Raw genomic sequence first — 48,633 nt, forward strand, 5'->3', positions numbered from 1 at the left:
TCACGTCCACGAGCAGGAAGAAGGCGGCCGCGGCCAGCGAGGAATTGAGCAGATAGAAAAGCGCGCCCGACCACACGGCCGGCTGCCCCATGCCCACGGCCGTGAGCAGCGTGCCGGCCGAGATCAGCACGCTGTAGCTGGCCAGCTGGGCCAGCTTCTGCGTGCCCACGATGCCCAGCGCCGCCACGGCCAGCGTGGCCATGCCCAGCCCCAGCAGCACGCTCTGGCCGAACTGCGCCGAGGCGCCGGCGTCATGCGGGAACAGCATCGACCAGGTGCGCAGCAAGGTGTACAGGCCCAGCTTGGTCAGCAGCGCGAACACGGCACCGACCGGCGGCACCGCCGCGCTGTAGCCCGGCACCAGCCAGAAGTTCAGCGGCCAGGCGCCGGCCTTGGCGAAGAAGGCGGTGGCCAGGATGGCCGCGCCTGCATGCACCAGGCCGCGGTCTTCGGGCGCCAACTGCGAGATGCGCAGGCCCATATCGGCCATGTTGAGCGTGCCCGTGGCGCCGTAGAGCAGGGCTGCGCCGATCAGGAACAGCGACGAGGCCGCGAGGTTGATGGCGATGTAGTGCAGCCCGGCCGAGACGCGGTTGCGGCCCGAGCCATGCAGCAGCAGGCCGTAGGAGGAGGCCAGCATCACCTCGAAGAACACGAAGAGGTTGAACAGGTCGCCCGTCAGGAAGGCGCCGTTCAGGCCCATGAGCTGCAACTGCAGCAGCGGGTGGAAATGCACGCCGGCGCGGTCCCAGCGCGAGGTGGAATAGATGGACGCGGCAAAGGCCACCACGCCGGTCAGCGCCACCATCATGGCCGACAGCCGGTCGGCCACCAGCACGATGCCGAAGGGCGCCTGCCAGTTGCCGGCCAGGTACACGCCGATGGAGCCGGCGCCCGTGCCCGTGGCGGACGCGTTGACCCAGCGCAGCAGCGCCAGGGCCACCACCAGCCCGACCAGGCCCGAGACCACCGACAGCGCGGACTTGATGCGCCGGTGCCGCTCCTGCAGCAGCAGCATCAGCGCGGCCGTCAGCATGGGCACGAGGATGGGCGCCGCCACCAGGTGCGGCATCGCGAAGTCGAGCAGCCGGTCCAGCAGCTGGATCATGGCGGTCATTCTTCCTGCTCCTCGCCGTCCACGTGGTCGGTGTCGTTCAGGCCGCGCGAGGCCAGCATCACGACCAGGAACAGGGCCGTCATGGCGAAGCCGATCACGATCGCCGTGAGCACCAGGGCCTGCGGCATCGGGTCGGCCGTGTTGGCCAGCGTGGCAGTGAAGCCGGGCACCAGCACCGGCTCACTGTCGACCTTGAGCCGGCCCATGCTGAAGATGAACAGGTTCACCGCATAGGAGATCAGCGTCAGGCCCATGATGACCTGGAAGGTCCGCGGGCGCAGCAGCAGGTACACGCCCGAGGACGTCAGCACGCCGATGGCAAGGGCTAGCACGATCTCCATCAGTGGTGGTCTTTCTGCATCACATCGTTGTAGGTCACGGTCGCCTCATGGGCCGCGGCGCGGTCGGCCAGGCGCTGCACGGCGGCGTCCACGTTGCGCTCCACTTCCTTCTCGGCCTGCTCTTCCACCCAGCGGTGGCTGCGGATCGACTGGTGGGCCAGCGCCGTGAGGATCAGCATGGTGGCGCCCAGCACCAGCGCGAACACGCCGATGTCGAAGAACAGCGCGCTGGGCACATGCAGCTCGCCCAGCACCGGCAGCGTCAGGTGCGCCGTGTGCGAGGTCAGGAAGGGAAAGCCCAGCACGATGGCGCCGCCGCCCGTGGCCAGGGCCATCATCAGGCCCACGGCGATCCAGCGGCGCGGGTAGATGCGCAGGTGCTCCTCCACCCATTCGGCGCCCGAGACGATGAACTGCAGCATCAGCGCCACCGACATCACCAGCCCGGCCACGAAGCCGCCGCCGGGCGCGTTGTGGCCGCGCATGAAGAAGTAGACCGACACCAGCACCGCCAGCGGCAGCAGCAGGCGCACCAGCACGGCCGGCACCATCAGGTAGCCGACGGCCGTGTCCTTGGCGCGGCGCGGGTTCAGCAGGTCGCTGCCGTCATGCAGCTGCGCGCGCTGCTGCGGCGGCAGGGCCATCGATTCTTCGGCCGGGCGGAAGCGCCGCAGCAGCGCATAGACCGTCAGGGCCACGATGCCCAGCACCGTGATCTCGCCGAAGGTGTCGAAGCCGCGGAAGTCCACCAGCATCACGTTGACCACGTTGGTGCCGCCGCCCTCGGTGAGGGCGCGCTCCAGGAAGAAGGGCGAAATGCTCTGGTCCTGCGGCCGCGTCATCATCAGCCAGGCCAGCGCGGCCATGCCGGCGCCCGCGAGGATGGCGACGCTCAGGTCGCGCCCGCGCCGGCTCCAGGCGCGCACACGGCCGAAGGCGCCGTCGTACACGGGCCTGACCTCCGACTTGCGCATCGGCAGCCAGCGCAGGCCCAGCAGGATCAGCAGCGTGGTCACCACTTCCACCACGAGCTGGGTCAGCGCCAGGTCGGGGGCCGAGAACCACATGTAGGTCAGGCAGCTCACCAGGCCGGCCACCGAGGCGCCGGTCAGCGCCGCGAGCCGGTGGAACTTGGCCTGCCAGGCGGCAAAGATGGCGGCGGTGCAGCCGATCACCCAGGTCATGGCGAACATGGGCGAGAAGGGCAGCGGTTCGCGCACCCCGGCACTGGCCGGCACGAAGTACAGCGAGGCCGCTGCGCCCAGCAGCGCCACCAGCACCAGCAGCAGCAATTGCGGCTGCAGCCGGCGCGTGCCCAGCACCCGGCGGCTGCGGCGACCCAGCTCGGACAGCTGGGCCAGCGCATGCTCGAACAGGCGCTGGGCGTCGATGCGGTGCAGGAGCGGCGTGCGCACCAGCCCGCCCGCCTCGCGTCGGCGGCGCTGCAGCAGGTAGATGGCGCCGCCGCCCACCAGCGCCACGAAGCTCATCGCCAGCGGCAGGTTGAAGCCGTGCCAGACAGCCAGGCTGTAGGGCGGCAGCACGCCGCCGACCACGGGCGCGGCCGAGGCGGCCAGGAAGCTGCCCACCGACCAGGCCGGCAGCACGCCCACCACCAGGCAGGCCAGCACCAGCAGCTCGACCGGTACGCGCATCCAGTGCGGGGGCTCGTGCGGCGGCCGGGGCACCTGGTCGCCACAGGGCGGGCCAAAGAACACGTCGAAGACGAAACGCGCCGAATAGGCGACGCTGAAGGCGCCCGCCACCGTGGCCAGCACGGGCAGGGCGAATTCGAGCCAGGGCGCGGCTTCCAGGAAGACCGTCTCGGCGAAGAACATCTCCTTGGACAGGAAGCCGTTGAGCAGCGGCACGCCGGCCATCGACGCGCTGGCGATGATGGCCAGGGTGCTGGTGATGGGCATGGCCTTCATCAGGCCCGAGAGGCGGTGGATGTCGCGCGTGCCGGTCTCGTGGTCGATGATGCCCGCGGCCATGAACAGCGAGGCCTTAAAGGTCGCGTGGTTCATGATGTGGAAGACCGCCGCCACCGCGGCCAGCGGGCTGTTCATGCCCAGCAGCAGCGTGATCAGGCCCAGGTGCGAGATGGTGGAATAGGCCAGCAGCGCCTTGAGGTCGCGCTGGAACATGGCGATGTAGCCGCCCACCAGCAAGGTGGCGGCGCCCGCGCCGCCCACCAGCCAGAACCAGGCTTCGGTGCCCGAGAGCGCGGGCCACAGCCGCGCCATCAGGAACACGCCCAGCTTCACCATCGTGGCCGAGTGCAGGTAGGCCGACACCGGCGTGGGCGCGGCCATGGCCCGCGGCAGCCAGAAATGGAAGGGGAACTGCGCGCTCTTGGTGAAGGCGCCCAGCAGCACCAGCACCAGCGCCACCGGGTAGAGGGCGTGGGCGCGGATCAGATCGCCCGAGGCCAGCACCACGTCCAGCTCGTAGCTGCCCACGATGCGGCCGATGATCAGCACCCCGCCCAGCAGCGCGAGCCCGCCTGCGCCCGTCACGGTGAGCGCCATGCGCGCTCCGCGCCGCGCGTCGCGCCGGTGGTGCCAGTAGCCGATGAGCAGGAAGGAAAACAGGCTGGTGAGTTCCCAGAACATCACCATCTGGATCAGGTTGCCCGACAGCACCACGCCCACCATCGAGCCCATGAAGGCCAGGAAGAAGGCGAAGAAGCGCGGCACCGGGTCGGAGGCCGACATGTAGTAGCGCGCGTACAGCACCACCAGCGCGCCGATGCCCAGCACCAGCATGCAGAACAGCCAGGCGAAGCCGTCCAGTCGGAAGGAGAGATTCAGGCCCAGCGCAGGCAGCCAGCCGATCTCCTGGCGCAGCACGTTGCCGTCGGCCAGCTGCGGGAACATCCAGGCCACGCTGGCTGCACATCCCACTGCCACCAGCCCCGCCAACGTCGACTCGCTGTTGCGGGCATTCGACGGCAGCAGGGCCGCCAGCGCGCTGGCGAGGAAGGGGAGGGCAACGAGCAGGACCAGGGGCATTGCGATGAATTCTATCGAACGACCCTGCGCGCATCATTGAAAAGGGCTTGCGGGAACGGGGCTTGCTTGCGCCTCTTTTTCCGATGTCTGCAAGGGCGCGGCGCGCCTGTTTTTCCTCAGGCCATGAGCAGCTTCTCAGCGCGCGCCCAGGCCCTGCGCCGTCAGCAGCCCCAGCCAGGTCAGCACGAGCGAGCCCGCCAGATGCAGCCCCGCCTGCGCCAGGGCCAGGGCCACGCGCCCCTGCATCAGGTGCGCGACCACCTCGGCCGAAAAGGTCGAGAAGGTGGTCAGCCCTCCCAGGAAACCGGTGACCAGCGCCAGCCGCCAGACCGGATCGAGCTGCGGCATCGCCTGGAAGATGCCCAGCGCGAGCCCGACCAGGTAGCCACCCAGCAGGTTGGCCGCCAGCGTGCCCAGCGGCACGGCGCCATGCCCGTTGAGCCACAGCGCCAGCACCCAGCGCAGCAGCGCGCCCAGGCCGGCGCCGATGAACACGGCAAAGGCCGCTAGCATGGAAAGATGGTTGTTGATCATCGTCAGGCCGGCACTGTAGCCGCGCCGCATGCCGGCGCCCTGGGCGTGGTCATGCTCGACACGCGCTTTCCCAGGCCGCTGGGCGACATCGGCCATCCGCACAGCTTCGGCTGTGTCACGCAGCAACTGCGCGTGCCAGGCGCCTGGCCGCGCGAGGTGGTGGGCTCGCCCGAAGCCTTGCGCGCGATGGCGCCGGCCTTCCTGGATGCCGTGCAGACCCTGGAGCGGCAGGGCGCCTGCGCCGTGACCACCAGCTGCGGTTTTCTGGTGCTGCTGCAGGACCTGCTGCAGGCCGCCGTGAAGGTGCCGGTGCGCAGCTCCAGCCTGTTGCAGCTGCCGGCCTTGCTCCGGCAGGAACCGCAGGTCGGCGTGCTGACCATCAGCGCGCAGGCGTTGACACCAGCGCACCTGCTGGCTGCGGGCGTGCCGGCGGCGCGTCTGGACGATGTGCGGGTGCAGGGCGTGGATCCGGCCAGCCACTTCGTGCAGGCCATTCTGGGCAATGCGCCTGCGCTGGAGCTGGCACGTGCACAAGCCGAGGTGGTGGCCGCAGCTCGAGCGCTGCAAGAGCGCGAGCCACGGCTGCAAACCCTGGTGCTGGAATGCACCAACCTGCCGCCCTACGCGGCGGCCCTGGCCGCGGCCACCGGCTGGCGCTGCCTTTCGCTGCTGGACGATGCGGTGCTGCGCGCAGCCATCATCAACTCATCATCTGCTGCGGCAGCCAGGTGACCAGGCCCGGGAACAGGTAGATCAGCAGCACGGCCAGGCACATCAGCGCGAACATGGGTGCGGCGACCTTGGCGATCCAGGGCAGTTCGCGGCCCGTCATGCCCTGCAGCACGAACAGGTTGAAGCCCACGGGCGGCGTGATCTGCGCCATCTCGACCACCAGCACGATGAAGATGCCGAACCAGATCGGGTCGATGCCGGCCTTCTGCACGGTGGGCATCAGCACGCCCATGGTCAGCACCACCATGGAAATGCCGTCGAGGAAGCAGCCCAGGATGATGAAGAAGATCGCGAGCACCGCGATCAGTTGCCCCTGCGTCAGTCCCAGCGTGGCGATCCATTCGGCCAGATGGCGCGGCAGGCCGATGTAGCCCATGGACAGCGTGAGGAAGGCCGCGCCGGCGAGGATCAGCGCGATCATGCAGTACAGCCGGGTGGCGCCCAGCAGCGCGTCGCGGAAGGTGGCCCACGACAGCGAGCCCTGCGCGGCCGAGATGATCAGCGAGCCCACCACGCCCAGCGCCGCAGCCTCGGTGGCGGTGGCGATGCCCGCGTAGATGGAGCCCAGCACGGCCACGATCAGCAGCACCACCGGGATCAGGCTGCGCGAGGCCGCGAGCTTCTGCACGAAGGTGGTTTTGGCGTCGGCCGCGGGCACGAGCTGCGGGTTGCGCAGCGCCCACAGCGCGATGTAGCCCGAGAACAGCAGCCCCAGCACCAGCCCCGGCACCACGCCCGCGATGAACAGCCGCGCGATCGAGACCTCGGCCGCCACGCCATAGACGATCATGATGATGGACGGCGGAATCAGCAGGCCCAGTGTGCTGGCCCCGGCCAGCGTGCCCACGACCATGTGATCGGGGTAGCCGCGGCGCTTGAGTTCGGGCAGCGTCATCTTGCCGATGGTGGCGCAGGTGGCTGCACTGGAGCCCGACACCGCCGCGAAGATGGTGCAGCCGACCACGTTGGTGTGCAGCAGCCGCCCGGGCAGGGCCTGCATCCATGGCGACAGGCCCTTGAACATGTCCTGCGAGAGCCGCGTGCGGAACAGGATTTCGCCCATCCACACGAACAGCGGCAGCGCCGTGAGCGTCCAGCTCGAGGCCGAGCCCCAGATGGTCACGGCCATGGCATCGCCCGCCGGACGCGCCGAGAACAGCTGCATGCCGATCCAGGCCACGCCCGAGAGCGTCAGGCCGATCCAGACGCCGCTGCCCAGGATCAGGAACAGCGACAGCACCAGCAGGGCGGTGACGGCGAGCTCATTCATTGCGCAGCGCCTCCCCGCTGGCCGCCTGCACGCGCCGGCCGCGCAGCTCCAGCACCAGCTCGTCGAGGAAGGCGATCGCGAAGATCACCGTGCCCACGGCCATGGCCAGTTGTGGGATCCACAGCGGCGTGGCGTCGTTGGAGGTGGAGATGTCGTGGAAGGCATGCGACTGCCAGACCAAGCGGCAGCTGTAGAAGGCGAACAGCAGCGCCAGCAGCGCGGCCATGGCCAGCGACCAGACTTCGAGCCCCTTGCGCGCGCCGCCGCGCAGCGCGTTGATGAGCAGGGTCACGCGGATGTGTTCGCCGCGCTTGAGCGTGTGCGCCAGCGCCAGGAAGCCGGCCGCGGCCATCAGGTAGCCGGCATAGGCATCGATGCCCGCGATGTTGAAGTGGAACTGCCGCCCGAGGATGGACAGCAGCACGGCGATGAGCAGCGCCACCATGAACAGCGCCGCCAGCCAGGCGGCGCCGTCATAGAGCGCATCGAGCAGTCGGCGCACCGGCACTTACTTGCGGTAGGCGTCGATCAGGGCCTTGCCGTCGGCGCCGGCCTTGTCCAGCCACTCCTTGAGCATGGTGTCGCCCACCTTGGCCATGTCGGCCTTGAGCTGGGCCGGCGGCGGCAGGATGTTCATGCCGTTGGCCTTGAGCTTTTCCTGCGTGTCGGTGTTTTCCTTCTTCGAGGCGGCCCAGCCTCGGGTCTCGGCATCGGCTGCGGCCTTGAGCACGGCGGTCTTGGTCGGCGCGTCCAGCGCATCGAGCGCCGCCTTGTTGACGATGACGGCGTTCTTGGGCAGCCAGGCCTGCGTGTCGTACCAGTACTTGATGTGCTCGTAGGTCTTGGTGTCGAAGCCCGTGGAGCCCGAGGACATGTACGACTCGACCACGCCCGTGGCCATGGCCTGCGAGAGCTCGGCGGCCTGCACCGTGACCGGCTGCGCGCCCACCAGCTCGGCGATGCGCGCGGTGGCCGGGCTGTAGGCGCGCCACTTCACGCCCTTGAGGTCGGCGGCGGCCTGGATCGGCTTTTTCACATAGATGCCCTGCGGCGGCCAGGGCACCGTGTAGAGCAGGGCCATGCCCTGCTCGCCCAGCTTCTTGTCCAGAAGCGGCTTCTGGGCCTGGTACAGCTTCCAGGCGGCGTCGTAGCTGTCGGCCAGGAAGGGCAGGCCGTCGGCGCCGAAGACCTGCCACTCGTTCTGGAAGTTCACCAGAAGGATTTCGCCCGCCTGGGCCTGCCCGCCCTGCACGGCGCGCTTGATCTCTGGCGCCTTGAACAGCGAGGCATTGGCATGCACGGTGATCTTGAGCTTGCCGCCCGTGGCCTTGTCCACGTCGGTGGCGAACTGCGTGAGGTTGGCCGTGTGGTAGTTGCTGGCCGGATAGGCCGAGGGAAGGTCCCACTTGGTCTGGGCCAGGGTCGAGCCCGCGAAGGCCAGTGCAGACAGGGCAAGAACGGTTTGGGTGCGCATGCAATCTCCGGTAGGGAAGTCATCACGAAGCGAAGGAAGCATACGGAGCAAATATCGCGCCACCACTCGGGGGCAACCCTGTCGCGTGCTTGTTGCGCGCGGCTGTTGCGTTAGCGAGGGGCTGCGGGCACGCTGGACGGATAGGGCCTGCCATTGACGGTCAGACCGGCGCCCGACAGCTTGTGCGCCGCCTTTTCCTTCACGCCCTTGACCCGGGCCATGAAGTCGTACCAATCCTTGAACTCGCCTTGCTTGCGCGCGTCGAGGATGCGCTGGGACAGCGCGGGCCCGACACCCGGCAGGCCATCGAACTCGGCGGCTGTGCCCTTGTTCGCGTCCACGGCCGCCAGTGCCAGGCTGGCACTCATGGCCCACAGGCCGAAGGCGATGACTCTGCTGGTTCGCATGGTGATGACTCCCTGATTGCGTGGATGGGCCGGCGCGGCCGCAGATCGCGATCAAAGCGGCGCAAGGCCGGCGGGTCAAGCGAAGCCGGCCGGGCCGCCGTGACGCAGTGCGCATCGCGGCGCACAAACGACAACGGCCACCGCCAAGGGTGGCCGTTGCATGCCGAGGCGGCGCGCTTCAGGCGCCCGCGGCAAGCCGTGCTTACTGGATCGTCAGCGAGACGGTCTTGTTGACCGGTGCAAGCTTGGCCAGCTTGAGCACGAGCACGCCATTTTCCAGACGCGCTTCGCTGGCGGCTGCATCGATCTCCTGGGGCAGCTCGTAGGCCGCCTTGTACTGGCGGGCCGCGTCGGCCAGCGTTTCGATGCGGACCACGGCACCTTCGATGCCGATGTTCAGCTGTTCGCGGGCGATGCCGGGCACGTCCAGGCTCAGGGTCCAGCCCTTGTCGTCTTCCTGGACGTCCAGGCTGCGGCGGGCGCCGACGAAAGCCTCGTTGACGAAGCGCTCGAAGTTGCGGTCAAAGCTGCGGGGAGCAACGAAAGCGCGGCTGCGCAGAGCAGGTGCGAAGAACATGATCAATCTCCTTGAAAGCCGAAATGGACGAAGGGGACAGGCAATGTGCGTCCCGTACACTGCGCGGCCCTTGTTGTCACGCGGTGCCGCTTGGGGACCATCTAGGCCCCCTCGCCAGCCTTTTCAAGAGCATGTCCCTTCCTCTTTTTTCGCGTCGTCAGGTCTTGAAATCCGGCGCTGCGGCGCTAGGCGCGGCCACGATCACGCGTGTGCAGGCCCAATCGCCCGCGCCCATCCGGCTGGCGCTGGTCGAGAGCTTGAGCGGGCCCTTCGCCAACACCGGTGAGGCCGTCTACCGCAACCTGCTGTGGGCCGTGGAGCGCGTCAATGCGCGCGGTGGCATCGCGCTGCCCGGCGGCGCCCGGCCCCTGCAACTGGACCGCTACGACAGCAAGGGCCAGAACGACGAGGCCCTGTCGGCGATGCGCGCGGCGCTCGACGGCGGCGCCCTGGCCGTGCTGCAGGGCAACTCCTCGGCCACGGCCGCGGCCCTGCTCGACGGCCTGGCCAAGCACAACGAGCGCAACCCCTCGCGCCAGGCGCTGTTCCTCAACTATTCGGCGGTGGATCCGGTGCTCACCAACGAGCGCTGCAGCTTCTGGCACTTCCGCTTCGATGCCCATGCCGACATGCGCGTGACGGCGCTTATGGACGTGCTCAAGGACGACCGCGGCGTGCAGGCGGCCTACCTGATCGGGCAGGACTACAGCTTCGGCCAGGCCGTGCTGCGCGAATCCAGGCGTCAACTCGGGCAGCTGCGGCCCGATGTGCGCATCGTGGGCGAGGAGCTGCACCCGATGGGCCGCGTCAAGGACTTCGCGCCCTACGCGGTCAAGATCAAGGCCAGCGGCGCGCAGGCCGTGATCACGGGCAACTGGGGCAACGACCTCACGCTGCTCGTGAAGGCTGCGCGCGAAGTCGGCTTCGAGGGCAAGTTCTACACCTTCTACGGCAACGCGCTGGGCGCGCCGGCGGCGCTGGGCGATGCCGGCGTGGGCAAGGTGATCGCGGTGGCCGACTGGCTGCCCAACGTGCCCACCGCGGAGTCGGCGGCCTTCTACCGGGCCTTCCGCACGCGCTTTCCCAATCCGGCCGACGACTATGTGCACATGCGCATGCAGCTGCTGGTCGAGGCGCTGGCGCAGTCCGTGGCGCAGGCGCGCAGCACCGAGGTGGCCGCCGTGGCCTGGCAGATGGAAAAGGCCAAGGTCAGCCTGGCCGGACGCAGCGGCCACATGCGCGCCGCGGACCACCAGTTCCAGCAACCGCTGGTCGTGGGGGTGATGGACCGGCAGGGCAGCCCGGGCGTGGACTTCGACGTGGAAGGCTCGGGCTACGGCTTTCGCGTGATCAAGGACATCGCGCCTGCGCAGGCGCAGATGCCGCACAGCTGCCGCATGGAGCGGCCCGCCTGAGAACGCGGGTTGACGGCCGCGGCGCTATGCTCGCCGGCTTCGTCTGCCTTTTCTGATTTGTCGCCCATCATGCGCACTGCCGTCCAGAACCTCGAAGCCTCCAAGATCCGCGAGGTGGCCAATGCCGGCCTGGGACGCGACAACGTGCTGGCCTTCTGGTTCGGTGAAGGCGACGAAGTGACGCCCGAAAGCGTGCGACGGGCGGCCATCGAATCCATCGAGCGCGGCGAGACCTTCTACGCCCACAACCTGGGCCTGCCCGAGCTGCGCGAGGCCATCGCGGCCTATGCCAGCGCGCTGCATGGGCCCGTCCACGCCTCGCGCATCGCGGTCACGTCGGGCGGCGTGAGCGCCCTGATGCTGGCCGTGCAGGCGCTGGTGGACGCGGGCGACGAGGTGGTCGCGGTCACGCCGGTCTGGCCCAACCTCACGGCCCAGCCCGCCATCCTGGGCGCGCAGGTGCGCTGCGTGCCGCTGCAGCCGCAGGACGGCGCCTGGCAGCTCGATCTGCAGGCGCTGCTGAACGCCATCACGCCGACCACGCGCCTGCTGATCGTCAACGCGCCCAACAACCCCACGGGCTGGACCCTGACGCGCGCGCAGCAGGAGGCCATCCTGGCGCATTGCCGACGCACCGGCACCTGGATCCTCGCCGACGAGGTCTACGAGCGGCTCTACTACGAGGACTCGGCCACGGGTTGCGCGCCCAGTTTCCTGGACATTGCCGCGCCCGAGGACCGCCTGGTGGTGGCGCACAGCTTTTCCAAGAGCTTCCTGATGACCGGCTGGCGCCTGGGCTGGCTGGTGATGCCGCCCGCGCTGGTCGATGCCATGGGCAAGCTCATCGAGTTCAACACCTCCTGCACCAGCGTGTTCACGCAACGCGCCGGGCTGGCGGCCCTGGCGCAGGCCGAAGAGATCACGCCGCGGGTGGTGGCGCACCTGCGCCGCTGCCGGGACACGCTGTTGCCGCTGCTGGCTGCGGTGCCGGGCGTGCAGGTGCAAAGCCCGCCCGGCGGCATGTATGCCTTCTTCAGGCTGGCGGGTTTCGACGATTCGCTGCAGGTGGCCAAGCGCCTGGTGGCCGAGGCCGGGCTGGGCCTGGCGCCCGGCAACGCCTTCGCGCCCGAGGCCCAGGGCTGGCTGCGCTGGTGCTTTGCCTCGCGCGAGCCGGCGCGGCTGGAGGAGGGTGTGCGGCGCCTGCGGGCCTGGCTGGTGGCGCAGGGCAGGGGCTGAGCGGGCCCCGTCAGGGCAGCTTGCCCGCTCGCGCTATAATCCCCCGGTTTTGCATTTCGCAAAGCGCACGGCGCGTGCAGTTCCAGCGCACGCCGCAAGTCAAACATAGCGGAACAGGAAATCTCATCATGATCGCCTCTCAAGTCAAGGCAGACATCGTCAAGGACAACGCGCGCGCCGCCAACGACACCGGCAGCCCGGAAGTCCAGGTCGCCATCCTGACGGCTCGCATCAACGAACTCACCCCCCACTTCAAGACGCACGCCAAGGACCACCATGGCCGTCGCGGTCTGCTGCGCATGGTGAGCCGTCGTCGCAAGCTGCTGGACTACCTGAAGTCCAAGGATGCCGACCGGTACACCGCCCTGATCGCCAAGCTGGGTCTGCGCAAGTAAGCGCCAGTCTTTGCGAGAACGCCTGAGTTAGCGCGCTAGCTCAGGCGTTTTTTACTTCGGAGCCGCAAAACAGAGCGAAGCTGTGTCATTCCAGGGGCTGTCGAGCCCGCCCGGCGCCCGGCGCCGGCGCGACATCCGCTGGAATGGCATCGTGTTCTGTCAGGCGCTCCGCCTTCTGCGGGCATGACCCGCGCTCACTACACAGGAGCCCTTCAATGAGCCTCTTCAACAAAGTCACCAAGACCTTCCAGTGGGGCGACAAGACCGTCGTCATGGAAACGGGCGAGATCGCCCGCCAGGCCACCGGCGCCGTGCTGGTCGATATCGAAGGCACCGTGGTGCTGGCCACCGTGGTTGCCTCCAAGTCCGCCAAGCCCGGCCAGGACTTCTTCCCGCTGACGGTCGACTACATCGAGAAGACCTACGCCGCCGGCAAGATCCCGGGCAGCTTCTTCAAGCGTGAAGCCAAGCCCAGCGAGCTCGAGACGCTGACCAGCCGCCTGATCGACCGCCCGATCCGCCCGCTGTTCCCCGAAGGCTTCCTCAACGAAGTGCACGTGGTGATCCACACCGTGTCGCTGAACCCCGAAGTCGATGCCGACATCGCGGCCATGATCGCCGTCAGCGCGGCCCTGTCCGTGTCGGGCATCCCCTTCAACGGCCCCATCGGTGCCGCCCGCGTGGGCTACATCAATGGCGAGTACGTGCTCAACCCCGGCCAGACCGCGCGCAAGAACTCGCAGATGGACCTGGTGGTGGCCGGCACCGAAGCCGCTGTGTTGATGGTGGAGTCCGAAGCGCTGCAGCTGTCGGAAGAAATCATGCTGGGCGCCGTGGTCTTCGGCCACGAGCAGGGCAAGGTGGCCATCGAGGCCATCCATGAACTGACCCGCGACGCTGGCAAGCCGCTGTGGATCGAGAACGGCACCTGGGCTCCCGAAGCCAAGGACGAGCCCTTCATCGCCAAGATCAAGGGCCTGGCCGAAGAAAAGCTGCGCGCCGTCTACCAGATCCGCAGCAAGCAGGCCCGCACCCAGGCCCTGCGCGAAGCCAACGCCAGCGTGTTCGAAGCCCTGAAGGCCGAAGGCGCTGAATTCGATGCCGGCAAGGTCAGCGACCTGCTGTTCGCGATCGAAGCCGACATCGTGCGCAGCCAGATCCTGCAGGGCGAGCCGCGCATCGACGGCCGCGACACGCGCACCGTGCGTCCCATCGAGATCCGCAACAGCGTGCTGCCGCGCACCCACGGCTCGGCCCTGTTCACGCGCGGCGAGACCCAGGCGCTGGTCGTGACCACGCTGGGCACCGAACGTGACGCCCAGCGCATCGACGCGCTGGCCGGCGAGTTCGAAGACCGCTTCCTGTTCCACTACAACATGCCTCCCTTCGCCACCGGCGAAGTGGGCCGCATGGGCTCCACCAAGCGCCGCGAAGTGGGCCATGGCCGTCTGGCCAAGCGCGCCCTGGTGGCGGTGCTGCCGGGCAAGGAAGAGTTCCCCTACACGGTGCGTGTGGTGTCCGAGATCACCGAATCCAACGGCTCCTCGTCGATGGCCTCGGTGTGCGGTGGCTGCCTGTCGATGATGGACGCTGGCGTGCCCCTGAAGGCACATGTGGCGGGCATCGCCATGGGCCTGATCAAGGACGGCAACAAGTTCGCCGTGCTGACCGACATCCTGGGCGACGAAGATCATCTGGGCGACATGGACTTCAAGGTGGCCGGCACGACCAACGGCATCACCGCCCTGCAGATGGACATCAAGATCCAGGGCATCACCAAGGAGATCATGCAGGTCGCCCTGAGCCAGGCCAAGGAAGCGCGCATGCACATCCTGGGCAAGATGCAGGACGCGATGGGCGAGGCCAAGACCGAGGTGTCGCAGTTCGCGCCGCGCCTGACCACGCTCAAGATCAACCCCGAAAAGATCCGCGACGTGATCGGCAAGGGCGGCGCGGTGATCCGCGGCATGCAGGAAGAGTTCGGCACGCAGATCAACATCGACGAAGACGGCACCATCACCATCGCGTCGACCGATCCGGCTGCCGCGGAAGCCACCAAGCAGCGCATCGAGCAGATCACGGCGGAAGTCGAGATCGGCAAGGTGTACGAAGGCCCGGTCACCAAGATCCTGGACTTCGGCGCGCTGATCAACCTGCTGCCCGGCAAGGACGGCCTGCTGCACATCAGCCAGATCGCGCATGAGCGCGTCGAGAAGGTCACCGACTACCTGTCGGAAGGCCAGATCGTGAAGGTCAAGGTGCTGGAGACCGACGACAAGGGTCGCGTCAAGCTGTCGATGAAGGCCCTGGCCGAGCGTCCGGCCGGCATGCCCGAGTACGGCGACCGCCCTCCGCGTGAAGACCGCGAGGGTCGCGAAGGCCGTGGCGAGCGCCGCGACCGTGGCGACCGCGGCGACCGCCCGCCCCGTGAAGACCGTCAGCCGCGCGGCGAGCGTGGTGAACGTGGCGAGCGTCCTTCGGTGGACGCCGAGCAGCAGCAACAGCAGCAGGCGCCGCAGCAGGGCGAGCCGCAGCAAGGCTGATCGGCGTCTTGCCTGCGTCGCCAGCCGACGGCGCAGGTGCCCGATCTCTCACCTTCCTGGACCACCGCATGAAAGCCATCGAGATTTCTGCCTACGGCGCGCCCGACGTGCTGCGCCTGACCGAACGTGACGATCCCGTCGCGGGCCCGGGCGAGCTGTTGATCCGCGTGGCCGCCAGCGGCGTCAACCGGCCGGACGTGCTGCAGCGCATGGGGCACTACCCCGTGCCGCCCGGCGCCTCGGACCTGCCGGGCCTGGAGGTGGCGGGCGAGGTGGTGGCGGGCGACGCGAAGGCGCTGGCCGACGCGGGCCTGCAGATTGGCCAGCACGTGTGCGCGCTGGTGGCCGGCGGCGGCTATGCGCAGCTTTGCGTGGCGCCGGTGGCGCAATGCCTGCCGGTGCCGGCCGGCTTGGACGATGTCGCGGCTGCCTGTCTGCCCGAGACTTTCTTCACCGTGTGGAGCAACGTGTTCGAGCGCGGGCGCCTGCAGGCTGGTGAGACCCTGCTCGTGCAGGGCGGCACCAGCGGCATCGGCGTCACGGCGATCCAGTTGGCCAAGGCGCTGGGCGCCAGGGTCATTGCCACGGCGGGCAGCGACGAGAAGTGCGCGGCCTGTGTGCAACTGGGCGCCGACCATGCGATCAACTACCGCACGAAGGACTTCTCGGCCGAGGTCAAGGCCCTGACCGATGGCCGCGGCGCCGACGTGATCCTGGACATGGTGGCGGGCGACTATGTGGCCCGCGAGATCGACTGCCTGGCCGACGATGGCCGGCTGGTCATCATTGCCGTGCAGGGGGGTGTGAAGAGCGAATTCAATGCGGGGCAGGTGCTGCGCAGGCGCCTGACGATCACGGGCTCCACCCTTCGGCCGCGTCCCGTGGCTTTCAAGGGAGCCATTGCCGCGGCCTTGCGCGACAAGGTCTGGCCGCTGATCGAGGCAGGCCGCGTGAAGCCCGTGATCCACAGCCGCTTTGCCGCCGAGCAGGCGGTGCAGGCCCATGAACTCATGGAATCGAACCAGCACATCGGCAAGATCGTGCTGACCTGGTGACTTTCTCCTGACGATGAATCAAGTGAAGAAGAAGCTCATTGCGGGCAACTGGAAGATGAATGGCAGTCTGGCTGCCAACGAGGCGCTGGTGCAGGCCCTGCGTGCGGAAATCGGTGCGCCGGGCTGCGACGTCGCTGTGTGCGTGCCCGCGCCCTATCTGGCGCAGGTGCAGGCCCTGGTGACGGGTTGCCCCATCGCGCTGGGTGCGCAGGACCTCTCGGCCCATGCACAGGGTGCCTACACGGGCGAGCAGTCCGCGGGCATGCTCAAGGACTTCGGTGTGCGCTATGCCATCGTGGGCCATTCCGAGCGCCGTCAGTACCACGGCGAAAGCGACGAAGCCGTGGCCGCCAAGACGGGCGCGGCGCTGGCTGCCGGCATCACTCCCATCGTGTGCGTGGGTGAAACGCTGGCGCAGCGCGAAGCCGGGCAGACCGAGGAAGTGGTGCGCCGTCAGTTGGCTGCGGTGATCCATAGCAACGGCCACTGCATCAGCGAAATCGTGGTGGCCTACGAACCCGTCTGGGCCATCGGCACGGGCAAGACGGCCTCGCCGGAGCAGGCGCAGGCCGTGCATGCCGTGCTGCGGGCGCAACTGGCGCATGCCTCGGCCGAGGCAGCCGCGCGCGTGCGCATCCTCTATGGCGGCAGCATGAACGCGGGCAATGCGCAGGCATTGCTGGCGCAGCCCGACATCGACGGTGGCCTCATCGGCGGCGCAGCGCTGAAGGCGCCTGATTTCCTGCAGATCATTTCCGCGGCGCGTTGAGCCCTTTTGGGTTGCGCGCACGCACTTGGAGTCTCGAATGAACGTGATGTTGAATATCTTGTTGGCCGTGCAGATCATCGCGGCCGTGGTGATGGTGGGCCTGATCCTGCTGCAGCATGGCAAGGGCGCCGACATGGGTGCGGCCTTTGGCAGCGGCAGCGCCGGCAGCCTCTTTGGCTCCAGCGGCAGCGCCAACTTCCTGTCCCGCACCACGGCGGTGCTGGCCACGGTGTTCTTTGCCAGCACGCTGGCGCTGGCCTATTTCGGCAATGCGCGCCCGACTGGCGGCGGCAGCCTGCTGGAGCGCGCGCCGGTCACGGCCCCGGCTGCGCCTGCAGCGCCGGCCAATTCCGCTTCGCAAATTCCCTCGGGCGGCGCTGAGCCGGCTCCGGCAGCACCTGCTGCACCGGCCACCAACCCGGCACAGATTCCTGCCAAGTGAACGAAGGTGCACTTTCTCTTCGCGCTGGCTGAAGAGAGGCACTTTTCAGGGTAAACTCTAAAGCTGTCCGGAAAGCCAAACGCCCTGGCAAAACCAGGGTTCCTCATGCCATCCGGGCAGCAGAAACCGCCGTCGTGGTGAAATTGGTAGACACGCTATCTTGAGGGGGTAGTGGCGAAAGCTGTGCGAGTTCGAGTCTCGCCGACGGCACCAGATCCAGCTGGCAGGGGTTCCGCAATGGAACATGTTCCTGTCAGCGATCAGCGGTGATGCGAACCTCCCCCGATGAACCTCGATTCCTACCTTCCCGTCCTGTTGTTCATTCTGGTCGGTATCGCTGTAGGCATCGCGCCTCAGGTTCTCGGCTATGTGCTCGGGCCCAATCGGCCTGACGCCGCAAAGAACTCCCCCTACGAGTGTGGCTTCGAAGCATTCGAGAACGCGCGCATGCAGTTCGACGTGCGCTATTACCTCGTCGCCATTCTCTTCATTCTGTTCGACCTCGAAATCGCATTCCTCTTTCCGTGGGCCGTGGCCTTCAAGGAAGTGGGTCCGCTGGGTTTCTGGGCCGCTGTGGTGTTTCTCGCGATCCTGGTCGTGGGCTTTGCCTACGAATGGAAAAAGGGTGCGCTCGACTGGGAATGAGTCGGTGCTCGTCGCGATAAAGAGGCTCGGTCATGGCAATTGAAGGTGTATTCAAGGAAGGTTTCATCACCACGTCTTATGACGCAGTGGTGAATTGGGCAAAGACTGGCTCGCTGTGGCCCATGACCTTTGGTCTGGCCTGCTGCGCAGTCGAAATGATGCACGCGGCCGCTGCGCGCTACGACATCGGCCGCTTCGGCGCCGAGGTGTTTCGCGCCAGCCCCCGCCAGTCCGATCTGATGATCGTGGCCGGCACGCTGTGCAACAAGATGGCGCCTGCGCTGCGCAAGGTCTACGACCAGATGGCCGAGCCGCGCTGGGTGCTGTCGATGGGCTCGTGCGCCAACGGCGGCGGCTACTACCACTACAGCTATTCCGTGGTGCGCGGCTGCGACCGCATCGTGCCGGTCGACGTCTACGTGCCGGGCTGCCCGCCCACGGCCGAGGCGCTGATCTACGGGATCATCCAGCTGCAGCAGAAGGTGCGCCGCACCAACACCATTGCACGCGCCTGAGGTTTTCATGACTGCATTTGCAATTGATCCTCAGGTTCTGAAGGCCAACATCGAAGCTGCCCTGGGCGACAAGCTCAAGCGCATCTCGCTCGAGCTGGGCGAGGTGACGGTGGTGGTGGACGCGCGCCACTACCACGAGGCGATGAAGACGCTGCGCGATGCGCCACAGTGCAAGTTCGAACAGCTCATCGACCTGTGCGGGCTGGACTATTCGGCCTGGCGCGACGAGGCCTGGGAAGGCCCGCGCTTTTGCGCCGTCTCTCACCTGTTGTCGGTGAGCCTGAACCAGCGCGTGCGCGTGAAGGTGTTCTGCCCCGACGACGACCTGCCGGTCCTGGCCTCGGTCAATGACCTCTGGGCATCGGCCAACTGGTTCGAGCGCGAAGCCTTCGACCTCTACGGCATCGTCTTCGACGGCCACCCCGACCTGCGCCGCATCCTGACCGACTACGGCTTCATCGGCCATCCCTTCCGCAAGGACTTCCCGCTGTCGGGCCATGTGGAGATGCGCTACGACGCCGAATTGCAGCGCGTGGTCTACCAGCCTGTGAGCATCGAGCCGCGCGAAGTCACGCCGCGCATCATTCGCGAAGACAACTACGGAGGCCTGCACTGAAGGCCCACGCGTCAGTGATCGAACATGGCTGAAATCAAGAACTACACGCTGAACTTTGGTCCCCAGCACCCGGCCGCGCACGGTGTGCTGCGCCTGGTGCTCGAGCTCGATGGCGAAGTGGTGCAACGTGCCGACCCCCACATCGGCCTGCTGCATCGCGCCACTGAAAAACTGGCCGAGCACAAGACCTTCATCCAGTCGCTGCCCTACATGGACCGCCTGGACTACGTCTCGATGATGTGCAACGAGCACGCCTACTGCCTGGCCGTCGAGAAGCTGCTGGGCATCGAGGTGCCCATCCGCGCCCAGTACATCCGCGTGATGTTCTCGGAAATCACGCGCATGCTGAACCACCTGATGTGGCTCGGCTCGCACGGCAACGACTGCGGCAGCTCCACGATTCTGATCTACGCTTTCCGCGAGCGCGAAGACCTGTTCGACGCCTACGAAGCCGTGTCGGGCGCGCGCATGCACGCGGCCTATTTCCGTCCGGGCGGCGTGTACCGCGACCTGCCGGACACCATGCCGCAGTACAAGCACAGCAAGATCAAGAACGCCAAGGCCCTCGCTCGCATGAACGAGAACCGCCAGGGCTCGCTGCTGGACTTCCTCGAAGACTTCACGACGCGCTTCGACACTTACCTCGGCGAGTACCACACGCTGCTGACCGACAACCGCATCTGGAAGCAGCGCACCGTGGGCATTGGCGTGATGGACGCCGACCGCGCGCTGAACCTGGGCCTGACGGGGCCGATGCTGCGCGGATCGGGTGTGGCATGGGACCTGCGCAAGCAGCAGCCCTACGACGTGTACGACCAGATGGAGTTCGACATCCCGGTGGGCAAGACCGGCGATTGCTACGACCGCTATCTGGTGCGCATGGAAGAGCTGAACCAGTCCAACCGCATCATCAAGCAGTGCGTGAAGTGGCTCAAGGCCAACCCCGGCCCCGTGATCACCGACAACCACAAGGTGGCGCCGCCCGCCCGTGAGGCCATGAAGGCCAACATGGAAGAGTTGATCCACCACTTCAAGCTCTTCACCGAAGGCTTCCGCGTGCCCGAAGGCGAGGCCTATGCCGCCGTGGAACACCCCAAGGGCGAGTTCGGCATCTACATGGTGAGCGACGGCGCGAACAAGCCCTATCGCCTGAAGATCCGTCCGCCAGGTTTCGTGCACCTGGCTGCCCTGGACGAGATGGCGCGCGGCCACATGCTGGCCGACACCGTGGCCATCATCGGCACGCTGGACATCGTTTTCGGAGAGATCGACCGATGAGCGGATCCCTCAACACACCGCCCGTCACCCCCGCCGCACTGCCCGAAGCCGTGCTGTCGCGCTTTGCGCGCGAGGTGGCAAAGTACCCCGACAACGACACCGGCCGCCAGTCGGCCGTGATGGCCTGCCTGGCCATCGTGCAGCAGGTCTATGGTTATGTGAGCGACGAGAACGAAGCTGCCATCGCCATGTACCTGCACATGCCGCAGATCGCCGTGCGCGAAGTCACGACCTTCTACAACATGTACAACCAGCGGCCGGTGGGCAAGTTCAAGCTCAACGTCTGCACCAATCTGCCCTGCCAGTTGCGCGATGGCTACCAGGCTCTGCATCACCTGGAAAAGAAGCTCGGCATCCAGATGGGCGAGACCACGCCCGACGGCCTGTTCACGCTGCAGCAAAGCGAATGCCTGGGCGCCTGCGCGGATTCGCCGGTGATGCTGGTCAATGACCGCTCCATGTGCAGTTTCATGAGCAACGAGAAGCTGGATCAGCTCATCGAAGGCCTGCGCGCGAGCGTGCCGGCAGGGGAGGGGCAGCCGTGATGACGCCCGATCAAGTCCTCGCGCAGTTTGCCGCCACGGGCGTGCAGACCTGCTTCCACGACCGCCACATCGGCGCGCAGATCTATGCGGGCCTCGATGGCAACAACTGGTCCATCGCCGACTACCAGGCGCGCGGCGGCTATGAAGCCCTGCGCAAGATCCTGACCGAAGGCCTGACGCCCGATCAGGTGATCGCCGAGGTCAAGGCCTCCGGCCTGCGTGGTCGCGGCGGCGCAGGTTTTCCCACGGGCCTGAAGTGGAGCTTCATGCCCCGCCAGTTCCCGGGTCAGAAATACCTGGTCTGCAACTCGGACGAAGGCGAGCCCGGCACCTGCAAGGACCGCGACATCCTCATGTACAACCCGCACATCGTCATCGAAGGGATGGCGATCGCGGCGTATGCCATGGGCATCTCGGTGGGCTACAACTACATCCACGGCGAGATCTTCCAGGTCTACGAGCGCTTCGAAGCCGCACTGGAAGAGGCGCGCGCCGCGGGCTTCCTGGGCGACAACATCCTGGGCAGCGCCTTCAGCTTCCAGTTGCATGCGCACCATGGTTTCGGCGCCTACATCTGCGGCGAGGAAACCGCGCTGCTCGAATCGCTGGAAGGCAAGAAGGGCCAGCCGCGCTTCAAGCCGCCGTTCCCGGCCAGCTTCGGCCTGTACGGCAAGCCCACCACGATCAACAACACCGAGACCTTCGCGGCGGTGCCCTGGATCATCCGCAACGGCGGCCAGGCCTACCTCGAGTGCGGCAAGCCCAACAACGGCGGCACCAAGATCTTCTCGGTCTCGGGCGACGTGAACAAGCCCGGCAACTACGAAGTGCCGATGGGCACGCCCTTCGCCAAGCTGCTGGAGCTGGCGGGTGGCGTGCGCACGGGCCGCAAGCTCAAGGCCGTCATTCCCGGCGGTTCGTCGGCGCCGGTGCTGCCCGCCGACATCATGATGGCGTGCACGATGGACTACGACTCCATCTCCAAGGCCGGCTCCATGCTGGGCTCGGGCGCCGTCATCGTGATGGATGACAGCCGCTCGATGGTCGAATCGCTCAAGCGGCTGTCGTACTTCTACATGCACGAGTCCTGCGGCCAGTGCACGCCCTGCCGCGAAGGCACGGGCTGGCTGTGGCGCCTGGTGGATCGCATCGACCACGGCCAGGGCCGCCCGGCCGACATCGACCTGCTGGACAACGTGGGCCTGAACATCATGGGCCGCACCATCTGCGCGCTCGGCGATGCCGCCGCGATGCCGGTGCGGGCCATGATCAAGCACTTCCGCCCCGAGTTCGAGGCCCTGATTGCAGGCGGCCAGGCCGCCCAGGCCAACGACGCCACCGAGGCCAAGGCCTCCTGAGCCGCGCGAGAGAGGCGAGAGACCACCCATGATCGAAATCGAACTCGACGGCAAGAAAGTCGAAGTCGCCGAAGGCAGCATGGTCATGCATGCGGCCGACAAGGCAGGCACCTACATCCCGCATTTCTGCTACCACAAGAAGCTCAGCATCGCGGCCAACTGCCGCATGTGCCTGGTGGACGTGGAAAAGGCGCCCAAGCCGATGCCAGCCTGCGCCACGCCCGTGACGCAGGGCATGATCGTGCGCACCAAGTCCGACAAGGCCATCAAGGCCCAGCAGTCGGTCATGGAATTCCTGCTGATCAACCACCCGCTGGACTGCCCCATCTGTGACCAGGGCGGCGAATGCCAGCTGCAGGATCTGGCCGTGGGCTACGGCGGTTCCTCCTCGCGCTACGAGGAAGAAAAGCGCGTGGTGTTCCACAAGGACGTGGGCCCGCTGATCTCCATGGAGGAGATGAGCCGCTGCATCCACTGCACCCGCTGCGTGCGCTTCGGCCAGGAAGTGGCCGGCATCATGGAACTGGGCATGATTCACCGCGGTGAACATTCCGAGATCACCACGGTGGTGGGCGACACGGTGGACTCCGAGCTGTCGGGCAACATGATCGACATCTGCCCGGTGGGCGCGTTGACCAGCAAGCCCTTCCGCTACAGCGCCCGCACCTGGGAGCTGAGCCGCCGCAAATCGGTCAGCCCGCATGATTCCACCGGCGCGAACCTGATCGTGCAGGTCAAGAACAGCCGCGTGATGCGCGTGGTGCCGCTGGAAAACGACGCCGTCAACGAATGCTGGATCGCCGACCGCGACCGCTTCTCCTACGAAGCGCTCAACGGCGAAGAGCGCCTGACGCAGCCCATGCTCAAGCAGGGCGGCCAATGGCAGACCGTGGACTGGCAGACCGCGCTGGAATACGTGGCCAACGGCCTCAAGCAGATCAAGACCGACCATGGCGCTTCGGCCATCGGCGCGCTGGTCAGCCCGCACAGCACGCTCGAAGAGCTGTCTCTGGCCGGCGCGCTGGTGCGCGGCCTGGGCAGCGACAACATCGACCACCGCCTGCGCCATGCAGAGTTCCGCGCCGCGGGCGGCGTGCGCTGGCTGGGCACTTCCGTGGCTTCGCTGTCGGAGCTGCAGCGCGTGCTGGTCGTGGGCAGCAACCTGCGCAAGGAACACCCGCTGTTCGCGCAGCGCATCCGCCAGGCGGCCCGCAAGGGTGCCAAGGTGCATGCGATCGCCTCGTGTGCGCAACTGAGCGATGCCAGCGCATGGGCCATGACCCTGGGCACCACGCTCAAGGCCGAAGCTGGTGACTGGTTCCAGGCCCTGGCCGATGTGGCCGCAGCCGTGGCTGCCGAGACGGGCGCCAATGCGCCCGCTGCAGGCCAGGCGCATGACGCCGCACGCGCCGTCGCGCAGTCGCTGCTTTCGGGTGAGAACAAGGCTGTGCTGCTGGGCAACGCCGCTGCGCACCATGCCGATGCCGAACGCCTGCTGGCCCTGGCCAACTGGATCGCGCAGGCCACCGGTGCCAGCGTGGGCTACCTCAGCGAAGCCGCCAACACCGTGGGCGCGCAATGGGTCGGCGCCTGGCCGCAGGCCGGTGGCCTGAACGCCGGCCAGATGCTGGCTGGCGGCCTGAAGGCTGCCATCCTGCTGAACAACGAACCGGCTTTCGACAGCGCCGCAGGTCTGCGCGCCGCTCAGGCCCTGGGCCAGGCCCAGATGGTCGTGACCTTGAGCCCCTTCAAGAGCAACCTGGAATTCAGCGACGTGCTGCTGCCCATCGCCCCGTTCACCGAGACCTCGGGCAGCTTTGCCAACGCCGAAGGCCGCATCCAGAGCTTCCACGCCGTGGTCAAGCCGCTGGGCGAAACGCGTCCGGGCTGGAAGGTGCTGCGCGTGCTGGGCAACCTGCTGGGTCTGCAGGGCTTCGACTTCGAAACCTCGCAGGACGTGCTGGCCAAGCTGCAGGCCGGCGTGGGCGCAGACGGCGTGGCGGCCATTCCCGCCGAACGCCTGAGCAATCGCGCGGCCGAGGGCCTGGACCTGTCGGCACCGGCCGCTGCCGCCGCCGAGCCGGTCACGGCCGCCATCTATGAACTCGATGGCCTGGTGCGCCGTGCGCCTTCGCTGCAACTGACGGCCGATGGCCGCAAGGGCAACGCCGTGGCTGCTCACAGCCATGCAGACCTGCGCGCCGAGGAGGTGACGGCATGATCGACGCGCTGTATACCTTCGGCCAGGGCGCCGTGAGCGCCAGCTGGTGGAGCTCGGTGGTCTGGCCCGTGCTGTGGGCCCTGGTCAAGATCATCGCCGTGCTGCTGCCCGTGCTGGGCGCGGTGGCCTACGCCACGCTGTGGGAGCGCAAGTTCCTCGGCTGGATCCAGGTGCGCCACGGCCCCAACCGCGTGGGCCCCTTCGGCCTGCTGCAGCCCATCGCCGACGCGGTGAAGCTGCTGACCAAGGAGCTGATCAACCCGACGGCAGCCGCGGGTGGCCTGTTCCGCCTGGGCCCGGTCATGGCCATCATGCCGGCGCTTGCAGCCTGGGTGGCCATTCCATTCGGCCCCGAGGCGATCATCGCCAACGTCAACGCCGGTCTTCTGCTGATCATGGCCATCACCTCCATCGAGGTGTACGGCGTGATCATCGCGGGCTGGGCCTCGAACTCGAAGTACGCCTTCCTGGGCGCGCTGCGCGCATCGGCCCAGATGGTGAGCTATGAAATCGCCATGGGCTTCTGCTTCGTGGTCGTGATCATGGTGTCGGGCAGCCTGCAGCTGGGCGAGATCGTCGCCTCGCAGGGCAAGGGCACCTTCGCCGACATGGGCCTGTCCATCCTGTCGTGGAACTGGCTGCCGCTGCTGCCCATCTTCATCGTCTACCTGATCTCGGGCGTGGCCGAAACCAACCGCCACCCCTTCGACGTGGTGGAAGGCGAAGCTGAAATCGTGGCCGGTCACATGGTCGAGTACTCGGGCATGGGCTTCGCGATCTTCTTCCTGGCCGAATACGCCAGCATGTGGCTTGTGTCCATCCTGGCCGTGCTGATGTTCCTGGGCGGCTGGCTCTCGCCGGTGGGCTTCCTGGACTTCATCCCGGGCTGGATCTGGCTGGGCATCAAGACCTTCTTCGTGCTGTCGCTGTTCATCTGGATCCGCGGCACCTTCCCGCGCTTCCGTTACGACCAGATCATGCGTCTGGGCTGGAAGATCTTCATTCCGGTCACCCTGGTGTGGCTGCTGCTGGTCGGGGGCTGGATGCAGACGCCCTGGAACATCTGGCATTGAGCTCAGGACCCACGATGACAACCGCTGTCGCTTCCTCCTTCTCGGTGAAGGATTTCCTCAAGAGCTTCATGCTCGTGGAGCTGTTCAAGGGCATGGCCCTGACCGGCCGCTATGCGCTGCGCCGCAAGGTCACGGTGCAGTTCCCCGAAGAGAAGACCCCGCTGTCGCCGCGCTTTCGCGGCCTGCACGCCCTGCGCCGCTACGAGAACGGCGAAGAGCGATGCATCGCCTGCAAGCTGTGCGAAGCCGTGTGCCCGGCCGTGGCCATCACCATCGAATCGACGGTGCGTGACGACGGCTCGCGCCGCACCTCGCGCTACGACATCGACCTCACAAAGTGCATCTTCTGCGGCTTCTGCGAAGAAAGCTGCCCGGTCGATTCCATCGTCGAAACGCACATCCTCGAGTACCACGGCGAAAAGCGCGGTGATCTGTACTTCACCAAGGACATGCTGCTGGCGGTGGGTGATCGCTACGAAAAAGAGATCGCGGCCAACAAGGCGGCCGACGCCAAGTACCGCTGAGACCCGGCGCCCTCAAAGATCAATTCCATGGACGTCAAGACCGGCTTCTTCTATCTGTTCTCGGTGGTGCTGCTGTTTGCAGCCTTCCGGGTGGTGACCGCGCGCAACCCCGTGCACGCGGTGCTTTACCTGATGCTTGCGTTCTCGCAGGCATCGGCCGTGTGGCTGCTGCTGCGCGCCGAATTCCTGGCCATCGTGCTGGTGCTGGTGTACCTGGGCGCGGTGATGGTGCTGTTCCTGTTCGTGGTGATGATGCTGGACCTGAACATGGACAGCCTGCGCGCGGGCTTCTGGAAGCACTTCCCGCTGGCCGCGCTGATCGGCGTGGTGATCGCGCTGGAAATGGCCTGGGTGTTGATGGGCGGCTTCGGCTCGGCAGGCCAGGCAGCGGCCGACGCGGCCGTGCAGGCCGCCATCGCTCAAGGTGGCAACACCAAGGCGCTGGGCCTGCTGCTGTACTCGGAATACGTGTACCCGGTGCAGGTGGCAGCCGTGATCCTGGTGGTGGGCATGATCGCCGCCATCGCGCTGACGCTGCGCCGCCGCAAGGACACCAAGACCATCGACGTGAAGGATCAGGTGCGGGTGCGTGCATCCGAGCGCCTGGCCGTGGTCAAGCTGGCCGCCACCCAGCCGCCGGCCCCCGTGGCCGCCGCGCAAGAAGGCACGACTGAGGAGAAGAAGGCATGACGCTCACCCTGGGGCATTACCTGTCGCTGGGCGCGATGCTGTTCGCGCTGGCCGTGGTCGGCATCTTCGTCAACCGCAAGAACCTGATCGTGCTGCTCATGTGCGTGGAGCTCATGCTGCTGGCCGTGAACATGAACTTCGTGGCCTTCTCGCACTACCTGGGCGACATGCACGGGCAGATCTTCGTGTTCTTCATCCTGACGGTCGCCGCTGCTGAATCGGCCATCGGCCTTGCGCTGCTGGTGCTGTTGTTCCGCAACCGCTCGACCATCAACGTGGACGAACTGGACGCGCTGAAAGGCTAACACGATGAATTTCCGTGCACTGCGCTGCGTTGGCGCGCCGCTCCTTCGGGCAGCGACCCGCGGCACCAGAGCCTGCACGGTCCGGACAACAGCATGAGCACAACTCTTTCCGCAAGCACGCTGCTGGCGGTGCCGCTGGCACCGCTGGTCGGCTCGGCCCTGGCCGGCATCCTGGGCACGAAATTCGGCGGCAACCGCCTTGGCCGCGCCGCCTCGCACTCGCTCACCATCCTGGGCGTGCTGGTCGCCTTCATCATCTCGGCCCTGACGCTCAAGAGCGTGGCCCTGGATGGCGCTCGCTTCAACGAGACCCTCTACGAATGGATGGTCATCGGCGGCCTGAAGATGGAAGTCGGCTTCATGGTCGACGGGCTCACCGCCATGATGATGTGCGTCGTGACCTTCGTGTCGCTGATGGTGCACATCTACACCATCGGCTACATGGAAGAGGACGAGGGCTACAACCGCTTCTTCGCCTACATCTCGCTGTTCACCTTCTCGATGTTGATGCTCGTCATGAGCAACAACCTGCTGCAGCTGTTCTTCGGCTGGGAAGCGGTGGGTCTGGTGTCCTATCTGCTGATCGGCTTCTGGTACAACAAGCCCACGGCCATCTTCGCCAACATGAAGGCCTTCCTGGTCAACCGCGTGGGTGACTTCGGCTTCATCCTGGGCATCGGCCTGATCGCGGCCTACGCAGGCACGCTCAACTACACCGAGACCTTCGCCAAGGCCAACGAGCTGGGCGCCATGGGCTTCCCGGGCACCGACTGGATGCTGATCACCGTCATCTGCATCTGCCTGTTCATCGGCGCCATGGGTAAGAGCGCGCAGTTCCCGCTGCACGTGTGGCTGCCTGATTCGATGGAAGGCCCGACCCCCATCTCGGCACTGATCCACGCCGCCACCATGGTGACGGCCGGCATCTTCATGGTCGCGCGCATGTCGCCGCTGTTCGAGCTGTCGGACACGGCCCTGAACTTCATCCTCGTGATCGGCGCCATCACGGCCCTGTTCATGGGCTTCCTGGGCATCATCCAGAACGACATCAAGCGCGTGGTCGCCTATTCCACGCTGTCGCAGCTGGGCTACATGACCGTGGCGCTGGGCGCTTCCGCCTACTCGGTGGCCGTGTTCCACCTGATGACCCACGCCTTCTTCAAGGCGCTGCTGTTCCTGGGCGCCGGCTCGGTGATCATGGGCCTGCACCACAACCAGGACATCCGCTGGATGGGCGGCGTGCGCAAGTACATGCCCATCACCTGGATCACCTTCCTGCTGGCGTCGCTGGCGCTGATCGGCACGCCGCTGTTCTCGGGCTTCTACTCGAAGGACGCGATCATCGAGGCGGTGCACGCCAGCAACCTGCCGGCCGCAGGCTTCGCTTCCTTCGCCGTGCTGGCGGGCGTGTTCGTCACGGCCTTCTATTCGTTCCGCCTGTACTTCCTGGTCTTCCATGGCAAGGAACGCTACGACCAGAACCCGGACGCGCACCATGATGACCATCATGCGGACGCGCACGGCCACGACGACCATGGCCACCACGGCCACGGCGACCACAAGCCGCACGAATCGCCCTGGGTCGTGACCGTGCCGCTGGTGCTGCTGGTGGTGCCCTCGGTGCTGATCGGCTTCTTCACGATGATGCCGATGCTCTTCGGCGACTTCTTCAAGGACGCGATCTTCATCGACGCCGCGAAGCACCCGGCCATGGCCGAACTCAAGGAAATGATCCACGGCCCGGTGGCCATGGCGCTGCACGCGCTGCACACGGCGCCGCTGTACCTGGCGCTGGCCGGCGTGGTGGTGGCCTGGTACATGTACATGGTCAACCCGGCGCTGCCGGCCGCCATCAAGCGCGCCTGCATGTCCATCTTCAACCTGCTCGAGAACAAGTACTACCTCGACTGGATCAACGAGAACATCGTGGCCCGTGGCGCGCGCGCGCTGGGCACCGGTCTGTGGAAGGGCGGCGACCAGGCCATCATCGATGGCGCCGTGGTCAACGGCTCCTGGAAGCTGGTCGGCCGCATCTCTTCGGTGGTGCGCTGGCTGCAGTCGGGCTTCATCTATCACTACGCGCTGGCGATGCTGCTGGGCATCTTCCTGCTGATGACGTACTTCGTCTGGTTCAAACGCTGAGAGCAGCCGCGCTGGAGCACAACAAAAATGGGTTTGCTGAGCCTTGCCATCTGGTTGCCGATCACGATCGGTGCCTTGCTGCTGTTTTTTGGTCGTGAAGGCCAGGCCCGCGCCGTGCGCTGGGCCGCGCTGATCGGCGCCATCGCCAGCTTCATCGCGACCATCCCCGTGTACACGCGCTTCGCGCTGGGCACGGCCAAGATGCAGTTCGTCGAGAAGAGCGTCTGGATCGAACGCTTCAACGTCCACTACCACCTGGGTGTAGACGGGCTGTCGATGTGGTTCGTGCTGCTGACTTCCTTCATCACGGTGATCGTCGTGATCGCCGCCTGGGAAGTGATCACCGAGCGCGTGAACCAGTACATGGGCGCCTTCCTGATCCTGTCGGGCCTGATGATCGGCGTGTTCTCCGCGCTCGACGGCATCCTGTTCTACGTCTTCTTCGAAGCCACGCTGATCCCGATGTACCTGATCATCGGCATCTGGGGCGGCCCGAACAAGATCTACGCAGCCTTCAAGTTCTTCCTGTACACGCTTCTGGGTTCGCTGCTGATGCTGGTGGCCCTGATCTACCTGTACCACGCCTCCAATGGCAGCTTCGACATCCTGACCTGGCACAAGCTGCCGCTGGCCGCCACCCCGCAGACGCTGCTGTTCTTCGCCTTCTTCGCGGCCTTTGCCGTGAAGGTGCCGATGTTTCCGGTCCACACCTGGCTGCCCGACGTGCACGTGGAAGCGCCGACCGGCGGCTCCGCCGTGCTGGCCGCGATCATGCTCAAGCTGGGCGCCTATGGCTTCCTGCGCTTTTCCATGCCCATCGCGCCCGACGCTTCCCGCGAGTGGGCCTGGCTGATGATCGGCCTGTCGCTGATCGCCGTGGTGTACGTGGGCCTGGTGGCGCTGGTGCAGCAGGACATGAAGAAGCTGGTGGCCTATTCGTCCGTCGCGCACATGGGCTTCGTGACCCTGGGCTTCTTCATCTTCAACGACCTCGGCGTGGCCGGCGGCATCGTGCAGATGATCGCGCACGGCTTCGTCTCGGGCGCCATGTTCCTGTGCATCGGCGTGCTCTACGACCGCGTGCATTCGCGCCAGATCGCCGATTACGGCGGCGTGGTCAACACCATGCCGAAGTTCGCCGCCTTCGCGCTGCTGTTCGCCATGGCCAACTGCGGCCTGCCGGCCACTGCGGGCTTCGTGGGCGAGTGGATGGTGATCCTGGGCGCCGTGAAGGCGAACTTCTGGGTCGGCCTCCTGGCAGCCTCGGCGCTGATCTTCGGCGCGGCCTACACGCTGTGGATGTACAAGCGCGTGTACCTGGGCCCGGTGGGCAACAAGCATGTGGAAGAGCTCACCGACATCAACGGCCGCGAATTCCTGATGCTGGCGCTGCTGGCCATCGCGGTGCTCTACATGGGCCTGTTCCCCAAGCCCTTCACCGATGTGATGGACAGTTCCGTGGCCGAGCTGCTGCGTCACGTGGCCGTGTCCAAGCTGCCTTGATGCGCGCCCACAAGCTCTGAGAGAACGAGAAGATGATTGACAAACTCAGCTGGGTCGCGATCTACCCCGAGATCGTGCTGCTCGTGATGGCCTGCGTCATCACGCTGGTCGACCTGTCGGACCACAGCCCGCGCCGCACCCGCACGCACGTGCTGACCATGCTCACCTTGGCCGGCGTGGCGCTGCTCACGGGCATGCAGGCCGCGGGCGGCCACAAGATCGAGGGCTTTGGCGGCCTGGTGGTCAGCGACCCGATGGGCAACTGGCTCAAGTGCTTCGCCACCATCGCGCTGATGGTCACGCTGGTCTATGGCCGCCCCTATGCGGGCGACCGCGGCATGCTGCGCGGCGGCGAACTGTTCACGCTGGGCATGTTCTCGCTGCTGGGCATGTTCGTGATGATCTCGGGCGGCCACTTCCTGATGATCTACCTGGGCCTGGAGCTGCTGACGCTGTCGGGCTACGCCATGGTGGCGCTGCGCCGCGACAACGCGGTGGCCAGCGAAGCCGCCATGAAGTACTTCGTGCTCGGCGCGATGGCCAGCGGCTTCCTGCTGTACGGCATGTCGATGATGTACGGCGCCACGGGTTCGCTGGACATCGACGAAGTCTTCCGCGCCGTGGCCTCAGGCCAGGTGCAGCACCAGGTGCTGGTCTTCGGCCTGGTCTTCATCGTCGCCGGCCTGGCCTTCAAGCTGGGCGCCGCGCCGTTCCACATGTGGGTGCCCGACGTCTACCACGGCGCGCCTTCGGCCGTGACGCTGATGATCGGCGGCGCGCCCAAGCTGGCGGCCTTCGCGATCGTGATCCGCCTGCTGGTGGAAGGGCTGATGCCGCTGGCCTTCGACTGGCAGCAGATGCTGGCCGTGCTGGCCGTGATGTCGCTGCTGGTGGGCAACCTGGCGGCCATCGCGCAAAGCAACCTCAAGCGCATGCTGGCCTACTCGACCATCGCGCAGATGGGCTTCGTGCTGCTGGCCTTCGTGGCCGGCGTGGTCAACGGCAACAGCCTCAATGCGCAGTTCGCGTACAGCGCCGCCATGTTCTACGTGGTGACCTACGTGCTCACCACGCTGGCCAGCTTCGGCATCATCCTGCTGCTGGCCCGCGAAGGCTTCGAGAGCGAGGAGATCGCCGACCTGTCCGGCCTGAACCAGCGCAGCCCGCTGTACGCCGGCGTGATGGCCGTGACCATGTTCTCGCTGGCCGGCCTGCCGCCGCTGGTGGGCTTTCACGCCAAGCTGTCGGTGCTGCAGGCCCTGGTGGCCTCGGGCCAGGCGGTGCATATCGCTCTGGCCGTGTTCGCGGTGGTCATGTCGCTGATCGGCGCTTTCTACTACCTGCGCGTGATCAAGGTCATGTACTTCGACAAGCCGCTGACGGCCACCACGGTCTCCGCACCGGTCGACGTGCGTGCCGTGCTCACGGTCAACGGCGCGCTGATCCTGATCCTGGGCATCCTGCCCGGCGGCCTGATGGCGCTGTGCGCACAGGCCATCGTCTCGACGCTGGGACGCTGATCCCCGCGGCCGCGCGCAGGCATGGGTGCAGATCTGTCGCAGGCGGCGTCGGTCTGGCTGGTGCTGGCGCTGCTGACGGCGGCCGCGAACCTGCCTTTCCTGAACGAGCGCCTGCTGGGCCTGGTGGCGCTGCCGCAGGGCAGGGCCAAGTCGCTGGCCTGGCGCGTGGCCGAACTGGCCCTGCTGTACGGCCTGGCCCTGGGCGCGGGCTGGCTCATCGAAAGGCGCATCGGCCGGATCGCGCCGCAGGGCTGGGAGTTCTACGCCGTCACCGCCTCCTTCTTCCTGGTGCTGGCCTTCCCGGGCTTCACCTGGCGCTATCTGGTCAAGCACCGGGAGCGCCGCACGGCCAGCGCTGACCGTCGTTGAAGAGGCCGCCAGCAAGCACGCCGATGCGGCGCGCCCGAACTTGTTTTCCATCATGAGCGAACAGCATCTGAAAGAGCAGGCGCAGCAGTCCGAACTGCTGTTCGAGGGCAAATTCCTGCATGCCCGCTGCGACACGGTGGCGCTGCCCGACGGCTCGGTGGCCACACGCGAATACGTGATCCATCCCGGTGCCGTGGTGGTGGTGCCGCTGCTGGACGACGGGCGCGTGGTGCTGGAGCGCCAGTACCGCTACCCCGTGGGTCAGGTGATGGTCGAGTTCCCCGCGGGCAAGCTCGATGCCGGCGAAGACCCGCTGGTCTGCGGCCAGCGCGAGCTGATCGAGGAAACGGGTTATCGCGCACGCGAATGGGCCTACGCCGGGCGCATGCACCTGGCCGTGGCCTATTCGACCGAGGTGATCCACATCTACTTCGCGCGCGGCCTGCAGGCCGGCGAGCGCAAGCTCGATGCGGGCGAGTTCCTCGACGTGTTCAGCGCCACGCCTGCGCAGCTGCTGGACTGGTGCCGCGACGGCACCGTGACCGATGCCAAGACGCTCAGCTGCGCGCTGTTCCTGCAGAACGTGCTGTCGGGCGCATGGCCTTTGCCCTGGCAGGGTGCGGGGGCGGCAGCGGCCATCCCATAATCGCGGCCATGAAGGTTCTCAATCTTCGTTGCACGCACGGCCACGCCTTCGAAGGCTGGTTCGGCTCTGAAGACGACTTCGAGTCGCAGCGCCAGCGCGCGCTGGTCGAATGTCCGCTGTGCGGCGACAAGGACATCGTCAAGGGCCTGAGCGCACCGCGCCTGAACCTGGGTGCCGGCCGCGACAAGGCGCAGAAGGCGCCTGCGGCCGCAGCGCCGGTGGCCGCCCATGCCGCGCCGCACAGCCCGGCCGGCCGCTGGATGCAGGCCATGCGCGAAGTGCTGGCGCGCACCGAAGACGTGGGCGAGCGCTTTGCCGAAGAGGCGCGCCGCATGCACTACGGCGAAACGGCCGAGCGCGGCATCCGCGGCCAGGCCACCCCCGAGCAGGCCGAGGCGCTGCTTGACGAGGGCATCGCCGTGATGCCGCTGGTGCTGCCCGACGCGCTCAAGGAGCCGCTGCAGTAGCGTCAGCGCGCTGAACACCAAAGACAAGGCCCGCGCGATGCGGGCCTTGTGCTTTTGGAGCGGGGAGGGGCGCGGCTCAGTGCGTGAACTGCAAGGCAGCCAGACGTGCGTAGACACCGCCTTGCGCCAGCAGCTGCGCGTGGCTGCCTTGCTCGACGATGCCGCCGTGGTCCAGCACGATGATGCGGTCGGCCTTCTGCACCGTGGCCAGGCGGTGCGCGATGACCAGCGTGGTGCGGCCATGCATGGCCGATTCCAGCGCCGCCTGCACCAGGCGCTCGCTTTCGGCGTCCAGTGCGCTGGTGGCTTCATCCAGCAGCAGCAGCGGCGCATTCTTGAGCATGGCGCGCGCGATGGCGATGCGCTGGCGCTGTCCGCCCGACAGCCGCACCCCGCGCTCGCCCAGGAAGGTGGCATAGCCTTCGGGCAGCGCCTCGATGAAGCCGGCCGCATGCGCGGCGCGTGCGGCGGTATGCACCTCCTCGTCGCTGGCCTCGGGGCGGCCGTAGCGGATGTTTTCCAGCGCGCTGGCCGAGAAGATCACCGCATCCTGCGGCACCAGCCCGATGCGCTCGCGCAGGGCCTGCAGCGGCCATTGGTCCAGTGACAGGCCGTCGAGTTCGATGCGCCCCTGCTGCGGGTCGTAGTAGCGCAGCAGCAGCTGGAACACCGTGGTCTTGCCGGCGCCGCTGGAGCCCACCAGCGCCACCGTCTCGCCGGCGGCCACCTGCAGGTCGAAGTCGCGCAGGGCCGGCGTGTCGGGCCGCGAGGGGTAGTGAAAGCGCAGGCCCTCGATGCGCAGCGTGCTGCCGCCCGCGGGCCGCGGGGCGGTGCGCGGCTGGGCGGGCGAGACGATGTCGGCGCGCGCATGCAGCAGCTCCATCAGCCGTTCGGTGGCGCCCGCGGCGCGCAGCAGGTCGCCGTACACCTCGCCCAGCACGGCCAGCGCGCTGGCCAGGATGATCACGTACACCACCGTCTGGCCCAGGTGGCCCGGCGTGATGCTGCCGCGCATCACGGCCTGCGTGCCTTCGTACAGGCCCCACAGCAGCGCGGCCGAGGTGGCGATGATGATGAAGGCCACCAGCACCGAGCGCGCCTTGGTGCGCCGGATCGCAGTGCCAAAGGCTTCCTGCGTGGAGGCCTTGAAGCGCGCCGATTCGCGCGCCTCGCCGCTGTAGCTCTGCACCACGGGGATGGCGTTGAGCACTTCGGCCGCGATGGCGCTGGCATCGGCCACGCGGTCCTGGCTGGCGCGCGAGAGGCGCCGCACGCGGCGGCCGAACCACATGCTGGGCAGCACCACCAGCACCAGCACCACGAACACGCGCAGCATCACGTCGGGGTTGGTCCAGATCAGCACGCACAGCGCGCCCAGCCCCATCACCGCATTGCGCAGGCCCATGCTCAGCGAGGAGCCCACCACGGTCTGCACCAGCGTGGTGTCGGAAGTCAGGCGCGAGAGCACCTCGCCGGTCTGCGTGGTTTCAAAAAAGGCCGGGCTCTGGCGCAGCACGCGGCTGTAGACGGCATTGCGCAGGTCGGCCGTCACCCGTTCGCCGAGCCAGCTCACGGTGAAAAAGCGCGCAGCCGAAAAAAAGCCCAGCGCCACCGCCACCCCGAAGAGCGCGAAGAAATGCTCGCGCAGTGCCAGCGCCTGCTGCCCCCGGTCAGCCGGCAGCAGGCCGCCATCGATGAGGTTGCGCAGGGCCAGAGGGAACACCAGCGTGGTGACGGCAGCCATCACCAAAAAGAGGGCAGCCAGGGCGATCTGAATGCGGTAGGGCGCGAGGAAGGGGGCCAGGCCCGAAAGCGAGCGAGGCGAGCCCTTGGCGGTCGTGGGGGCGGACATGGCGGCGGATTCTAGGAGGCGCCTGCCACCCGACCCGGGCGCGCACCCGGTTCAGCTGTCGCCACAGTATCAGCCTTGACAATTACTGCCCAGGCAATAATATCCCGTGCCCATGACTGCCAAACTTCCGCCGTCTTCCCCCGGGTCTTCGCCGCACCCCCCCGAGGCGCCCGACGCGCCCTGCGCGGCCTTCTACCACCCCGAGAACTACGCCGCCGACATGAGTGTGGGCTACATGATGCGCCGCATCGTCACGGCCATCGGCCAGTCGGTGGAAGCCGAACTGGTCGAGCCCGGCGGGCCCACCTACCCGCAGTGGATCCCGCTGCACAAGCTGCACACGCACTTGAATGCCAGCGCCACGGTGGCCGAGCTGGCCCGCGTGTGCGAGCTGGACACGGGCGCGATGACGCGCCTGCTCGACCGGCTCGAAGCCAAGGGGCTGGTGCGCCGCGTGCGCTCGGTGGCCGACCGGCGCGTGGTCAACATCGAGCTGACCGAGGAGGGCGCGGCCCACGCCGAGCGCGTGCCGCATGTGCTGTGCCGCGTGCAGAACGACTACCTCAGCGGCTTCAGCGAGGCCGAATGGCGCCAGCTCAAGTCCTACCTCAAACGCATGCTCGACAACTCGCAGAAGGCGCCGGCCGCTGCTGCGCCAACCCCCAGGCAATCATGACTTCGCTGATGCTCCAGCGCCCCGCGCGGGGCGCCTCTTCCCATTCCCGAGCAGCCGGCGCGCTGCTCGTGCTGGCCGCCGCGCTGGCGGCCGCCGGCTGCGCCGGCACCGGCACCGGCACCCTGGCGCCGCGGGCCCAGCTGATCACGCCGGCCCAGGCCGGGCTGCCGGCTGCCGATGCGCCGCAGCAGGCCGACGACGCCGTGAACGCGAACTGGTGGCAGGCCTTTGGCGACGCCCAGCTCGACCGCCTGGTCGATCAGGCGCTGCAGGGCAGTCCCAACCTCAGGGTGGCGCAGGCGCGGCTGGCCAAGGCGCAGTCCGCCGTGGGCCTGGCGCGCGCGAGCGAGCTGCCGCAGCTCAAGGGCGACGCGCAGTTCAACCGCTCGCTGTACTCCGAGAACTACATCTACCCCTCGCCACTGGGCGGCTCGATCCAGAACACCGGCCTGCTGCAGCTGGGCGGCGGCTGGGAGCTGGACTTCTTCGGCAAGAACCACGACGCGCTGGAAGCCGCGCTGGGCAACGCCCATGCCGCCCAGGCCGAAGCCGAAGCCGCGCGCGTGCTGCTGGCCGCCAACGTGGCGCGCAGCTACGTGCTGTGGGCGCGCCTTGCGGCGCAGCGCGAGGTGGCCCAGCGCAGCCTGGCGCAGCGCGAAGAAACGCTGCGGCTGGTGCGTGATCGGGTTTCGGCCGGGCTGGACACGCGGCTGGAGCTGCGCCAGAGCGAAGGTGGCCTGCCCGAGGCACGCCAGCAGATCGAGGCGCTGGACGAGCAGATCGCCATCGCGCGCCATGCGCTGGACGCGCTGGCGGCGCAGCCGGGCATCACGGGCTCGCTGCAGGCGCCTGCACTTTCGGCCCTGCGCCCCGTGCCGCTGCAGTCCGTGCTGCCGGCGCAGCTGCTGGGTCGCCGCGCCGACATCGCCGCCGCGCGCTGGCGCGCCGAGGCCGCCACGCACGAGGTGGACTACGCGCGCAAGCAGTTCTATCCCAACGTGAACCTGAGCGCCTTCGTCAACGTGCAGTCGCTGGGCCTGGACCAGTTGCTCAAGTCAGGCAGCCGGCAGTGGGGCGTGGGCCCGGCCATCAGCCTGCCGATCTTCGAAGGAGGCCGCTTGCGGGCCAACCTGCAGGGCAAGGCGGCCGACCGCAATGCGGCCATCGAAAGCTACAACGCCGCCGTGCTCGACGCCGTGCGCGATGCAGCCGACCAGCTCAGCAGCCTGCAGTCCATCGCGCGCCAGCAGGCCCAGCAGCGCGAGGCGCAGGCCGCGGCCGAAGGCGCCTGGCAGATCGCCACCCAGCGCTATGGCGCGGGCCTGGGCAACTACCTGCAGGTGCTGGCGGCCGAGACTGCCGTGCTGGCCCAGCGCCGCCAGGCTGTGGACCTGAGTGCGCGTGCGCTGGAGACCCAGGTGGCGCTGGCGCGCGCGCTGGGCGGCGGCTGGCAGCCGGGCGCAAGCGAGTCGCCGCAGGCGCTGGCCGGGCCCTGATTTCTCTTTCACCACGAGTTCAAGAAAAGCTTCCAAAAAAAGGCCTCGCTTCGGGGCCGAATCCAACATGAGCGAAGAAAACAACATCTCGTCTTCCCCGGCACCGGCCGGCACGCCGGCCAAGGCCGGAAACAACGGCAAGCGCCGCCGCGCGCTGCTGTCGCTGACGGCCGTGGTCGTGCTGGCCGGTGCGGCCTGGACGGCCTATGAAGTGCTGGTGGCCAGCAACTACGAAGGCACCGACAACGCCTATGTGCAGGGCAACGTCATCCAGATCACGCCGCAGATCGCGGGCACGGTGATGAGCATCGGCGCCGACGACACCGACTTCGTCAAGGCCGGCCAGCCGCTGGTGCAGCTGGACCCGTCTGACGCCAGGGTGGCGCTGGAACAGGCCGAGGCCGCGCTGGCGCAGGCCGTGCGCCAGGCGCGCACGCTCTATGCCAACAACGGTTCGCTGGCCGCGCAGGTGCAGTTGCGCCAGGCCGACGTGAGCCGCGCGCAAAGCGAGCTGGCCCGCGCGCAGGACGACCTGCGGCGCCGCCAGTCGCTCAGCGGCAACGGCGCCGTGTCCAGGGAAGAACTCAACCATTCCGAAACCACCGTGGCCAACGCGCGCAGCGCGCTGGTGGCGGCGCAGGCCGGCGTGACCGCCGCGCGCGAAAGCCTGGCCAGCAACCGGTCGCTGACCGACGGCACGCGCGTGGAGGAACACCCCAGCGTGCTGGCCGCCGCTGCCAAGGTGCGCGAGGCCTGGCTGGCCACGCAGCGCGTGGCCATGCCCGCGCCAGTCGATGGCTACGTGGCCAAGCGCACCGTGCAGCTGGGCCAGCGCGTGAACCCGGGCGCGCCGCTGATGTCGGTGGTGCCGCTGGGCCAGGTGTGGGTGGATGCGAACTTCAAGGAAGTGCAACTGCGCAAGATCCGCATCGGCCAGAGCGTGAAGCTCACGGCCGACCTGTACGGCAAGAAGGTGGAATACGACGGCCGCGTGGAAGGCCTGGGCATCGGCACGGGCGCGGCCTTCGCGCTGCTGCCGGCGCAGAACGCCACGGGCAACTGGATCAAGGTGGTGCAGCGCGTGCCCGTGCGCATCGCGCTCAACGCCGAGCAGGTCAAGGCCCATCCGCTGCGCGTGGGCCTGTCGATGGATGCCGAGGTCGACGTGCGCGAGCAGGGCGGCCAACTGCTGGCCGATGCGCCGCGGCGCGAACCCGTGGCCCAGACGCAGGTCTACAGCGCGCTGGACCAGGGCGCGGACGCGCAGGTGCGCCGCATCATCGAAGCCAACCTGGGCCGCGGCCAGGCGCCGCAGCCCGCGCGGGGCGAGGGCGGGGCGCCCGCACCCCAGAGCCCGGGCGCGCACCTCGCATTGAGCCGCCACGCCGGCTGACCGGGTTTCGCGCAGGCTGCTCTTCCGATGTCTTCCAACACCACCGCCTACGTCCCGCCGCCGCCGCTCGAAGGCGCCGCGCGGGTGTGGGGCACGCTGGCCCTGTCGGCGGCCACCTTCATGAACGTGCTGGACTCGTCCATCGCGAACGTGTCGCTGCCCGCCATCTCGGGTGACCTGGGCGTCAGCTCCACGCAGGGCACCTGGGTCATCACCAGCTTCGGCGTGGCCAATGCCATCGCCGTGCCGCTCACGGGCTTTCTCACGCAGCGCATCGGCCAGGTGCGCCTGTTCATGGCCAGCGTGATCCTGTTCGTCATCAGCTCCTGGCTGTGCGGCCTGGCGCCCAACATGACCATGCTGATCGCCTTCCGCGCGCTGCAGGGCTTCGTGGCCGGGCCGATGATCCCGCTGTCGCAGACCCTGCTGCTGTCCAGCTATCCGCGCGCCAAGGCGGGTCTGGCCATGGCCATGTGGTCCATGACCACGCTGATCGCGCCCGTGATGGGGCCGCTTCTGGGCGGCTGGATCACCGACAACATTTCCTGGCCCTGGATCTTCTACATCAACATCCCGGTGGGCTTGCTCGCGGCCGGCCTCACGCTGCTGATCTACCGCAAGCGCGAGAGCCCCACGCACAAGGTGCCCATCGACGCCATCGGCCTGGCCCTGCTGGTGCTGTGGGTGGGGGCGCTGCAGCTCATGCTCGACAAGGGCAAGGAGCTGGACTGGTTCCATTCGCCCGAGATCGTGATCATGGCGGTGGTGGCCGTGGTGGGCTTCGCCTTCTTCCTGGTGTGGGAGCTGACCGAGAAGCATCCGGTGGTGGACCTGTCGCTGTTCAAGCGGCGCAACTTCTGGTCGGGCGCGCTGGCCACGGCGGTGGGCTATGGCCTGTTCTTCGGCAACGTGGTGATCCTGCCGCTGTGGCTGCAGCAGTACATGGGCTACACGGCCACGCAGGCCGGCATGGTGCTGGCGCCGGTGGGCGTGATGGCCATCCTGCTCTCGCCCATCGTGGGCCTGACGGTGGGCAAGGTCGATCCGCGGCGCTATGCCACGGCCTCCTTCCTGATCTTCGCGCTGATCCTGTGGATGCGTTCGCGCTTCAACACGCAGACCGACTTCGCCACCATCATGGTCCCCACCGTGATCCAGGGCATCGCGATGGCCTTCTTCTTCATCCCGCTGGTGACGATCACGCTGTCTGGCCTGACGCCCGACCGCATCCCCGCGGCCTCGGGCCTGTCGAACTTCGCACGCATCACGGCCGGTGCGATGGGCACCTCCATCGCCACCACGCTGTGGGAGAACCGCGCCGCGCTGCACCATGCGCAACTGGCCGAAGCGGTGAACACCGGCAGCACGGCGACCAACGCGGCCATCAGCACGCTGGGCGGCGCAGGTTTCAGTTCCGAACAGGTGCTGGCGCAGATCAACAGGCTGGTCGACCAGCAGGCCTTCATGCTCGCGACTTCGGAACTGTTCTATGCGTCGGCCCTGATGTTCCTGCTGCTGGTGCCCGTGATCTGGCTGTCACGGCCCGCGCGCGGCGGTGCCGGCGCCGACGCGGCGGCCGGGGCGCACTGAAGCCGCGCCGCCTTGGCTGAGCGCCGCCGCCTGCTAGGTTGCGGCGCCGTCCAGCGCCTTGAGCACGTCGTAGCACGCGCCCATGGTGTGGTAGTCGGTCTTGCCGGCGGGGCTCTTCTCGTCGCTGATCTTGAGGTTGTGCGGCGTGAGGATGCGGTACCAGGCGCCATGCCGATGGTCCACGAAGTGTTCCCAGGCATAGGCCCAGATGCGGTCGTACCAGTCCCAGTAGCCGTCCTCGCCGGTGCGCAGCGCGAGCAGCGCGGCGGCGGCGAAGCTCTCGGCCTGCACCCAGAAGTACTTGTCGCCGTCATACACCGCGCCGTCAGGCGCGAAGCCGTAGACCAGGCCGCCGTGGTCGGCGTCCCAGCCGCGGGCCATGGCCGTGTCGAAGAAGTGGCGCGCGCGCGGCACGATCCAGTCGGGCGCGCGGCCCTCGGCGGCCAGCAGGCGTTCCAGTTGCAGCAGCAGCTTGGCCCATTCGGTCAGGTGGCCGGTCTGGAAGCCCCAGGGCTTGAAGATGTCGCTGCGATTGCCGCGGTTGAATTCCCAGTCCACCGACCAGTCCGTGCGGTAGTGCTCCCACACCAGCCCGTCGGCCAGCGCAGCCTGCCGGCCCGTCACGGCCTGGGCGAGGGCGAGCGCGCGCTCGAGGTAGCGGCCGTGCCCCGTGGCCTCGAAAGCCGCCATCATCGCCTCGCAGGCGTGCATGTTGGCGTTCTGGCCGCGATAGGGCCCCACGCGCCAGCCGGGCGTGGCCTCGTCCGCGTAGAGCTGATGCTGCGGCTCCCAGAAATGCTGCTCCATCAGCGCCCAGGTGCGCTCCAGGCCCTCGCAGGCGTCGTGCACGCCGGCCATCAACGCGTGCGCCTGTGCCAGCAGCACGAAGGCCAGGCCGTAGCAGTGCTGCGTGTCGTCCAGCACGCTCGCGCGGCCTTCGTGCCAGTCGAGCAGCCATGCGTGGCCGCCGCCGGGCAGCGCATGCGCGCGCTCCAGGAAAGCCAGGCCGTGGCGCACCGCGTCGAGGTCGGCCGGCTGGCCGAAGCGGCGGTAGGCGTTCGCGTGGTTGAACACGAAGCGCGTGCTGCTGACCAGGTGGCGCGTGCGCGGGTCGTAGACCGTGCCGTCGTCCCTGAAGAAATGGAAGAAGCCGCCGGAGGGGTCGATGTTCCGCGGCGCGTAGAAGGCCAGCGTGTGCCGGATGTGGTCGAGCAGGAAATCGGGCGAGCGGAAGTCGGGCATAGAGAACAGAAGAAGGTGTTGTCGGCCCCACGCCAAGGTCTGAGAAGAGCGCGCAGCCGCCATTGTCATCGTGACGACACTTGATGAGCGGCATGACCCGTTCGCTCGCGCAGGTTGCACTGCAGCATAGGCATTTGCCCCAGTACGCAAGCAGGAACCGCCCACAAACAATCAGTTCACATTCCATCGTGGCGCGCTGCATGAAACTACCCCCCACGCTCCCCCGCTTCGCGAGGTCCGCTGCCCCCCGAGGGGGTGCCTCAGTGCCTTCGGGCGGCCGGGCGCCACTGAAATGAAACTACCCCCACGCTCCCCCGCTTCGCGAGGTCCGCTGCCCCCCGAGGGGGTGCCTCAGTGCCTTCGGGCGGCCGGGTGCCACTGAGATGCACTGCATGACCGACTTCACTTTTCCGCACCCGGGCGACTTCGCGAGATGAGCGACGTCATCCTCGAAACCCGCCAGCTCACCAAGGAATTCAAGGGCTTCACGGCCGTGAGCAAGGTGGACCTGAAGGTGCAGCGCGGCTCCATCCACGCGCTCATCGGCCCCAACGGCGCCGGCAAGACCACCTGCTTCAACCTGCTGACCAAGTTCCTGGAGCCCACCTCGGGCAGCATCGTCTTCAACGGCGTGGACATCACCGGCGAGCGCCCGGCCCAGATCGCGCGGCGCGGCATCATCCGCTCCTTCCAGATCTCGGCCGTGTTCCCGCACCTGAGCGTGCTGGAGAACGTGCGCCTGGGCCTGCAGCGCGCGCTGGGCACCAGCTACCACTTCTGGAAGGGCGAGAAATCGCTGGCGCCGCTGCATGGCCGCGCCATGGAGCTGCTGGCCGAAGTGGGCCTGGCCGAGCTGGCTCACGAGCAGACCGTGAACCTGCCCTACGGCCGCAAGCGCGCGCTGGAGATCGCCACCACCCTGGCGATGGAGCCCGAGCTGATGCTGCTCGATGAGCCCACCCAGGGCATGGGCCACGAGGACGTGCACCGCGTGGCGCAGCTGATCAAGCGCGTGTCGGCCGGGCGCACCATCCTGATGGTGGAGCACAACATGAGCGTGGTCTCCACCATCGCCGACACCATCACCGTGCTGCAGCGCGGCGCCGTGCTGGCCGAAGGGCCGTACGGCGAAGTCTCGAAGAACCCGCAGGTGATGGAGGCCTACATGGGCACCACCGAAGGCCAGTTGCAAGGGGCACATTGATGACGACCCCCACGCTCCTCACTTCGTGTAGTTCGCTGCCCCCCGAGGGGGCGCGTGCCTCCCTTGGGGCGGCCCGGCGGGAGGCACCATGACGACCCCCGCCCTCGAAATCAAGGACCTTCACGCCTGGTACGGCGAATCGCATGTGCTGCATGGCGTGGACATGGTGGTGCAGCCCGGCGAGGTGGTGACGCTGCTGGGGCGCAACGGCGCCGGGCGCACGAGCACGCTGCGCGCCATCATGGGGCTGACGGGTTCGCGCAAGGGCTGCATCAAGGTGCATGGGCACGAGACCGTCGGGCTGCCCACGCACCGCATCGCGCACTTCGGCATCGGCTACTGCCCGGAAGAGCGGGGCATCTTCGCCAGCCTTTCTGCCGAGGAGAACCTGATGCTGCCGCCGGCCCTCAAGGGCAGCGATGGCGGCATGAGCGTCGATGAAATCTACGCCATGTTCCCCAACCTGGCCGAGCGGCGCCACAGCCAGGGCACGCGGCTGTCCGGGGGTGAGCAGCAGATGCTGGCGGTGGCACGCATCCTGCGCACGGGTGCGCGGCTGCTGCTGCTCGATGAGATTTCGGAGGGGCTGGCGCCGGTGATCGTGCAGGCGCTGGCGCGCATGATCACCATGCTGCGGGCCAAGGGCTACACGGTGGTGATGGTGGAGCAGAACTTCCGCTTTGCCGCGCCGCTGGCCGACCGCTTCTATGTGATGGAGCACGGACGCATCGTGGAGCGCTTCGGCGCCCACGAGCTGCAAGACAAAGCCGAAGTGCTCAACGAGCTGCTCGGCGTCTAGCCGGCCTTTCTCTCCAGTTCCTTCCTGCTCTTTCTCGCTCGCCCAAAACATTAGGAGAAAACGTGATGACGAAGAAGCAATTCACCGGGATCGCCCTGGCCGTGACGGCGCTGATGGCCGCTGGCGCCGCCCAGGCGCAGGAGCGCGTCAAGATCGGCTTCGTGACCGACATGTCCAGCCTCTATTCGGACGTGGAGGGCAAGAACGGCGCGATGGCGATCCAGATGGCCATCGACGACTTCGGCGGCAAGGTGCTGGGCCAGCCCATCGAACTGCTGACGGCCGACCATCAGAACAAGGCCGACATCGCCGCCTCCAAGGCCCGCGAGTGGATCGACACGGCCGGCGTGACCATGATCTTCGGCGGCACCAACTCCGGCACGGCCCTGGCCACGGCCAAGGTGGCGCAGGAGAAAAAGCGCGTGTACTTCAACAACGGCGCCGCCACCTCGGCGCTGACCAATGACCAGTGCAGCCCCTACACCGTGCACTACGCCTACGACACCGTGGCCCTGGCCAAGGGCACGGGCGCAACGGTGGTGGACCAGGGCGGCAAGAGCTGGTTCTTCCTGACGGCCGACTATGCCTTCGGCCACGCCCTTGAAGCCGACACCAGCAAGGTGGTCAAGGACAAGGGCGGCACGGTGGTCGGCGCGGTGCGCGCGCCGCTCAATGCCAGCGACTTCTCCTCCTTCCTGCTGCAGGCGCAGAACTCCAAGGCGCAGATCCTGGGCCTGGCCAACGCGGGCGGCGACACCATCAACTCGATCAAGGCGGCGCGCGAGTTCGGCATCGGCAAGAGCATGAAGGTGGCCGGCCTGCTGGTCTTCCTGAGCGACGTGCACAGCCTGGGCCTGCGCAACACCGAAGGCCTGCTGCACACCACCAGCTGGTACTGGGACCTGAACGCAGACACGCGCAAATGGGCGCAGCGCTTCTTCGAGAAGGCCAAGCGCATGCCCACCGACGTGCAGGCGGCCGACTATTCGGCCACGATGACCTATCTCAAGGCCGTGGAAGCCGCCAAGACCACCGACGCCGACAAGGTGATGGCGCAGCTCAAGAAGAACCCGATCAACGACTTCTACGGCAAGGGCATGATCCGCGCCGACGGCCGCTTCGTGCATGACATGTACCTGGTCGAAGTCAAGAAGGCCTCCGAATCCAAGCAGCCCTGGGACTACCTGAAGGTGGTCAAGACGCTGCCGGGCGAGCAGGTCTTCACGACCAAGGCCGAGACCAAGTGCGCACTGTGGAAGTGATGCGTCGCTGAAGCCCCGGGCCTGCGTTGCCGCAGGCCTTTTTTTCACGGATTCCCAAGCAAAGAGACATCATGAGCATTCGCCTGCACTTCAGCTTCACCGCCCTGGCCGCGGCCGCGCTCCTGGCCACCGGCGCCGCGCAGGCGCAGGACAAGGTCCGCATCGGCTTCGTCACCGACATGTCCAGCCTTTATTCCGACGTGGACGGCAAGGGTGGCGCCACGGCCATCCAGATGGCCATCGACGACTTCGGCGGCAAGGTCAACGGCATGCCCATCGAGCTGCTGACGGCCGACCATCAGAACAAGGCCGACATTGCCGCCTCCAAGGCGCGCGAATGGATCGACACCCAGAACCTCACCATGCTGGTGGGCGGCACGAACTCGGGCACTGCGCTGGCCATGAACAAGGTGGCGCAGGAAAAGAAGCGCGTGTTCATCGCCATCGGCGCGGGCACCTCGCAGCTGACCAACGAGCAGTGCAGCCCCTACACCGTGCACTACGCCTACGACACCGTGGCCCTGGCCAAGGGCACGGGCGGCGCCGTGGTGGACCAGGGCGGCAAGGACTGGTACTTCCTGACGGCCGACTATGCCTTCGGCCAATCGCTGCAGGACGATACGGCCAAGGTGGTGACGGCCAAGGGCGGCAAGGTGCTGGGCAGCGTCAAGCACCCGCTCAACGCCAGCGACTTCTCCTCCTTCCTGCTGCAGGCGCAGAACTCCAAGGCGCAGATCCTGGGCCTGGCCAATGCAGGCGGCGACACCATCAACACCATCAAGGCGGCGCGCGAGTTCGGCATCACCAAGAGCATGAAGATGGCAGGCCTGCTGGTCTTCGTGACCGACGTGCACAGCCTGGGCCTGAAGAACACCGAAGGCCTGCTGCTGACCACCAGCTGGGACTGGAACCTGGACGAGGAATCGCGCAAGTTCGGCAAGCGCTTCTTCGACAAGACCAAGCGCATGCCCACCGACATCCAGGCCGCCGACTACTCGGCCACGATGCAGTACCTGAAGGCGGTGCAGGCGATCAAGAGCACCGACGCCGACAAGGTGATGGCGCATCTCAAGAGCACGCCGCTGAAGGACTTCTACGCCCAGGGTGTGGTGCGCCCCGACGGCCGCTACGTGCACGACATGTACCTGATGCAGGTCAAGAGCCCGGCCGAGTCCAAGCAGGCCTGGGACTACTACAAGGTCGTGACCAAGCTGCCGGGCGACGCCGTCTACACCACCAAGGCTGAAAGCCGCTGCAGCCTCTGGAAGTGAACTGAACGCGGCCCGCCCCCGCCGCATCTTTCCCCGCGACCCGACTGCACGCCGCACCCATGAACATATCGCTCCCTGCCTTGCTGAGCCAGTTGCTGCTCGGCCTGGTCAACGGCTCCTTCTACGCCATCCTGAGCCTCGGGCTGGCCGTGATCTTCGGGCTGCTCAACGTCATCAACTTCGCGCATGGTGCGCTGTTCATGTTGGGCGCCGTGCTCACCTGGATGGCGATGAACTACCTGGGCGTGAACTACTGGGTCATGCTCATCGCCGCGCCGATCGTCATCGGCGTCTTCGGCATCCTGATCGAGCGGCTTCTGCTGCGCTGGATCTACAAGCTCGACCACCTCTACGGCCTGCTGCTCACGCTGGGGCTCACGCTGCTGATCGAGGGCGTGTTCCGCTCCGTGTATGGCGTTTCGGGCCTGGCCTATGACACGCCCGACGCGCTGACGGGCGCCACCGACCTGGGCTTCATGATGCTGCCCAACTACCGCGCCTGGGTGGTGGTGGCTTCGCTGATCGTGTGCTTTGCCACCTGGTATGTGATCGAGAAGACGCCGCTGGGGGCGCTGCTGCGCGCCGGCACCGAGAACCCGCGCCTGGTCGAGGCCTTCGGCATCAACGTGCCGCTGATGATCACGCTGACCTACGGTTTCGGCGTGGCACTGGCGGCTTTTGCCGGCGTGCTGGCCGCGCCCGTGTACCAGGTCTCGCCGCTGATGGGTCAGAACCTCATCATCGTGGTGTTCGCGGTGGTGGTGATCGGGGGCATGGGCTCGATCATGGGCTCCATCCTCACCGGCCTGGGCCTGGGCGTGATCGAGGGGCTGACCAAGGTCTTCTACCCCGAAGCCTCGTCCACTGTCGTGTTCGTGATCATGGTCATCGTGCTGCTGATCCGCCCCGCCGGCCTGTTCGGCAAGGAAAAGTGAGAGGCCGGCCATCATGACCCTCAAGAAAATCTCGCTGCCGCTGTACCTGCTGCTTCTGCTGGGCCTGGTGCTGGCGCCGTTCTTCGGCGCCTACCCGATCTTCGTGATGAAGCTGCTGTGCTTCGCGCTCTTTGCCTGCGCCTTCAACCTGCTGCTGGGCTACACGGGCTTCCTGTCCTTCGGGCACGCGGCCTTCCTTGGCGGCTCGGCCTACGTGGCGGGCCATGCGATCAAGGTGCTGGGCCTCACGCCCGAGCTGGGCCTGCTGGCCGGCACCGCCACCGGCGCGCTGCTGGGCTGGGTCTTCGGCCTGCTGGCCATCCGGCGCCAGGGCATCTACTTCGCCATGATCACGCTGGCGCTGGCGCAGATGGTCTTCTTCATCGCGCTGCAGGCCAAGTTCACGGGCGGCGAAGACGGGCTGCAGGGCGTGCCGCGCGGCAAGCTCTTTGGCGTGGTCGATCTGCGCAACGAGCTGACCATGTACTACGTGACGCTGCTGATCTGCGTGGCCGCGTTCCTGCTGATCGTGCGCACCATCCATTCGCCCTTCGGCCAGGTGCTCAGGGGCATCAAGGAGAACGAGGCGCGCGCCCTCTCGCTGGGTTACGACACGGGCCGCTTCAAGCTGCTGGTGTTCGTGATCTCGGCCGCGCTCTCGGGCCTGGCCGGTTCGCTCAAGACCCTGGTGCTGGGCTTTGCCACGCTCAGCGACGTGCACTGGACGGCCTCGGGCCAGGTGGTGCTGATGACGCTGGTGGGCGGGCTGGGCACGCTGTCGGGCCCGCTGGTGGGTGCGGCCGTGGTTGTGCTGCTGGAAAACAAGATCGGCGAACTGGGCAACCTGCTGGCGCAGCTGACCACGGTGGAGTGGTTCAACACGCTGGGCGAATCGGTCACTATGGTCACGGGCCTGATCTTCGTGATCTGCGTGCTGGCCTTCCGTCGCGGCATCATGGGCGAGGTCATCGCCTTCATCGAACGGCGGCGCGGCAAGTAGCTGCGCCTGCAGCGCCCAGCAAGAAGGCCCGCGCTGCGGGCCTTTGTGCTTCACGAGCCGGTCTCTGAACGTCTAGGGCCTGTTCACGCTATTTCAGGGGATCGCGTTGTGCCGGGAAGGGGCTGGATGCAAGGCGCCCGCGCGCAGCAAGGCTGGAGCCTTGCAAGCGCGGGCA

The 48,633-nt window shown here is 67.2% G+C and carries 46 protein-coding genes and 1 tRNA gene (1 of these 47 cut by a window edge); 36 read left to right on the forward strand and 11 right to left on the reverse strand.

The genetic code is table 11. The annotated features are described in order from the left end of the window. The 4 genes from PGB34_RS12585 to crcB all read right to left on the reverse strand — a co-directional run. Window positions 1-1,117, reverse strand: partial view of a monovalent cation/H+ antiporter subunit D gene (locus tag PGB34_RS12585; protein ID WP_271428445.1) — the 5' portion only. It extends 578 nt beyond the left edge of the window; the window shows 1,117 of its 1,695 coding nt (coding positions 1-1,117); it begins with the start codon at window positions 1,115-1,117; the stop codon falls past the left edge of the window. After that, window positions 1,114-1,458: a Na+/H+ antiporter subunit C gene (locus tag PGB34_RS12590; RefSeq protein WP_271428446.1), complete on the reverse strand. Its 345-nt coding sequence runs from the start codon at window positions 1,456-1,458 to the stop codon at window positions 1,114-1,116. The genes PGB34_RS12585 and PGB34_RS12590 overlap by 4 nt, the downstream gene beginning before the upstream one ends. Further along, complete coding sequence (locus tag PGB34_RS12595) at window positions 1,458-4,472, reverse strand: monovalent cation/H+ antiporter subunit A (protein WP_271428447.1); 3,015 nt, start codon at window positions 4,470-4,472, stop codon at window positions 1,458-1,460. The genes PGB34_RS12590 and PGB34_RS12595 overlap by 1 nt, the downstream gene beginning before the upstream one ends. Window positions 4,473-4,607: 135 nt before the next feature. Beyond that, window positions 4,608-4,985 carry a fluoride efflux transporter CrcB gene (gene crcB / locus PGB34_RS12600; protein ID WP_271428487.1) on the reverse strand — a complete coding sequence of 126 codons (378 nt, stop codon included), beginning with the start codon at window positions 4,983-4,985 and terminating at the stop codon, window positions 4,608-4,610. 6 nt (window positions 4,986-4,991) lie between these two features. Here crcB and PGB34_RS12605 point away from each other — a divergent pair, with 6 nt between their 5' ends. Further along, the gene (locus PGB34_RS12605) at window positions 4,992-5,738 is read left to right on the forward strand and encodes an aspartate/glutamate racemase family protein (protein WP_271428448.1); all 747 of its coding nucleotides are present in this window, start codon (window positions 4,992-4,994) and stop codon (window positions 5,736-5,738) included. On the opposite strand, the gene PGB34_RS12610 is transcribed toward PGB34_RS12605, so the two are convergent. From PGB34_RS12610 to PGB34_RS12630, 5 genes are all read right to left on the reverse strand, one after another. Further along, entirely contained in the window at window positions 5,707-7,008 is a 1,302-nt protein-coding gene (locus PGB34_RS12610; protein ID WP_271428449.1) for a TRAP transporter large permease, read from the reverse strand. The genes PGB34_RS12605 and PGB34_RS12610 overlap by 32 nt on opposite strands. Next, complete coding sequence (locus tag PGB34_RS12615; RefSeq protein ID WP_271428450.1) at window positions 7,001-7,510, reverse strand: TRAP transporter small permease; 510 nt, start codon at window positions 7,508-7,510, stop codon at window positions 7,001-7,003. The genes PGB34_RS12610 and PGB34_RS12615 overlap by 8 nt, the downstream gene beginning before the upstream one ends. A gap of 6 nt (window positions 7,511-7,516) precedes the next feature. Continuing rightward, complete coding sequence (locus PGB34_RS12620) at window positions 7,517-8,482, reverse strand: TRAP transporter substrate-binding protein (RefSeq protein ID WP_271428451.1); 966 nt, start codon at window positions 8,480-8,482, stop codon at window positions 7,517-7,519. Window positions 8,483-8,592: 110 nt separating this feature from the next. Continuing rightward, window positions 8,593-8,889 carry a ComEA family DNA-binding protein gene (locus tag PGB34_RS12625; RefSeq protein WP_271428452.1) on the reverse strand — a complete coding sequence of 99 codons (297 nt, stop codon included), beginning with the start codon at window positions 8,887-8,889 and terminating at the stop codon, window positions 8,593-8,595. Window positions 8,890-9,091: 202 nt separating this feature from the next. Beyond that, entirely contained in the window at window positions 9,092-9,466 is a 375-nt protein-coding gene (locus tag PGB34_RS12630; RefSeq protein ID WP_271428453.1) for an Hsp20/alpha crystallin family protein, read from the reverse strand. Window positions 9,467-9,597: 131 nt separating this feature from the next. On the opposite strand from PGB34_RS12630, the gene PGB34_RS12635 reads away from it, so the two are divergent. The 25 genes from PGB34_RS12635 (at window position 9,598) to PGB34_RS12755 (ending at window position 33,738) form a co-directional block, all read left to right on the forward strand. Next, window positions 9,598-10,881 carry a branched-chain amino acid ABC transporter substrate-binding protein gene (locus PGB34_RS12635; protein WP_271428454.1) on the forward strand — a complete coding sequence of 428 codons (1,284 nt, stop codon included), beginning with the start codon at window positions 9,598-9,600 and terminating at the stop codon, window positions 10,879-10,881. A 69-nt stretch (window positions 10,882-10,950) separates the two neighbouring features. After that, complete coding sequence (locus PGB34_RS12640) at window positions 10,951-12,117, forward strand: pyridoxal phosphate-dependent aminotransferase (protein WP_271428455.1); 1,167 nt, start codon at window positions 10,951-10,953, stop codon at window positions 12,115-12,117. 128 nt (window positions 12,118-12,245) lie between these two features. Continuing rightward, entirely contained in the window at window positions 12,246-12,512 is a 267-nt protein-coding gene (gene rpsO, locus PGB34_RS12645) for a 30S ribosomal protein S15 (RefSeq protein WP_271428456.1), read from the forward strand. 215 nt (window positions 12,513-12,727) lie between these two features. Next, complete coding sequence (gene pnp, locus PGB34_RS12650) at window positions 12,728-15,055, forward strand: polyribonucleotide nucleotidyltransferase (protein WP_271428457.1); 2,328 nt, start codon at window positions 12,728-12,730, stop codon at window positions 15,053-15,055. A 68-nt stretch (window positions 15,056-15,123) separates the two neighbouring features. Then, window positions 15,124-16,110, forward strand: coding sequence for an NAD(P)H-quinone oxidoreductase (locus PGB34_RS12655; protein WP_271428458.1), 987 nt, complete (start codon window positions 15,124-15,126; stop codon window positions 16,108-16,110). A 13-nt stretch (window positions 16,111-16,123) separates the two neighbouring features. After that, entirely contained in the window at window positions 16,124-16,879 is a 756-nt protein-coding gene (gene tpiA, locus PGB34_RS12660) for a triose-phosphate isomerase (protein ID WP_271428459.1), read from the forward strand. 37 nt (window positions 16,880-16,916) lie between these two features. Beyond that, window positions 16,917-17,321, forward strand: coding sequence for a preprotein translocase subunit SecG (gene secG, locus PGB34_RS12665; RefSeq protein WP_271428460.1), 405 nt, complete (start codon window positions 16,917-16,919; stop codon window positions 17,319-17,321). A gap of 128 nt (window positions 17,322-17,449) precedes the next feature. After that, a tRNA-Leu gene (locus PGB34_RS12670) sits at window positions 17,450-17,534 on the forward strand. A gap of 72 nt (window positions 17,535-17,606) precedes the next feature. After that, entirely contained in the window at window positions 17,607-17,966 is a 360-nt protein-coding gene (locus PGB34_RS12675; RefSeq protein WP_271428461.1) for an NADH-quinone oxidoreductase subunit A, read from the forward strand. Between the two features lie 32 nt (window positions 17,967-17,998). After that, window positions 17,999-18,481, forward strand: coding sequence for a NuoB/complex I 20 kDa subunit family protein (locus PGB34_RS12680; RefSeq protein ID WP_017756931.1), 483 nt, complete (start codon window positions 17,999-18,001; stop codon window positions 18,479-18,481). Window positions 18,482-18,488: 7 nt separating this feature from the next. After that, window positions 18,489-19,097, forward strand: a complete 609-nt coding sequence (locus PGB34_RS12685) for an NADH-quinone oxidoreductase subunit C (protein ID WP_271428462.1) — start codon at window positions 18,489-18,491, stop codon at window positions 19,095-19,097. A 24-nt stretch (window positions 19,098-19,121) separates the two neighbouring features. After that, window positions 19,122-20,375, forward strand: a complete 1,254-nt coding sequence (locus PGB34_RS12690) for an NADH-quinone oxidoreductase subunit D (protein WP_271428463.1) — start codon at window positions 19,122-19,124, stop codon at window positions 20,373-20,375. Continuing rightward, window positions 20,372-20,920: an NADH-quinone oxidoreductase subunit NuoE family protein gene (locus PGB34_RS12695; RefSeq protein WP_271428464.1), complete on the forward strand. Its 549-nt coding sequence runs from the start codon at window positions 20,372-20,374 to the stop codon at window positions 20,918-20,920. The genes PGB34_RS12690 and PGB34_RS12695 overlap by 4 nt, the downstream gene beginning before the upstream one ends. Next, a complete protein-coding gene (gene nuoF, locus PGB34_RS12700; RefSeq protein ID WP_271428465.1) occupies window positions 20,920-22,278 on the forward strand; it encodes an NADH-quinone oxidoreductase subunit NuoF in 1,359 nt (452 codons plus the stop codon). The genes PGB34_RS12695 and nuoF overlap by 1 nt, the downstream gene beginning before the upstream one ends. Before the next feature lie 28 nt (window positions 22,279-22,306). Continuing rightward, window positions 22,307-24,499 (forward strand): NADH-quinone oxidoreductase subunit NuoG, encoded by a 2,193-nt coding sequence (gene nuoG, locus PGB34_RS12705; protein WP_271428466.1) that lies wholly within the window; start codon window positions 22,307-22,309, stop codon window positions 24,497-24,499. Beyond that, the gene (gene nuoH, locus PGB34_RS12710) at window positions 24,496-25,572 is read left to right on the forward strand and encodes an NADH-quinone oxidoreductase subunit NuoH (RefSeq protein WP_271428467.1); all 1,077 of its coding nucleotides are present in this window, start codon (window positions 24,496-24,498) and stop codon (window positions 25,570-25,572) included. The genes nuoG and nuoH overlap by 4 nt, the downstream gene beginning before the upstream one ends. A gap of 14 nt (window positions 25,573-25,586) precedes the next feature. Further along, window positions 25,587-26,096, forward strand: a complete 510-nt coding sequence (gene nuoI, locus PGB34_RS12715; protein ID WP_225784974.1) for an NADH-quinone oxidoreductase subunit NuoI — start codon at window positions 25,587-25,589, stop codon at window positions 26,094-26,096. Between the two features lie 27 nt (window positions 26,097-26,123). After that, window positions 26,124-26,786: an NADH-quinone oxidoreductase subunit J gene (locus tag PGB34_RS12720; RefSeq protein ID WP_271428468.1), complete on the forward strand. Its 663-nt coding sequence runs from the start codon at window positions 26,124-26,126 to the stop codon at window positions 26,784-26,786. After that, window positions 26,783-27,091, forward strand: a complete 309-nt coding sequence (gene nuoK, locus PGB34_RS12725; protein ID WP_271428469.1) for an NADH-quinone oxidoreductase subunit NuoK — start codon at window positions 26,783-26,785, stop codon at window positions 27,089-27,091. The genes PGB34_RS12720 and nuoK overlap by 4 nt, the downstream gene beginning before the upstream one ends. A gap of 93 nt (window positions 27,092-27,184) precedes the next feature. Next, window positions 27,185-29,233, forward strand: coding sequence for an NADH-quinone oxidoreductase subunit L (gene nuoL, locus PGB34_RS12730; RefSeq protein ID WP_271428470.1), 2,049 nt, complete (start codon window positions 27,185-27,187; stop codon window positions 29,231-29,233). Window positions 29,234-29,260: 27 nt separating this feature from the next. Next, complete coding sequence (locus PGB34_RS12735; protein ID WP_271428471.1) at window positions 29,261-30,736, forward strand: NADH-quinone oxidoreductase subunit M; 1,476 nt, start codon at window positions 29,261-29,263, stop codon at window positions 30,734-30,736. A gap of 32 nt (window positions 30,737-30,768) precedes the next feature. Then, on the forward strand, window positions 30,769-32,256 hold the full coding sequence (gene nuoN, locus PGB34_RS12740) for an NADH-quinone oxidoreductase subunit NuoN (RefSeq protein ID WP_271428472.1): 1,488 nt from the start codon (window positions 30,769-30,771) through the stop codon (window positions 32,254-32,256). Between the two features lie 33 nt (window positions 32,257-32,289). Continuing rightward, the gene (locus PGB34_RS12745; protein WP_271428488.1) at window positions 32,290-32,625 is read left to right on the forward strand and encodes a DUF2818 family protein; all 336 of its coding nucleotides are present in this window, start codon (window positions 32,290-32,292) and stop codon (window positions 32,623-32,625) included. A gap of 52 nt (window positions 32,626-32,677) precedes the next feature. Continuing rightward, a complete protein-coding gene (locus tag PGB34_RS12750) occupies window positions 32,678-33,271 on the forward strand; it encodes an NUDIX domain-containing protein (RefSeq protein WP_271428473.1) in 594 nt (197 codons plus the stop codon). Between the two features lie 8 nt (window positions 33,272-33,279). Next, window positions 33,280-33,738 (forward strand): DUF1178 family protein, encoded by a 459-nt coding sequence (locus PGB34_RS12755; RefSeq protein WP_271428474.1) that lies wholly within the window; start codon window positions 33,280-33,282, stop codon window positions 33,736-33,738. A gap of 76 nt (window positions 33,739-33,814) precedes the next feature. Here PGB34_RS12755 and PGB34_RS12760 read toward each other — a convergent pair whose 3' ends face one another. Further along, window positions 33,815-35,590, reverse strand: coding sequence for an ABC transporter transmembrane domain-containing protein (locus PGB34_RS12760; RefSeq protein WP_271428475.1), 1,776 nt, complete (start codon window positions 35,588-35,590; stop codon window positions 33,815-33,817). A gap of 112 nt (window positions 35,591-35,702) precedes the next feature. Here PGB34_RS12760 and PGB34_RS12765 point away from each other — a divergent pair, with 112 nt between their 5' ends. From PGB34_RS12765 to PGB34_RS12780, 4 genes are all read left to right on the forward strand, one after another. Beyond that, a complete protein-coding gene (locus PGB34_RS12765; protein WP_408647878.1) occupies window positions 35,703-36,266 on the forward strand; it encodes a MarR family winged helix-turn-helix transcriptional regulator in 564 nt (187 codons plus the stop codon). Between the two features lie 8 nt (window positions 36,267-36,274). Then, a complete protein-coding gene (locus tag PGB34_RS12770) occupies window positions 36,275-37,762 on the forward strand; it encodes an efflux transporter outer membrane subunit (RefSeq protein ID WP_408647881.1) in 1,488 nt (495 codons plus the stop codon). Window positions 37,763-37,829: 67 nt separating this feature from the next. Further along, on the forward strand, window positions 37,830-39,155 hold the full coding sequence (locus PGB34_RS12775) for an efflux RND transporter periplasmic adaptor subunit (protein ID WP_271428477.1): 1,326 nt from the start codon (window positions 37,830-37,832) through the stop codon (window positions 39,153-39,155). A gap of 27 nt (window positions 39,156-39,182) precedes the next feature. Further along, window positions 39,183-40,745, forward strand: a complete 1,563-nt coding sequence (locus tag PGB34_RS12780; protein WP_271428478.1) for a DHA2 family efflux MFS transporter permease subunit — start codon at window positions 39,183-39,185, stop codon at window positions 40,743-40,745. A gap of 33 nt (window positions 40,746-40,778) precedes the next feature. On the opposite strand, the gene PGB34_RS12785 is transcribed toward PGB34_RS12780, so the two are convergent. Next, on the reverse strand, window positions 40,779-42,056 hold the full coding sequence (locus tag PGB34_RS12785; protein WP_408647879.1) for an AGE family epimerase/isomerase: 1,278 nt from the start codon (window positions 42,054-42,056) through the stop codon (window positions 40,779-40,781). A gap of 364 nt (window positions 42,057-42,420) precedes the next feature. Here PGB34_RS12785 and PGB34_RS12790 point away from each other — a divergent pair, with 364 nt between their 5' ends. The 6 genes from PGB34_RS12790 to PGB34_RS12815 all read left to right on the forward strand — a co-directional run bounded on the left by PGB34_RS12790 (window position 42,421) and on the right by PGB34_RS12815 (window position 48,458). Further along, window positions 42,421-43,191, forward strand: coding sequence for an ABC transporter ATP-binding protein (locus PGB34_RS12790; protein WP_271428480.1), 771 nt, complete (start codon window positions 42,421-42,423; stop codon window positions 43,189-43,191). A gap of 88 nt (window positions 43,192-43,279) precedes the next feature. Next, window positions 43,280-43,990: an ABC transporter ATP-binding protein gene (locus PGB34_RS12795; protein ID WP_271428481.1), complete on the forward strand. Its 711-nt coding sequence runs from the start codon at window positions 43,280-43,282 to the stop codon at window positions 43,988-43,990. Between the two features lie 65 nt (window positions 43,991-44,055). Beyond that, complete coding sequence (locus PGB34_RS12800; RefSeq protein ID WP_408647880.1) at window positions 44,056-45,252, forward strand: ABC transporter substrate-binding protein; 1,197 nt, start codon at window positions 44,056-44,058, stop codon at window positions 45,250-45,252. 71 nt (window positions 45,253-45,323) lie between these two features. Next, entirely contained in the window at window positions 45,324-46,523 is a 1,200-nt protein-coding gene (locus PGB34_RS12805; protein WP_271428482.1) for an ABC transporter substrate-binding protein, read from the forward strand. Window positions 46,524-46,582: 59 nt separating this feature from the next. Beyond that, window positions 46,583-47,458: a branched-chain amino acid ABC transporter permease gene (locus tag PGB34_RS12810; protein ID WP_271428483.1), complete on the forward strand. Its 876-nt coding sequence runs from the start codon at window positions 46,583-46,585 to the stop codon at window positions 47,456-47,458. 13 nt (window positions 47,459-47,471) lie between these two features. Further along, on the forward strand, window positions 47,472-48,458 hold the full coding sequence (locus tag PGB34_RS12815) for a branched-chain amino acid ABC transporter permease (protein ID WP_271428484.1): 987 nt from the start codon (window positions 47,472-47,474) through the stop codon (window positions 48,456-48,458). Window positions 48,459-48,633: the final 175 nt, after the last annotated feature.

Source organism: Xenophilus arseniciresistens, assembly GCF_028023875.1.
In the GTDB taxonomy this organism is placed as follows: Bacteria; Pseudomonadota; Gammaproteobacteria; order Burkholderiales; family Burkholderiaceae_C; genus Xenophilus; species Xenophilus arseniciresistens.

Excerpts from the sequence above, each read along its gene's own strand:
- PGB34_RS12590 (WP_271428446.1), bottom strand. The coding sequence starts at position 1,458 with ATGGAGATCGTGCTAGCCCTTGCCATCGGCGTGCTGACGTCCTCGGGC.
- PGB34_RS12595 (WP_271428447.1), bottom strand. The coding sequence starts at position 4,472 with ATGCCCCTGGTCCTGCTCGTTGCCCTCCCCTTCCTCGCCAGCGCGCTG.
- crcB (WP_271428487.1), bottom strand. The coding sequence starts at position 4,985 with ATGCTAGCGGCCTTTGCCGTGTTCATCGGCGCCGGCCTGGGCGCGCTG.
- PGB34_RS12605 (WP_271428448.1), top strand. The coding sequence starts at position 4,992 with ATGGTTGTTGATCATCGTCAGGCCGGCACTGTAGCCGCGCCGCATGCC.
- PGB34_RS12610 (WP_271428449.1), bottom strand. The coding sequence starts at position 7,008 with ATGAATGAGCTCGCCGTCACCGCCCTGCTGGTGCTGTCGCTGTTCCTG.
- PGB34_RS12620 (WP_271428451.1), bottom strand. The coding sequence starts at position 8,482 with ATGCGCACCCAAACCGTTCTTGCCCTGTCTGCACTGGCCTTCGCGGGC.
- PGB34_RS12625 (WP_271428452.1), bottom strand. The coding sequence starts at position 8,889 with ATGCGAACCAGCAGAGTCATCGCCTTCGGCCTGTGGGCCATGAGTGCC.
- PGB34_RS12630 (WP_271428453.1), bottom strand. The coding sequence starts at position 9,466 with ATGTTCTTCGCACCTGCTCTGCGCAGCCGCGCTTTCGTTGCTCCCCGC.
- PGB34_RS12635 (WP_271428454.1), top strand. The coding sequence starts at position 9,598 with ATGTCCCTTCCTCTTTTTTCGCGTCGTCAGGTCTTGAAATCCGGCGCT.
- PGB34_RS12640 (WP_271428455.1), top strand. The coding sequence starts at position 10,951 with ATGCGCACTGCCGTCCAGAACCTCGAAGCCTCCAAGATCCGCGAGGTG.
- rpsO (WP_271428456.1), top strand. The coding sequence starts at position 12,246 with ATGATCGCCTCTCAAGTCAAGGCAGACATCGTCAAGGACAACGCGCGC.
- pnp (WP_271428457.1), top strand. The coding sequence starts at position 12,728 with ATGAGCCTCTTCAACAAAGTCACCAAGACCTTCCAGTGGGGCGACAAG.
- PGB34_RS12655 (WP_271428458.1), top strand. The coding sequence starts at position 15,124 with ATGAAAGCCATCGAGATTTCTGCCTACGGCGCGCCCGACGTGCTGCGC.
- tpiA (WP_271428459.1), top strand. The coding sequence starts at position 16,124 with ATGAATCAAGTGAAGAAGAAGCTCATTGCGGGCAACTGGAAGATGAAT.
- secG (WP_271428460.1), top strand. The coding sequence starts at position 16,917 with ATGAACGTGATGTTGAATATCTTGTTGGCCGTGCAGATCATCGCGGCC.
- PGB34_RS12675 (WP_271428461.1), top strand. The coding sequence starts at position 17,607 with ATGAACCTCGATTCCTACCTTCCCGTCCTGTTGTTCATTCTGGTCGGT.
- PGB34_RS12680 (WP_017756931.1), top strand. The coding sequence starts at position 17,999 with ATGGCAATTGAAGGTGTATTCAAGGAAGGTTTCATCACCACGTCTTAT.
- PGB34_RS12685 (WP_271428462.1), top strand. The coding sequence starts at position 18,489 with ATGACTGCATTTGCAATTGATCCTCAGGTTCTGAAGGCCAACATCGAA.
- PGB34_RS12690 (WP_271428463.1), top strand. The coding sequence starts at position 19,122 with ATGGCTGAAATCAAGAACTACACGCTGAACTTTGGTCCCCAGCACCCG.
- PGB34_RS12695 (WP_271428464.1), top strand. The coding sequence starts at position 20,372 with ATGAGCGGATCCCTCAACACACCGCCCGTCACCCCCGCCGCACTGCCC.
- nuoF (WP_271428465.1), top strand. The coding sequence starts at position 20,920 with ATGACGCCCGATCAAGTCCTCGCGCAGTTTGCCGCCACGGGCGTGCAG.
- nuoG (WP_271428466.1), top strand. The coding sequence starts at position 22,307 with ATGATCGAAATCGAACTCGACGGCAAGAAAGTCGAAGTCGCCGAAGGC.
- nuoH (WP_271428467.1), top strand. The coding sequence starts at position 24,496 with ATGATCGACGCGCTGTATACCTTCGGCCAGGGCGCCGTGAGCGCCAGC.
- nuoI (WP_225784974.1), top strand. The coding sequence starts at position 25,587 with ATGACAACCGCTGTCGCTTCCTCCTTCTCGGTGAAGGATTTCCTCAAG.
- PGB34_RS12720 (WP_271428468.1), top strand. The coding sequence starts at position 26,124 with ATGGACGTCAAGACCGGCTTCTTCTATCTGTTCTCGGTGGTGCTGCTG.
- nuoK (WP_271428469.1), top strand. The coding sequence starts at position 26,783 with ATGACGCTCACCCTGGGGCATTACCTGTCGCTGGGCGCGATGCTGTTC.
- nuoL (WP_271428470.1), top strand. The coding sequence starts at position 27,185 with ATGAGCACAACTCTTTCCGCAAGCACGCTGCTGGCGGTGCCGCTGGCA.
- PGB34_RS12735 (WP_271428471.1), top strand. The coding sequence starts at position 29,261 with ATGGGTTTGCTGAGCCTTGCCATCTGGTTGCCGATCACGATCGGTGCC.
- nuoN (WP_271428472.1), top strand. The coding sequence starts at position 30,769 with ATGATTGACAAACTCAGCTGGGTCGCGATCTACCCCGAGATCGTGCTG.
- PGB34_RS12750 (WP_271428473.1), top strand. The coding sequence starts at position 32,678 with ATGAGCGAACAGCATCTGAAAGAGCAGGCGCAGCAGTCCGAACTGCTG.
- PGB34_RS12755 (WP_271428474.1), top strand. The coding sequence starts at position 33,280 with ATGAAGGTTCTCAATCTTCGTTGCACGCACGGCCACGCCTTCGAAGGC.
- PGB34_RS12760 (WP_271428475.1), bottom strand. The coding sequence starts at position 35,590 with ATGTCCGCCCCCACGACCGCCAAGGGCTCGCCTCGCTCGCTTTCGGGC.
- PGB34_RS12765 (WP_408647878.1), top strand. The coding sequence starts at position 35,703 with ATGACTGCCAAACTTCCGCCGTCTTCCCCCGGGTCTTCGCCGCACCCC.
- PGB34_RS12770 (WP_408647881.1), top strand. The coding sequence starts at position 36,275 with ATGCTCCAGCGCCCCGCGCGGGGCGCCTCTTCCCATTCCCGAGCAGCC.
- PGB34_RS12775 (WP_271428477.1), top strand. The coding sequence starts at position 37,830 with ATGAGCGAAGAAAACAACATCTCGTCTTCCCCGGCACCGGCCGGCACG.
- PGB34_RS12780 (WP_271428478.1), top strand. The coding sequence starts at position 39,183 with ATGTCTTCCAACACCACCGCCTACGTCCCGCCGCCGCCGCTCGAAGGC.
- PGB34_RS12785 (WP_408647879.1), bottom strand. The coding sequence starts at position 42,056 with ATGACAATGGCGGCTGCGCGCTCTTCTCAGACCTTGGCGTGGGGCCGA.
- PGB34_RS12790 (WP_271428480.1), top strand. The coding sequence starts at position 42,421 with ATGAGCGACGTCATCCTCGAAACCCGCCAGCTCACCAAGGAATTCAAG.
- PGB34_RS12795 (WP_271428481.1), top strand. The coding sequence starts at position 43,280 with ATGACGACCCCCGCCCTCGAAATCAAGGACCTTCACGCCTGGTACGGC.
- PGB34_RS12800 (WP_408647880.1), top strand. The coding sequence starts at position 44,056 with ATGACGAAGAAGCAATTCACCGGGATCGCCCTGGCCGTGACGGCGCTG.
- PGB34_RS12805 (WP_271428482.1), top strand. The coding sequence starts at position 45,324 with ATGAGCATTCGCCTGCACTTCAGCTTCACCGCCCTGGCCGCGGCCGCG.
- PGB34_RS12810 (WP_271428483.1), top strand. The coding sequence starts at position 46,583 with ATGAACATATCGCTCCCTGCCTTGCTGAGCCAGTTGCTGCTCGGCCTG.
- PGB34_RS12815 (WP_271428484.1), top strand. The coding sequence starts at position 47,472 with ATGACCCTCAAGAAAATCTCGCTGCCGCTGTACCTGCTGCTTCTGCTG.